Source organism: Gillisella taibaishanensis (assembly GCF_001938985.1).
Lineage (GTDB): Bacteria > Pseudomonadota > Alphaproteobacteria > Rhizobiales > Rhizobiaceae > Allorhizobium > Allorhizobium taibaishanense.
On sequence record NZ_MKIN01000014.1, the window covers coordinates 1 to 57,671 of the forward strand.

At 55.9% G+C, this 57,671-nt stretch carries 53 protein-coding genes and 1 pseudogene (1 of these 54 running past the window's edge); 27 read left to right on the forward strand and 27 right to left on the reverse strand.

Going from position 1 to position 57,671, the window contains the following annotated elements; genetic code table 11:
• The 15 genes from BJF91_RS00205 to flgF form a co-directional block, all read right to left on the reverse strand.
• Positions 1-795: flagellin N-terminal helical domain-containing protein (locus BJF91_RS00205; protein ID WP_234801496.1), on the reverse strand; the 795-nt coding region annotated here is incomplete at its 3' end.
• Between the two features lie 298 nt (positions 796-1,093).
• On the reverse strand, positions 1,094-2,053 hold the full coding sequence (locus tag BJF91_RS00210; RefSeq protein WP_075612481.1) for a flagellin N-terminal helical domain-containing protein: 960 nt from the start codon (positions 2,051-2,053) through the stop codon (positions 1,094-1,096).
• Positions 2,054-2,331: 278 nt separating this feature from the next.
• On the reverse strand, positions 2,332-3,069 hold the full coding sequence (fliP, locus tag BJF91_RS00215) for a flagellar type III secretion system pore protein FliP (protein ID WP_075612482.1): 738 nt from the start codon (positions 3,067-3,069) through the stop codon (positions 2,332-2,334).
• Positions 3,066-3,593 carry a flagellar basal body-associated FliL family protein gene (locus BJF91_RS00220; protein ID WP_075612483.1) on the reverse strand — a complete coding sequence of 176 codons (528 nt, stop codon included), beginning with the start codon at positions 3,591-3,593 and terminating at the stop codon, positions 3,066-3,068. Before BJF91_RS00220 ends, fliP begins: the two co-directional genes overlap by 4 nt.
• Before the next feature lie 176 nt (positions 3,594-3,769).
• Positions 3,770-4,483, reverse strand: coding sequence for a flagellar basal body L-ring protein FlgH (gene flgH, locus BJF91_RS00225; protein WP_075612484.1), 714 nt, complete (start codon positions 4,481-4,483; stop codon positions 3,770-3,772).
• Positions 4,480-5,034 carry a MotE family protein gene (locus tag BJF91_RS00230; protein ID WP_075612485.1) on the reverse strand — a complete coding sequence of 185 codons (555 nt, stop codon included), beginning with the start codon at positions 5,032-5,034 and terminating at the stop codon, positions 4,480-4,482. Before BJF91_RS00230 ends, flgH begins: the two co-directional genes overlap by 4 nt.
• Positions 5,031-6,146, reverse strand: coding sequence for a flagellar basal body P-ring protein FlgI (locus tag BJF91_RS00235; RefSeq protein WP_075612486.1), 1,116 nt, complete (start codon positions 6,144-6,146; stop codon positions 5,031-5,033). The genes BJF91_RS00230 and BJF91_RS00235 overlap by 4 nt, the downstream gene beginning before the upstream one ends.
• Positions 6,143-6,622 (reverse strand): flagellar basal body P-ring formation chaperone FlgA, encoded by a 480-nt coding sequence (gene flgA, locus BJF91_RS00240; protein ID WP_075612487.1) that lies wholly within the window; start codon positions 6,620-6,622, stop codon positions 6,143-6,145. Before flgA ends, BJF91_RS00235 begins: the two co-directional genes overlap by 4 nt.
• Positions 6,623-6,639: 17 nt before the next feature.
• Complete coding sequence (gene flgG, locus BJF91_RS00245) at positions 6,640-7,431, reverse strand: flagellar basal-body rod protein FlgG (RefSeq protein WP_075612488.1); 792 nt, start codon at positions 7,429-7,431, stop codon at positions 6,640-6,642.
• Positions 7,432-7,449: 18 nt separating this feature from the next.
• Complete coding sequence (locus BJF91_RS00250) at positions 7,450-7,833, reverse strand: flagellar hook-basal body complex protein FliE (RefSeq protein WP_075612489.1); 384 nt, start codon at positions 7,831-7,833, stop codon at positions 7,450-7,452.
• Positions 7,830-8,267, reverse strand: a complete 438-nt coding sequence (flgC, locus tag BJF91_RS00255) for a flagellar basal body rod protein FlgC (RefSeq protein WP_075612490.1) — start codon at positions 8,265-8,267, stop codon at positions 7,830-7,832. The genes BJF91_RS00250 and flgC overlap by 4 nt, the downstream gene beginning before the upstream one ends.
• 3 nt (positions 8,268-8,270) lie before the next feature.
• The gene (gene flgB, locus BJF91_RS00260; RefSeq protein ID WP_075612491.1) at positions 8,271-8,663 is read right to left on the reverse strand and encodes a flagellar basal body rod protein FlgB; all 393 of its coding nucleotides are present in this window, start codon (positions 8,661-8,663) and stop codon (positions 8,271-8,273) included.
• Between the two features lie 305 nt (positions 8,664-8,968).
• Positions 8,969-9,541 carry a flagellar protein gene (locus BJF91_RS00265; RefSeq protein WP_075612492.1) on the reverse strand — a complete coding sequence of 191 codons (573 nt, stop codon included), beginning with the start codon at positions 9,539-9,541 and terminating at the stop codon, positions 8,969-8,971.
• On the reverse strand, positions 9,525-10,865 hold the full coding sequence (gene fliI / locus BJF91_RS00270; RefSeq protein ID WP_139310545.1) for a flagellar protein export ATPase FliI: 1,341 nt from the start codon (positions 10,863-10,865) through the stop codon (positions 9,525-9,527). The genes BJF91_RS00265 and fliI overlap by 17 nt, the downstream gene beginning before the upstream one ends.
• Positions 10,866-11,237: 372 nt before the next feature.
• Positions 11,238-11,972 (reverse strand): flagellar basal-body rod protein FlgF, encoded by a 735-nt coding sequence (gene flgF / locus BJF91_RS00275; protein ID WP_075612493.1) that lies wholly within the window; start codon positions 11,970-11,972, stop codon positions 11,238-11,240.
• A gap of 386 nt (positions 11,973-12,358) precedes the next feature.
• On the opposite strand from flgF, the gene motA reads away from it, so the two are divergent.
• The 6 genes from motA to BJF91_RS00305 all read left to right on the forward strand — a co-directional run bounded on the left by motA (position 12,359) and on the right by BJF91_RS00305 (position 17,674).
• The gene (motA, locus tag BJF91_RS00280) at positions 12,359-13,237 is read left to right on the forward strand and encodes a flagellar motor stator protein MotA (RefSeq protein WP_075612494.1); all 879 of its coding nucleotides are present in this window, start codon (positions 12,359-12,361) and stop codon (positions 13,235-13,237) included.
• The gene (locus BJF91_RS00285; protein ID WP_184412899.1) at positions 13,234-14,187 is read left to right on the forward strand and encodes a FliM/FliN family flagellar motor switch protein; all 954 of its coding nucleotides are present in this window, start codon (positions 13,234-13,236) and stop codon (positions 14,185-14,187) included. Before motA ends, BJF91_RS00285 begins: the two co-directional genes overlap by 4 nt.
• Before the next feature lie 63 nt (positions 14,188-14,250).
• Entirely contained in the window at positions 14,251-14,865 is a 615-nt protein-coding gene (gene fliN, locus BJF91_RS00290) for a flagellar motor switch protein FliN (protein ID WP_075612496.1), read from the forward strand.
• Positions 14,866-14,894: 29 nt separating this feature from the next.
• Positions 14,895-15,956 carry a flagellar motor switch protein FliG gene (fliG, locus tag BJF91_RS00295; protein WP_075612497.1) on the forward strand — a complete coding sequence of 354 codons (1,062 nt, stop codon included), beginning with the start codon at positions 14,895-14,897 and terminating at the stop codon, positions 15,954-15,956.
• 183 nt (positions 15,957-16,139) lie between these two features.
• Positions 16,140-17,225 carry a flagellar biosynthesis protein FlhB gene (flhB, locus tag BJF91_RS00300; RefSeq protein ID WP_075612498.1) on the forward strand — a complete coding sequence of 362 codons (1,086 nt, stop codon included), beginning with the start codon at positions 16,140-16,142 and terminating at the stop codon, positions 17,223-17,225.
• Between the two features lie 5 nt (positions 17,226-17,230).
• Complete coding sequence (locus BJF91_RS00305; protein ID WP_075612499.1) at positions 17,231-17,674, forward strand: hypothetical protein; 444 nt, start codon at positions 17,231-17,233, stop codon at positions 17,672-17,674.
• A 173-nt stretch (positions 17,675-17,847) separates the two neighbouring features.
• Here BJF91_RS00305 and BJF91_RS00310 read toward each other — a convergent pair whose 3' ends face one another.
• Both BJF91_RS00310 and BJF91_RS00315 read right to left on the reverse strand, forming a co-directional pair.
• Positions 17,848-18,714, reverse strand: a complete 867-nt coding sequence (locus tag BJF91_RS00310; protein ID WP_075612500.1) for a DUF6030 family protein — start codon at positions 18,712-18,714, stop codon at positions 17,848-17,850.
• Between the two features lie 157 nt (positions 18,715-18,871).
• On the reverse strand, positions 18,872-20,971 hold the full coding sequence (locus tag BJF91_RS00315) for a TonB-dependent siderophore receptor (protein ID WP_407639846.1): 2,100 nt from the start codon (positions 20,969-20,971) through the stop codon (positions 18,872-18,874).
• Positions 20,972-21,278: 307 nt separating this feature from the next.
• Between BJF91_RS00315 and BJF91_RS00320 the strand changes: the two genes are divergently transcribed.
• The gene (locus BJF91_RS00320) at positions 21,279-22,163 is read left to right on the forward strand and encodes a MurR/RpiR family transcriptional regulator (protein WP_184412893.1); all 885 of its coding nucleotides are present in this window, start codon (positions 21,279-21,281) and stop codon (positions 22,161-22,163) included.
• Positions 22,164-22,176: 13 nt separating this feature from the next.
• Here BJF91_RS00320 and BJF91_RS00325 read toward each other — a convergent pair whose 3' ends face one another.
• A complete protein-coding gene (locus tag BJF91_RS00325) occupies positions 22,177-23,802 on the reverse strand; it encodes an ABC-F family ATP-binding cassette domain-containing protein (protein WP_075612502.1) in 1,626 nt (541 codons plus the stop codon).
• A 210-nt stretch (positions 23,803-24,012) separates the two neighbouring features.
• On the opposite strand from BJF91_RS00325, the gene BJF91_RS00330 reads away from it, so the two are divergent.
• From BJF91_RS00330 to BJF91_RS00380, 11 genes are all read left to right on the forward strand, one after another.
• Positions 24,013-25,239, forward strand: coding sequence for a glycosyltransferase family 4 protein (locus tag BJF91_RS00330; RefSeq protein WP_075612503.1), 1,227 nt, complete (start codon positions 24,013-24,015; stop codon positions 25,237-25,239).
• Entirely contained in the window at positions 25,239-26,210 is a 972-nt protein-coding gene (locus tag BJF91_RS00335) for a glycosyltransferase family 2 protein (protein WP_075612504.1), read from the forward strand. Before BJF91_RS00330 ends, BJF91_RS00335 begins: the two co-directional genes overlap by 1 nt.
• 271 nt (positions 26,211-26,481) lie before the next feature.
• A complete protein-coding gene (locus BJF91_RS00340) occupies positions 26,482-27,699 on the forward strand; it encodes a hypothetical protein (RefSeq protein WP_075612505.1) in 1,218 nt (405 codons plus the stop codon).
• A 1-nt stretch (position 27,700) separates the two neighbouring features.
• On the forward strand, positions 27,701-28,354 hold the full coding sequence (locus BJF91_RS00345) for an ABC transporter ATP-binding protein (protein ID WP_075612506.1): 654 nt from the start codon (positions 27,701-27,703) through the stop codon (positions 28,352-28,354).
• A 73-nt stretch (positions 28,355-28,427) separates the two neighbouring features.
• Complete coding sequence (locus BJF91_RS00350) at positions 28,428-29,708, forward strand: hypothetical protein (protein WP_139310539.1); 1,281 nt, start codon at positions 28,428-28,430, stop codon at positions 29,706-29,708.
• A 532-nt stretch (positions 29,709-30,240) separates the two neighbouring features.
• Positions 30,241-31,806: an ABC transporter substrate-binding protein gene (locus BJF91_RS00355; protein WP_139310546.1), complete on the forward strand. Its 1,566-nt coding sequence runs from the start codon at positions 30,241-30,243 to the stop codon at positions 31,804-31,806.
• Positions 31,807-31,885: 79 nt separating this feature from the next.
• Positions 31,886-32,839, forward strand: a complete 954-nt coding sequence (locus tag BJF91_RS00360) for an ABC transporter permease (protein ID WP_075612508.1) — start codon at positions 31,886-31,888, stop codon at positions 32,837-32,839.
• Positions 32,840-32,842: 3 nt separating this feature from the next.
• Positions 32,843-33,733, forward strand: coding sequence for an ABC transporter permease (locus BJF91_RS00365; protein WP_075612509.1), 891 nt, complete (start codon positions 32,843-32,845; stop codon positions 33,731-33,733).
• On the forward strand, positions 33,730-34,788 hold the full coding sequence (locus tag BJF91_RS00370; RefSeq protein WP_075612510.1) for an ABC transporter ATP-binding protein: 1,059 nt from the start codon (positions 33,730-33,732) through the stop codon (positions 34,786-34,788). The genes BJF91_RS00365 and BJF91_RS00370 overlap by 4 nt, the downstream gene beginning before the upstream one ends.
• Before the next feature lies 1 nt (position 34,789).
• A complete protein-coding gene (locus tag BJF91_RS00375) occupies positions 34,790-35,758 on the forward strand; it encodes an ABC transporter ATP-binding protein (protein ID WP_075612511.1) in 969 nt (322 codons plus the stop codon).
• 179 nt (positions 35,759-35,937) lie between these two features.
• Complete coding sequence (locus BJF91_RS00380) at positions 35,938-36,603, forward strand: aspartate/glutamate racemase family protein (protein WP_075612512.1); 666 nt, start codon at positions 35,938-35,940, stop codon at positions 36,601-36,603.
• A 202-nt stretch (positions 36,604-36,805) separates the two neighbouring features.
• Here BJF91_RS00380 and BJF91_RS00385 read toward each other — a convergent pair whose 3' ends face one another.
• The 5 genes from BJF91_RS00385 to BJF91_RS00405 all read right to left on the reverse strand — a co-directional run bounded on the left by BJF91_RS00385 (position 36,806) and on the right by BJF91_RS00405 (position 43,056).
• Entirely contained in the window at positions 36,806-38,680 is a 1,875-nt protein-coding gene (locus BJF91_RS00385; RefSeq protein ID WP_075612513.1) for a TniQ family protein, read from the reverse strand.
• Complete coding sequence (locus tag BJF91_RS00390; RefSeq protein ID WP_075612514.1) at positions 38,677-39,672, reverse strand: ATP-binding protein; 996 nt, start codon at positions 39,670-39,672, stop codon at positions 38,677-38,679. The genes BJF91_RS00385 and BJF91_RS00390 overlap by 4 nt, the downstream gene beginning before the upstream one ends.
• 2 nt (positions 39,673-39,674) lie before the next feature.
• Positions 39,675-41,903: an integrase catalytic domain-containing protein gene (locus tag BJF91_RS00395; protein WP_075612515.1), complete on the reverse strand. Its 2,229-nt coding sequence runs from the start codon at positions 41,901-41,903 to the stop codon at positions 39,675-39,677.
• Between the two features lie 42 nt (positions 41,904-41,945).
• Positions 41,946-42,782, reverse strand: a complete 837-nt coding sequence (locus BJF91_RS00400; protein WP_083943008.1) for a hypothetical protein — start codon at positions 42,780-42,782, stop codon at positions 41,946-41,948.
• Positions 42,783-42,876: 94 nt separating this feature from the next.
• Positions 42,877-43,056, reverse strand: coding sequence for a hypothetical protein (locus BJF91_RS00405; protein WP_139310540.1), 180 nt, complete (start codon positions 43,054-43,056; stop codon positions 42,877-42,879).
• Positions 43,057-43,608: 552 nt separating this feature from the next.
• Between BJF91_RS00405 and BJF91_RS00410 the strand changes: the two genes are divergently transcribed.
• Positions 43,609-44,277, forward strand: coding sequence for a frataxin family protein (locus BJF91_RS00410; protein ID WP_075612517.1), 669 nt, complete (start codon positions 43,609-43,611; stop codon positions 44,275-44,277).
• Positions 44,278-44,311: 34 nt separating this feature from the next.
• Here the strand turns inward: BJF91_RS00410 and BJF91_RS00415 are convergent, their stop codons facing one another.
• The 3 genes from BJF91_RS00415 to BJF91_RS00425 form a co-directional block, all read right to left on the reverse strand.
• Positions 44,312-46,519, reverse strand: a complete 2,208-nt coding sequence (locus BJF91_RS00415; protein ID WP_083943010.1) for a DNA cytosine methyltransferase — start codon at positions 46,517-46,519, stop codon at positions 44,312-44,314.
• 359 nt (positions 46,520-46,878) lie between these two features.
• Positions 46,879-47,718 (reverse strand): hypothetical protein, encoded by an 840-nt coding sequence (locus tag BJF91_RS00420; protein WP_075612519.1) that lies wholly within the window; start codon positions 47,716-47,718, stop codon positions 46,879-46,881.
• A gap of 100 nt (positions 47,719-47,818) precedes the next feature.
• Positions 47,819-48,886, reverse strand: coding sequence for a DUF3800 domain-containing protein (locus tag BJF91_RS00425; protein ID WP_075612520.1), 1,068 nt, complete (start codon positions 48,884-48,886; stop codon positions 47,819-47,821).
• 215 nt (positions 48,887-49,101) lie between these two features.
• Here BJF91_RS00425 and BJF91_RS24665 point away from each other — a divergent pair.
• The 7 genes and pseudogenes from BJF91_RS24665 to BJF91_RS00460 all read left to right on the forward strand — a co-directional run.
• Positions 49,102-49,236, forward strand: a pseudogene (locus BJF91_RS24665) (flagellin N-terminal helical domain-containing protein); the annotation flags it as partial.
• 204 nt (positions 49,237-49,440) lie between these two features.
• Positions 49,441-50,448 (forward strand): S1 family peptidase, encoded by a 1,008-nt coding sequence (locus BJF91_RS00435; RefSeq protein ID WP_075612521.1) that lies wholly within the window; start codon positions 49,441-49,443, stop codon positions 50,446-50,448.
• A 223-nt stretch (positions 50,449-50,671) separates the two neighbouring features.
• A complete protein-coding gene (locus BJF91_RS00440) occupies positions 50,672-51,904 on the forward strand; it encodes a PDDEXK-like family protein (RefSeq protein WP_075612522.1) in 1,233 nt (410 codons plus the stop codon).
• Positions 51,905-52,085: 181 nt separating this feature from the next.
• Positions 52,086-52,682, forward strand: coding sequence for a hypothetical protein (locus BJF91_RS24670; RefSeq protein ID WP_075612523.1), 597 nt, complete (start codon positions 52,086-52,088; stop codon positions 52,680-52,682).
• A 64-nt stretch (positions 52,683-52,746) separates the two neighbouring features.
• A complete protein-coding gene (locus BJF91_RS00450; RefSeq protein ID WP_162843815.1) occupies positions 52,747-54,639 on the forward strand; it encodes an AAA family ATPase in 1,893 nt (630 codons plus the stop codon).
• Positions 54,640-54,751: 112 nt separating this feature from the next.
• Positions 54,752-55,543 (forward strand): hypothetical protein, encoded by a 792-nt coding sequence (locus tag BJF91_RS00455; protein WP_075612524.1) that lies wholly within the window; start codon positions 54,752-54,754, stop codon positions 55,541-55,543.
• A gap of 72 nt (positions 55,544-55,615) precedes the next feature.
• The gene (locus BJF91_RS00460; RefSeq protein ID WP_075612525.1) at positions 55,616-56,026 is read left to right on the forward strand and encodes a hypothetical protein; all 411 of its coding nucleotides are present in this window, start codon (positions 55,616-55,618) and stop codon (positions 56,024-56,026) included.
• 68 nt (positions 56,027-56,094) lie between these two features.
• Here the strand turns inward: BJF91_RS00460 and BJF91_RS00465 are convergent, their stop codons facing one another.
• A complete protein-coding gene (locus tag BJF91_RS00465) occupies positions 56,095-56,610 on the reverse strand; it encodes a PIN domain-containing protein (RefSeq protein WP_075612526.1) in 516 nt (171 codons plus the stop codon).
• A gap of 865 nt (positions 56,611-57,475) precedes the next feature.
• Between BJF91_RS00465 and BJF91_RS00470 the strand changes: the two genes are divergently transcribed.
• A protein-coding gene (locus BJF91_RS00470; protein WP_234801499.1) for a reverse transcriptase domain-containing protein crosses the window boundary here: on the forward strand, positions 57,476-57,671 show its 5' portion. Its footprint extends 1,241 nt past the window's final position; only the first 196 of its 1,437 coding nucleotides appear in the window; the start codon lies at positions 57,476-57,478; the stop codon falls past the right edge of the window.

A 57,671-nucleotide genomic window follows, 5' to 3' on the forward strand; every position in this document is an offset into this window, starting at 1 on the left:
GTCGCTCAGGTCCTTGATGAAGCTGTCCTGCAACTTCAGACGCGAAGTCGTCGCACCGACCGTTGCAGCGGCATCGGTCATCTGCGTCAGCATCTTGTCGACAGATGCAACCATGCCGTCAATCTCGTCAGACGTCGTGGACGAGGTCAGAGTGACTTCCTTGCTGGTCGCATCGCCGATGGCAGACGAGATCAGGTAGTAGGTCGCAGACGAGGTCGTCGTGCCATAGGCATAGGTCGCAACCGTGTCCTTGGTCAACAGACCACCGGCAGCAGCCGCATCGTTGATCAGCATAGAGTTCGTGGTGTCGAAGGTGATCGTCTTGATCGAGACATTGCCATCGGCACCACGGACGAAGGAGCCGACCATTTCCTGGGTCGTACCAGCGAGTTCGCTCGAGTCGTAGAGCCAGTTTTCGCCGTTAAAGGATGCGGACTTGGCAACAGATGCCAACTGGTTCTTCAGTTCGGTTACTTCCTTGTTGATCTTTTCTTTATCAACGCCGGGTTCGCGGGCAGCAACCAGCTTGGCCTTGATATCGGAAACAACCGAAATGGCCGATTCCATGCCGGTATAGGCAGTGTCCGTCTTGGCAGCGCCAAGACCGATAGCATCCTGAACGGCGCCGAGCGCCTTGTTGTCGGAGCGCATGGTCGTGGCGATCGACCAGTAAGCTGCGTTGTCGGAAGCGTTTTCAACCTTGTAACCGGAAGAGATCCGGCTCTGCGTCATCTCCATGTCGGAGCTGATCGTGCGCAGGGTGGAAAGGGCTGCGGTCGCAGCAGTGTTCGTCATAATACTTGTCATAGGCCTTGCCCCTTTGAAGAACTATTGGAAGGGACATTCCGGGCTATTCCCCGGGGAAATGCGGCTCGCTTCATGCGATTAACAATCCATTAACAGGTTAACCTGCCGCTTTCGATAGGTCCATTTAGATGCGGCATAGTTAATTTTTTACTAAAATCAATATATTAAATTAATTTAACTCAAAGAAGTCCGAATTTACTTGGTTAATACATTGTTAATTTAACTGAAAATTAAAAAAGGCCGGGCAAATGCCCGGCCTCCATTTAGGTTTGCGCTGAACGAAATATCAGCGGAAGAGAGACAGTACGTTTTCAGTGCTGGAGTTGGCGATGGACAAGGCCTGAATGCCGAGCTGCTGCTGGGTCTGCAGGGCCTTCAGCTTGGTCGATTCCTCATTCATGTCCGCATCGACGAGCTTGCCGATACCGGTTTCGATTGTGTCGCTGAGATCCTTCGCGAAGCTCGACTGCGATTCGATACGGCTCTTCGTTGCACCGACCGTTGCAGCGGCATCGGTCATGCTGGTCAGCATCTTGTCGACAGATGCAACCATGCCGTCAATCTCGTCATTAGACGAGCTGGAGGTCAGAGTGACTTCCTTGCTGGTCGCATCGCCCTTGGCCGAGGAGATCAGATAGTAGGTCGCAGACGAGGTCGTCGTGCCATAGGCGTAGGTCGCAACCGTATCCTTGGTCAACAGGCCACCGGCAGCGGCGGCATCGTTGATCAGCATCGAGTTGGTGGTGTCGAAGGTGATCGTCTTGACCGAGACGTTGCCGTCTGAGCCGCGAACGAAAGAGCCGACCATTTCCTGGGTCGTGCCGGCGGTCTCGCTCGAGTCGTAGAGCCAGTTCTCGCCGTTGAAGGATGCCGACTTTGCAACCGAACCCAGCTGGTTCTTCAGTTCGGTCAGTTCCTTGTTGATCTTTTCCTTGTCAACGCCGGGTTCGCGGGCAGCAACCAGCTTGGCCTTGATATCGGAAACAACCGAAATCGCCGAGTCCATACCGGTATAGGCGGTGTCTGCCTTGGCGGCGCCCATGCCGAGCGCGTCCTGAACAGCCGACATGGCCTTGTTGTCGGAACGCATCGTGGTGGCAATCGACCAATAGGCGGCGTTGTCCGAAGCGTCCTTGACCTTGTAACCGGAAGAAATCCGGCTCTGGGTCGTGTCCATCTGAGAGCTGATGGAGCGCAGCGTAGAAAGGGCCGAGAGGGCCGAAGTGTTGGTCATGATGCTTGTCATGAGATCTGTCCCTGTGGTTACACAATACAAAGAGGGACATGCCGGACTAAATACCGGCAGAAGCGATCGACATCATGTCAATTAACTGGAGTTGGTTTAACTCGCCTCTGAAAGGCACATAACCACGCTCGTCTTTAAGGTTGACTCAACAGGAATAGTGAAGAATGTCTTAAACGCGCCAAAACCGCCCAAAGGCGGCGGCAATCCTTATACTGATCATGTTATGGTTACTTATCTATTGAAGCCCGCCTCATAGAGCCGGATCTTTTTAGGGTCGATCAGGAAAAGGATCGTACCAGGCTGCTGACAAGCAGGTTCCAGCCGTCGATGAGGACGAAAAACAGGATCTTGAAAGGCAGGGAAATCGAGGTCGGCGGCAGCATCATCATGCCCATGGCCATGGTGATGGTCGAGACGATCATATCGATGACCAGGAAGGGCAGGATGATCAGGAAGCCGATTTCAAAGCCACGGCGGATTTCCGAGAGCATGAAGGCCGGGATCAGTACCCGGTAATCGACCTTGCCATCCACGACCGCAGTCTGCCCTCTTTCGACAGCGAGATCGACGAACAGCTTGAGGTCTTTGTCCCGGGTATTGTTGGACATGAAGCCACGGAAGGGCTCGGCGATCCGGGGAATGGCCTGCGCTTCGGTGATCTGGTTGTCGAGCAACGGGCGCACGCCGTCGCGCCAGGCCTGGTCCATGACCGGCGTCATGACATAGAAGGTCATGAACAGTGCGAGACTGGTCAGGATCATGTTGGAGGGCGTGCTGGACAGGCCCATGCCGGAGCGGAGAATCGAAAAGGCGATCACGAAGCGCGGAAAGCTCGTGACCATGATCAGGATGCCAGGCGCGACGGACAGAACCGTCAGCAGACCGAAGGTCCTGATAATCCAGGAAGCCACCGAACCATCGACCGGCGCTGTCAGGAAATTAGTCGGAAGCTGCTGCGCCTGAGCCAGTTCCGGGACCGCTATCATCGCGGCAATCAGGATAAGGAGTCGAATCATTCGATGACAAAGGTCCTAAACAAGACCTTCGATACCCGGCCTTCCGACCGAACGTCAACTCGCTCCTTGAGATCGTCCTTCAAATAATCGAAACCACGGGGGCCCTCGATCTGCTGCAGTGATACCGTGCGCATATAGGCCATCAAATCCTGATGGATATCCTCGGCAAGCTTGGTATCGACGGCACCGTTGAACACCAGCGCGACTTCCAGCCTCACCCAACTCTCGGAAGGGTACGCGAGATTGGTGGTCACAGGATCGAGCTGGATGATGCCTGCGGCCTCAGCCGGCATTTTCGGCAGGCCCTCGTCGGCCTTGCCGTCCTTGCTCTTACCCTCGCCCTCGCCCTTCTTTTCCTCGGCTGCCTTTTGCTGCTCCTTGGCAACCTTGACCGCGGGCGCAACCATAGTGCCGACGAGCCAGCCTGCGCCGCCGCCTACAACGGTAAGGCCGGCAAGAGCGGCAATCAGCAAAATGGGAGAGGCTTTTTTCTGCGGGCCTTCCAGGGCCGGTACATCTGCCATTGTCGTCTCCATCCTGCGGCATCATCCCCGGATCGGGGGATCCGAGGGCCGTGTCTCGTCAGTAGGGATGTCAGGTTCTGATTGACCTGACAGTCTCTTGTTCGTCTTCGTGCCGTTTGTCTCTGGGTAAACCGGGTTCCGCTTTCCCGGACAAACGCGAGATGTGTCGCTGTTCGTCAGAACGGCGAGAACATATCGACCACCTGCTGGCCGACCGGCGGCTGCTGCACTTCGGTCAGACGGCCCTTGCCGCCGTAGGAAATGCGCGCCTCGGCGATTTTCTCATATGAAATGGTGTTTTTGGCGTCGACATCCTGCGGCCGCACGATACCGGCAACGTTGAGGATGCGGACCTCATGATTGACCCGCACTTCCTGCGAGCCGCTGATCAGCAGGTTACCATTTTCAAGAATGCTGGTCACGACAGCAGCCACCATCAGCGTCAAGGTTTCCGACCGGTCGACGGAGCCCTTGCCGTCGGAGCTGGAATTGCTATCGGTGCTAAGATCGCCCTTTGCATCCGGCGGCGTAATGCCGAACAGGTTGATGACAGACGACCAGGTCAGCGAGGTCGAATTCTTGCGGCTGCGCGACGTGTCGTTCTTGAACTTCGCCTTGTCAGCAATCGAAATGTTGACCGTCAACAAGTCGCCGACATTGATAGCGCGAGAATCCTTGAACAGGGCCGCCTGACTGTCGCTCCAAAGCGAATAGCCATTGCTGACTGCCTTGGCTTGCTTGGGATAGCTGGCAAGCTGCGGCGCCTGATTGTAGCGCAGACCGCTGCCGACCGGGCTCATCGCCGGGGCATTGCCGACTTCTTCCAATGTCTTGTTGCCACAGCCCGTCAGGACCAAGGCCATAAGGACCACGGCGCTACGCTTAATCATGTCGGTTCCTTCGAGGTAGTGGGGTCAGCGGCGTTGGACATGATGCCGGCGACGATCGCGGCCTTTGCAGGATCCATTTCACTGAGAATCAAACTGGATTGCTTGGCAGGCAGCTTCATGATGATTGCTGCCGCCAGAAGCGGATTGACCTTTTCCAGCTGCGGAGCAGCGGCATCGGGTTTCATGTTCTTGTAGACGTCGGTCAGACCGGCCTCCGCCTTCTGGAGGAAGTCGTTACGACGCGCCAGCCAGTCCTGATACTCGCTCTTGCGCTTTTCCAGGACGGCAATGCGGTCGTTGACGTCGGCCTGCAGCTTTTCCAGATCCTGCTTCTGCAGCAGGTAGCGCTGGTCGCGAGCCGGATCGGCAATATTGGTGCAGAAGCGCTGGATTTCGTCGGCACTCGACATGGCAGATGGCCGCGCGGGCGCCGCCTGCTGGGCGCTGCCCGGCAGAACCGAGGTGGCCACAATACCAACAGCCAGAACCAGGACACCGAGGCCGGAGCGGCTTTCCACGGCATGCTTTGCATAGGAAACCAGAGATCTCATTGTAGGACGAGCTCCGCTTGAAGTGCCCCTGCCGACTTGATGCCCTGCAAGATGGCGATGATACCGTCAGGCTTGACGCCGATATTGTTGAGCCCTGCCACGAGCGTGCGCAGATCAGGCCCATCGACGATCGCAACCTTGTCGCCCGTCTTCTGGGCCGAAATATCCGTCTGCGGCTGCATAGCCGTCGTGCCATTGGAAAAGGGCTGCGGCTGCACGACCTGTGGCGTCTCGTTGACCTGCACCGTCAGCGTGCCGTAGCTGACCGCGACCTTCGAGACCCGCACGTCAGCACCGATAACGATAGTGCCGGTACGCTCGTTGATCACAACCTTGGCAGGGGTATCGGTTTCTACGACCAGATTTTCGATATCGGCCATCAGCTGCGCCAGATCGGCGGTCCGTGGCTTCTGCACGATGACTTCCTGGCTATCGCGCGCCTCGGCGATCGGTGCGCCATAAGTGCTGGCGGCGTAGCTGTTGATCCGTCGCGCCATGCCAAGCGCCGTCGAAAAGTCCGGATTGCGCAATTGCAGCACGAGATTGACCGAATCCTTGAACTTGGAGGGCAATTCGCGCTCGATGATTGCGCCATTCGGGACACGGCCCGATGTGGTAACGCCTTCGGTAACCGAGGCCGCCTGCCCCTGTGCCGTAAAGCCGGAAACGACGACGGAGCCTTGGGCCACGGCGTAGATCTGGCCATCGGCCCCCGATAGCGAAGTCATGACCAGCGTTCCGCCGCGCAACGACGAGGCATCGCCGAGCGAACTAACGGTCGCATCGATGCGGCTGCCGGGGCTGCTGAAGGGTGGAAGATTGGCGGTAACCATGACAGCGGCGACATTCTTCGCCGAGGATTGGCCGCCCTGCGTGGAAATACCGAGATTTTGCAGCATGGCGCGCATGGATTGATCCGTGAACGGCGAGGACCGCAGGCTGTCGCCCGTGCCCTGCAAGCCGACGACCAGACCGTAACCGATCAACTGGTTGTCCCGGCCGGCCTGCAGCGAGGCCACATCCTTGATACGCGATCCCTGTGACAGGGCCGGACCGGCAGACACCAGCAACAAGCTGGCAAGAAAAGAAATGAGCAGAGCCCGCATCGTCATTTTGCCATCACCTGCACTGTGCCGTCGCCCATGACCGTTCCACTGACGATCTGGCCGGAATCGAGATTGCGGACGCGAATGACGTCACCGATATTGGCATCGTCCATCGGGCTGCCCGCCGCGGATATGGTGAGATTGCCGATGTTGAAGACCAGCCGCAGCTGCGAGCCTCTGATCACCGCGTAGGGACGCTTCAGCGTGGCGAGCGGGATCGTACGACCGGGAAGCAAGGTCTTGGTGGACAGCATGCCCACCACTTCCGAGATATCAGAGGCAAAGCCCCCGGCCAGGTTCGGATTGTTCACCTGAACGCGGTCCAGCTTGCTGGAAGGGATCGCTTCGCCGGGATAGATGGTGTCCGTCGGAACAACCGCATAGCGATCGCCGGCCATGGAAGAGGTGGCGGCGAAGACCGCCAGGACCGTGGCGGCCACCCCTGTCATTGTGAACATTCTCTTGATACGGCGAAACATCATGTTTGCCCTTTCGGTGGTTACTTCAGGTTCTTGCTGACGATCTGCGCCATTTCGTCGGCGGTGGTGATGACCTTGGAATTCATCTCGTAGGCGCGCTGGGCGGAAATCAGGCTGGTGATTTCAGCGACCGAGTCGACGTTGGAGGATTCCAGATAGCCCTGCTTCAGGTAGCCGTAGCCTGCATCGCCGGGTACACCGTTGATCGGCGTGCCGGAAGATGCGGTTTCCTGAAACAGGTTGTCGCCGATGGCCTTGAGGCCGGCCGGATTGACGAAGGCCGACAGTTCCAGCTGGCCGAGCGTCGTATAAGTGGAGGACGAGCCCTGCAGGACAGAGATTTCGCCGCTTTCGCTGATCTTCACTTCGGTCGCATCGGTCGGAATGGTGATGTTCGGGATAATCTTGTATCCTTCCGTCGTCACCAGATTGCCGTTCGAGTCCTTATTGAGGGCACCGGCACGGGTATAGAAGGTGCTGTTGCCATCGGGGCTCTGCACCTGGATATAACCGCGACCGACGATTGCCATGTCGAGCTCGTTAGAAGTCTGCGTCAGCTCGCCCTGCTGGTTGAGCGTGCGCACGGCCGCCGTCTGGACACCGAGACCGATATTGGCGCCTTCCGGCACCGCCGACTGGTTGGCGCGGTTTGCGACGCCAACAGCCTTTTCGCTCTGGTAAAGCAAGTCGGAGAATTCAGCCCGCGACTTCTTGAAGCCGGTCGTATTGATGTTGGCGATGTTGTTGGAAATGACCTCGAGGTTGGTCTGCTGGGCATTCATGCCGGTGGCGGCAATTGCGAGAGCTCTCATGTGCTGCGGTCCCTGAGGTTAAATCTGCATTTTCGTGACGTCGAGGAAAGCGGTGACGATCTTGTCGCGCAGAGCGATCGCCGTCTGCAGCGACTTCTGCGCCGACATGACGGAATCGACCACTTCGCGGGTGCTGACCTTGCCGAGCATGCCGCCGATCGAATTGCTTTCGGCCGTCTTCAGGCTCTGCGCCGCGTCATTCATCATGCCGCCGACCATATCGGCAAAGCTCATGCCGGTTGCCATACCGGGTGTCGCGTTCTGTGCGGAAAGGCCCTGGTTCGGTTGAACGGCGAAAGGCGAGGTGATCCCACCGAGCGATGCGCTCGAGGTGGATTCGCTGACGTTATCGGTCATCCCCGATGGGATGAGAGAGCTGGTCTTGCTGATGGAATCGATCATTGTGAGCTCTTCAACAGGTCGAGGGTCGTGGTAATGAGGTCGCGCGTCTGTTTGACGGACTGCAGATTGGCCTCATAAGTGCGGTTGGCTTCGCGCATGTCGGCCATTTCGATCAGCACGTTGACGTTAGGCATCTTCACGTAGCCCTTGGTGTCCGCAGCCGGATTACTGGGATCATAGCTTTCCGTGAAATTCGACTTGTCGTAGCCAAGCTTCTTGACCTTGACGATGTTGGCGCCCGAGGCACGGTCGACTTCCGATCCGAAGGTCACGGTCTTGCGCCGATAGGGATTGGCACCGGGCGTGTCGCCGGTGCTCTGGGCGTTGGCAATATTTTCCGAAACGATCCTGAGCCGGGTAGACTGTACATCCAGTCCGCTGCCGGCAATTTTCAGGGCCGAGGAGAGAGGATCTGTCGCGGTGACGGAATCCATGGTTTACCCCTTTACAGTCATCAGCATCATGCGATTGAAACTACTGACGAGGTTGGTGTTGAGAGAGTGCTGCCGCTGGATCTCACCCATCTTGGTCATCTCGTCGGCAAGAGCCACCGAGTTGCCCGAGACCTGGACGCCGATCTCACCATTGAGCGGAGCCTCACGCACATCGACATCCAGATCGGTATTGAGATCACTGGCTGCCAAATGGTTTGGATTAGTACGCGCCATGCCGAACTGGCCTGCCGCCATGATGGCACTGAAGGGCGTAATGTCCTTCGCCATGAATTTCGGTGTATTGGCATTGGCTATGTTTCCGGCAATCACCTCCTGACGCAGCGAAAGCCATTCGGCTTGCCGGGATGCCAGACTGAAAAGCTGAATCGGTTCCATAGGTTCTTCTCCAATTACACTCTGGAGATTAGGCCGGTAATCTTGCGTGGGACTGACGCAAATCGTAGCTTTTCGACAATTGTAAACTTTGATTAACAAACAGATTAAATATTTGAAATAATTGTCATTTTTTGAATGATTTTCGGACAAAGACCCGCTGTTGGCATTAGGGCGGCAAAGACAGAAAAACGCCGCGAAAACGCGGCGTTGTCAGGTGTCTGGAGCTTGCAGGATGAAGGCTGTCCGGTTTTTGCCTTTGAACAATCCCGGATGCAAAACCGCTACGCGCTTTTGCTGGAAACGTTCTACTCGTTTTCGTAGACCGCACCGGTCGTGGTGATGATCACCCATTTGCCGTTGCGCTGTTCCAATGTCGCCACCCGGCTGTTGTCGGGCAGGACAGAGCCGATCTTCACCATGAACAGGCCGGAGGCATCCTCGATCATAGCGCGACCGTTGGAGACATGCAGCAGCCGGAAACCCTCACCACCGGGGAAAGGCTGCACTGGCTTTGCCGGTGTCTCGTCCGGACCTTTGCGTCCGGCATCCGATGTCGTTGCTGTCGGCAAGGGATCGAGATCGTCAGGTATCTTCTGTTCGCGCTTTTCCCGAGACACCAAGGCCATCGGCGACACGCTGAACACGTTGCGTGCATCGACCTGCGGCAGGTCGCGTGTCTGGTCCATCGGCGACACGCGAATGCCGAACTTGTCCGGGTTGAAAAACACGTACCAGGGGAACATTGCCGCGCTGCAGGCGAGCACGACCCCGGCCCCAGCCAGGACGCGGTCCACGGTCGTAGATGACGACCGCCGGCTCCGTCGTGGTGCGACCGTTTCGTCAGCGGTTGTGTCTAAAGGATCATGCTCTTCTTGCATTGGCGTTTCCAGGACTATTGGCGGCTTTCAGCGCATGGGCCAGGTCCGCATAGGCATCATCGACCGGTAGGTCGGAGGGTGTTTGCTTCAAGACTTCGTAGAGGATCGGCACCTGCTTGATCGCCATGTCGAGGTCAGGATCGCTGCCGGCGCGGTAGCCGCCGATCAGCCGCAGGTCCCGGGTTTCCTCGAAGCGGTGGATCAGCGTTTTCAAGCGCGAAACCAGCTTTTCCTGATCGGGAGTCCAAGCCTTGCGCGCCAGACGCGAAATCGACGACAACGGGTTAATCGGCGGATAGCGACCTTCGTCAGCCAGGCTACGGTCGAGCACGATATGGCCGTCGAGAATGCCGCGTGTACAGTCGGCAATCGGGTCGTTGTGATTGTCGCCATCGACGAGGATCGAGATGATCGCGGTGATCGTTCCCGTTCCCTCCTCGCCCGGCCCGGCACGCTCCAGAAGCTTGGGCAGTTCGGTAAAGACCGAGGCCGGGAAGCCGCGCGCGATGGGCGGCTCGCCGGCTGCCGTGGCAACCTCGCGGATGGCATGGGCAAAACGTGTGATACTATCTGCGATGAACAGGACGTTGTCGCCCTGGTCGCGGAAATGTTCGGCGATGGTAATGGCGGTCAACGGCGCCATCTTGCGCAGCATCGGGCTTTCGTCGCTGGTCGCGACGATGGCCACGGTCTTGGCCATGTTGTCGCCCAAGGTATCTTCAATGAATTCGCGCACTTCTCGACCGCGTTCGCCGACGAGTGCAATCACCACCTTGTCGAAGGCATCCGCCTTGGCAAGCATCGACAGGAGCGTCGACTTGCCGACGCCGGAGCCCGCGAAAATGCCGAGGCGCTGGCCAAGACAAAGAGGCGAGAAAATATCGACCGCCTTCACCCCGGTGCGGAAGCCATGCTCCACCCGCTGGCGCCCCATGGACGATGGCGCGGTATTGGCAATCGAACGACGTACGAGACCCGGCATAACAGGGCCAAGTCCGTCGATGGGATCGCCAAGCGCGTTCAACGTGCGACCGCACCACTCGTCCTGAGCGGCAACCCGGAAGGCGCCCTTGCGGATGACGGTATCGCCGATGGCGATCGGCTCGCCCGGCTCGATGGGACAGACATAGGCAAGTTCCGGCTCGACACGGACGACTTCGCCAAGGTGAATGCCGGTGGCGCTGCGATGTGCAACGAAGTCGCCTAGATGCAGATGCCGTGACAGCCCCGTTACCGTATAGTGGCCGGCCGCGATGGTGCGGACGTGGCCACCATGAGCAACGGAATAGTCCGGTGAGGCATAGCGCTTGGCAAGCGCTGCCATGGCTTCCAGCGTAGCGCTTTTTTCGATCCGCAGGTTGAGGGGCGCAAAAGGCGGCTCGTCTTCGACCGGTTCGGTGGTTGCCGTCTCATCCGACGTGAGCTCTTCTGCAAGAGCCCCTTCCGGCAGAGGCTCATCCGACGCCGTAACGTCCAAGGAAAGCGCATCAAGGGCAGGCTCACCCGAAACGATCTCGTCAGCGACGGGCGCACCTGAAGCAATCCCATCTGACTCGATCTCGCCAGTGCCAAGATCGCTTTGCGCGGTCCCCGTTGACGGGGTCTCGTCAGGCAAAGTCTGATCTAGGAGTGCCTCGTCTGGCAGGGGCTCGTCCGGGTGGATCTCGGTCATCATCGGGATGTCATCCAATTACCATCACTTGCTGCCGCCCAGCGTCTTGATCGTCTCGCTCAGGCTGTTTTCGGTCTGGCTCATCGAGTTGGAAATGCTCTCGAATGCGCGGCTGACCTGGATGAGCTGAGTCATCTGGCTGATGCCGTTGACGTTGGACTGCTCGACATAGCCCTGCATGACGCCGATGGTGGCGTTGTCGACGACGGGCTGAGGCTTATCGGTGGTGATGACGCCGCTGTTGTCGTAGCGCAGGTAGCCTTTGCCGACATCGGCGGTAAACAGGCCGATCTGGCTGATCTGTCGACCGTTCTGGGAGATCTTTCCATCGCTGCCGACACTTGGCTCGCCGCCGTTGGGGTCGAGCTGGATCGGGCCGCCGGCGGAATCGAGCACCGGATAACCGCGCACGGAGACGAGCTGGCCGGTGGATGTCATGGTGAAACGCCCGTCGCGGGTCAGCGCCTGGCCGGCCGGCGTGTCGATGCTGAACCATGCATCGCCCTTGACGGCAAAGTCCAAAGGATTGCCGCTTTCCTGCATTTCGCCGGTCTGGGTGTTGAGATAGTCATTGCCCTGGGAGACGAAAGCGACCTTGGCGTTCAAGTCATTGCCCGTGCGGCTGACAACCTCGTCGAATTTCACTTCCGTGCCGCGAAAGCCGACCGTGTTCACATTCGCCATATTGTCGGCGATGGTGGTCAGGCGCTTATCGAGAGCGCGCTGGGACGACAGGGATACATACATGCCGGATTGCATAAGAGTGACCTCCAAGCCTTGAGTTTGTAACCAAGACCAGCAGGCCTGACGTCTCCGCCACCATTGCCGTCAGCAGGTTCATTCTGCCTCGGGTCACAGCGTGTGTTTTGCGGTCCGTCACGGTTGCTCGCCTTCCATCATGGAACGTGGTTTACCGTTCATTGACCCTATTCATGCGCGGGAATGCTTGCGCGAAACTGTCTGGCGCAAAAGGATTGACCCGCGACGGCGGAACACGCAGCTTTGGCGGCAGAGGCTATTTATCAACCGGAGGAATCCATCCCGGAAGCCGCGTCAAATATCCCGATGCCTAAACCATCAGCCTCACGCAAGGCAGGCTGCCTATCGATTGCATGCAAGAGAAACGTGCGAAATGCAGGCGCTAAATGATTATCATCATCGGATTCGTTATTATCATCGGCAGCATTATCGGCGGCTTCATGGCGGAGCATGGTCCGGTCGAACGCCTGTTCCAGCCGTACGAACTGCTGGTTATCGGCGGCGCTGGCGTCGGCACGTTCATCATGGCCAACACCATGAAAGTGGTGAAGGATTCCGGCAAGGCGATCGGTGAAGCCTTCGGCCACAAGGTACCGAAGGAGCGCAATTATCTCGACGTGCTCGGCGTGCTCTATTCGTTGATGCGCGATCTGCGCACCAAGTCGCGCAACGAGATCGAAGCCCATATCGACAATCCAGACGAATCGTCGATCTTCCAGACTGCGCCGAACCTGCTGAAGAACCGGGAATTGACCTCTTTCATCTGCGACTATGTGCGCCTGATCATCATCGGCAATGCCCGCAGCCATGAGATCGAGGCGCTGATGGATGAAGAAATCAACACCATCCTGCACGACAAGATGAAGCCTTATCATGCAATCGTTGCGGTGGGCGACAGCTTCCCGGCCATCGGTATCGTCGCGGCTGTTCTCGGCGTTATCAAGGCCTTGAGCTATATCAACGAGCCCCCACAGGTACTGGGAGAGTTGATCGGCGCAGCACTGGTCGGCACCATGCTCGGCATTCTGCTTTCCTATTGCGTCGTCAACCCGATTACGTCGCAGATCAAGATCGTACGCACCAAGCAGCACCGCCTTTACATTATCGTCAAGCAGACCCTGCTTGCCTACATGAACGGTTCGGTGCCTCAGGTTGCCCTGGAATATGGCCGCAAGACGATTTCCTCCTACGAGCGTCCGTCGATCGACGCCGTCGAGCAGGAAATGATGAATCCCGGCGGCGGCGGTAGCGAGAAGGCGGCATAACCATGAGCGAGACCAGCCAAACCGACATCAAGCCAATGGACCCTGCTCTTCTCGCCCGTCTGACGGGCGGTCTCGGCGACATGAAAACCGTCGAGAAGCTCTGCCAGGATTTCGGCCATCTCTACGGCGAGTTCCTGCCTGATGTGTTTCATAGCGAGACCAACCTGACCATTGAAGTCGGCTATCTCGGTTTCAAAAGCGGCCTGATGCGCGATCTGATCGCCAGCCTCGGCGATAATTTTGTGCTGGCCGATACCTCGTTGCGCAATTGGTCGCCGAATTTCGTGATGGCCTGCGGCAACGGTTTCGTCATTACCCTGATGGAACGGCTGCTGGGCGCCATGCCGGAATTTATTGCCGAGCCGATCAAGCGTCCGCTATCGAATATCGAACTCGATCTCGCCGTGGTGGTCTTCGAACGGATCGCCAATGTGCTGCGCTCTGGCGTCAATGCGCCAGGCGGCTTCGAACCGATGTTCGAGCGCCCGCACAATTGGGAAGACCGATCGAAGGCCGATGCCGATCAGCAGGACGAATTTGGTGCCCTGGTCCACATGAGCATCAAGCTTGGCAAGGTCACCTCCGAATTCGCGCTGATCATTCCGCAGAAAACCCTGCTGAGAACCAGCGTCACAGCGCCTAAATCGAAGAACCAAGTCTCAAAGGCGCGCAAGGAATGGGCAGATCAGCTGGCCGAGCAGGTTCGCAAGAGCCAGGTCACGCTCGAAGGCCGTATCCGCCTGCAATCCTTGAGCCTGCTGACCGTTTCGAAGCTGGCGCCCGGCGACGTCATTCCCTTTTTCGACAAAGAGGAAGTCATGGTCGACGTCAGCGCCAACGGCCAGGATCTCTACACCTGCGAATTCGGCCGGGCCGGTGAGAACTATACCGTCAGGGTCAAGTCGATGCACAGTTCGGATAGCGAGCTTCTACGCCACCTCATGACGTGACGATTTTGCCTGCAGCGCCCAAGACTGCAGGTTGAGGCAAGTTTCAACGGGAATAGTATTTGCATGGCTACGAAAAAAACACCTGTGACCGAAGATGATGCCCTGGCAATGCCGGTTGGCGATGCCGATCTCGATCAGGCGATCGACGATCTGCGTGGGGTTTTGAAAACCGATAGCGACGGCGGTCTCCCCGATATCGGCGCCGACTTCGGCGGCCCCGACCTTGGCGATTTCGGCGCGGAGGCCGGCGGCCTCTCCGATTTCGATAGCGACTTCGGCGGCGGCGCAACGGCAGAGCCGGCGAGTGATTTCGGCGGCAGCGACTTCGGTGGCGGTGATTTTGGAGGCGGCGATTTCGGCGGCTCCAGCGCCGGCGGTGGCTTCTCGGCAAGCCCTAGCCAGCAGGGTCCCGGCAGCGCGCTCGATTCCAACCTTGACCTGATCATGGATATCCCGATCGATGTCCAGATCGTGCTCGGCTCCAGCCGTATGCCGGTCTCCGGCTTGATGAATCTCGAAGAAGGAGCCATCATCGCTCTGGATAAAAAGATCGGCGAGCCTGTGGAGATCATGGTAAATGGTCGACGGATTGCTCGCGGAGAGATTACAGTTCTCGAAAATGACGACACGCGATTCGGTGTGAAATTGATCGAAGTTATGAGCACCAAGACGTCCTGACCCCATGAACGGGCCAGAGAGGAAAGACCATGATGGACTTTGACGATTTCGGCGGAGCAGTGGCGGGCAGACCGCTCAGCCAGGCAGACAAGGCGGCAGCCGTGCTTCTTGCCATGGGCAAGGGTGTTGCCGGCAAGCTGCTGAAGTATTTCACGCAGGCCGAATTGCAGATGATCATCAACTCTGCCCAGACGCTGCGGACCATTCCGCCAGACGAATTGGCGGAACTCGTCTCCGAATTCGAAGACCTGTTCACCGAAGGTGCGGGCTTGATGGACAATGCCAAGGCCATTGAGGAAATCCTCGAGGAAGGCCTGACACCGGAAGAAGTCGATGGACTTCTTGGCCGGCGTACGGCGTTCCAGGCTTTCGAAACCTCCATCTGGGACCGCCTCCAGGACGCAGACCCCGATTTCATCGCCCAGTTCCTGCTGCGCGAACATCCGCAGACAGTTGCCTATATCCTGTCGATGCTGCCTTCGTCTTTTGGTGCCAAGGTGCTGATCAAGCTGCCCGACAGCCGACGCGCCGACATCATGAACCGAACCGTCAACCTCAAGAATGTCAGCCCACAAGCTGCCCAGATCATTGAAAACCGGGTCGTGGAACTGATCAGCGAGATCGATGCAGAGCGCAACTCGGTCGGCACCGCCAAGGTGGCCGAACTGATGAACGAACTGGAAAAGCCCCAGGTCGACACGCTGCTCGAATCGCTGGAATCGATCAGCAAGGAAGCCGCGACCAAGGTACGCCCGAAGATCTTCCTGTTCGAAGATTTGCTTGTCATGCCGCAGCGCAGCCGCGTCATGCTGCTCAACGACATCTCCGGCGACATTCTCACCATGGCTCTGCGTGGCGCTTCGTCGGAAATCCGCGAATCCGTGCTTTCGGCCATCAGCCCCCGCTCGCGCCGCATGATCGAATCGGATCTGCAGGCCGGCACCGTCGGCATCAATCCGCGCGAAATCGCCATTGCCCGTCGGGCCGTGGCCCAGGAAGCCATCCGCCTTGCCAATGCCGGCCAGATCCAGCTCAAGGATCCGGACGCGGATAAGGGCGGCGAAGGCGGCAAGGATACTGCCGCGGCCTGAGGCCGGGGCTGACGAATGGCCGCATCTGTCCTACGGGACTGTTGACAAGCCGGTCGACCGGGGTCGGATCGACGCGAATAAGTTGAAGGCTGGGAGAGAGAGCGTTAAGCTTTCGCTTCCGGCCTTTTGTCTTTGACGCAAAGGCAATGCGCAACGCTTTCCTTAACCGACCGAGGTCCCGCCATGGCAGACGAAGAGGACCAGGAGAGTAAAACCGAGAGCCCGTCGGAGAAAAAACTTCGCGACGCGGCCGAAAAAGGCAATCTACCGATTTCGCGAGAAGCGCCGCTGTTTGCGACGACACTCGCTTTCTACATCTACTTCGTATTCTTCATGCCCCAGGGCGTCTCGAAACTGTTTCAGACCCTCAAGGATTTCATGGAAAAGCCGGATCAATGGGTGATCGGCACCGGCACCGACGTGATTTCGCTCTTCGTGCATCTCGGCTGGGCCATGGCCGCAATGCTCGGCCCAGCGCTGCTACTGTTCATGATACTTGGCCTAACTCAATCCTTTGCCCAGCATCTTCCCAGCTTCGTGCTCGATCGAATCGCACCGAAGCCGGAGCGTCTGTCGCTCATCGCCGGCCTCGGGAGGATGTTCTCCCTGCCGGGCATGATCGAATTCGGCAAATCGCTGTTCAAGATCATCATCGTTGCGGTGATCATGTTCATCTCGATGCGCAGCCAGTATTTCGGCACGCTGGATGCAATGCTGTCCGATCCGCAGATCATTTTTGTCAAGCTCAACGACATCGTGCGGGAAATGCTGATCATCGTGTTGTTTTCGACGGGCCTGCTCACCGCAGCCGACCTCGGCTGGCAGCGATATCACTGGTATCAGAAACTGCGCATGACCCGGCAGGAAGTGAAAGACGAAAACAAGCAGTCGCAGGGCGACCCTGTGGTCAAGGCGCGCCAGAGATCAGCCCAGCGTGACCAGGCACGTCGACGTATGATGAACAACGTGCCGCGCGCAACCATGGTCATTACCAATCCGACCCATTTCGCCGTGGCGCTGCGATACGTGCGCAACGAAATGGATGCGCCCATCGTGCTGGCCAAGGGCCAGGACCTGATCGCCCTGAAAATCCGTGAAATTGCGGAGGAAAACAATATTCCGGTTTTTGAGGATCCGCCTCTCGCTCGCTCCATGTTTGCGCAAGTCTCAGTGGATAGTGTCATTCCACCGATATTTTACAAAGCTGTCGCAGAAATAGTCCAACGGCTGTACGCTGAGGAAAGCAAAAAGAAGAGGCGGTTACGCTAAAGAACATGAAAAAATGCGAATATACATCGGAACGCGAACAAATAGTGGCGCAAGCCATCAGCCCGGTTGCTTCTGAACTGCGGCTGTTGGATGCAGCGGATCTAATATCCCTGATCCGGCTTGAATTCTTCGGTAATATTGCTGATCTCGTGTCTTCCGCTGCAGAGCTGTATTTTCATCCCGGGACAGTCAATTTCGGTGCCGGCGGCGAATACAAACTCGACTGGGGCGACACGCCGGAAGTGGTTCTGGATCTCGAAATCAAGCCGCGCGACATTACCATCTATGCACAACTGACGCTGAGCCACGACCATGCCGGGCTTGAAATCAACCATATTTCCTTCAAGAATCCGTCAGCCGATCCGCATGAAAATACGGCACTTCTGGCGCAGTCGATCAACGAAGCGCGCTTCGTACCCAATCTTCCTGCACCGAGCTTCGTGATGTAACAGACGTGCAGTTGTGAGCCTTATCTCAACCGCCGATGTTTGCGCTTACATCCTTAAATTGCAGGAAAAGCTTAGGCTTTATCGAAGCGCTTCAGGGTCTCAGAAAACCCTGAAGCGTTTTCATTTCATGCAACCTTCCGAACGAAAGCGGAAAAATACTTTACCGGAATGCACTAGCGGCGGATGCCCAGGTTTTGCCGTGGCCATAGTTTAGCCAGCAGGGGCGCCTGCTTCAGACTCTGTCGCGCATCCAGCTGTGCCCGCGTGCGCCGCTGCAACTCTCCATCATCTTCCGGCATGAAAATAATATTGTAGCGCTCCGGCCCCATAAACTCGCGCGTCATTTTCAGCCCGATACCAAAATGATTTGCATCGAATGGGTCAAGCGAGCGCAACCGATCAAATTCAGCTGCAAAATCCGGCCATCGACTGGCTTTCAAGATAAGATCAAGGGCCGCGTCATAGCGTTGCCAGATCTCACGGCTGGATTTCACTTCGATGACCTTCAGACGAATCTGGGTAATCCGGCCATCGGCATTGCCACGTACGACCATGAAGAAGGACGGCGCATCGCCATCCGGCTTGGTCGCCGGTAGGGTGGTCTCAGCTATACAGTTGAAAATATCGGGCGAAAACGGATTCTGTACCCATTCGCTTGTACCAATACCTGCTGCCTTGATCTCGGAGCAAAGGGTCTGGCCGGAAACGCGGAACTGACGAACCGGTGCGGCGACATCGAGCAGGCGCGGGCTCTCGAAAAACCGTGCCGGCACCAGCACCTTGGTTGTCGTCAGCCGCTTGCCGCGCAACAGCGTCGGCTCCGCCTCCTCTTCGGTTTGCCCCGGAAGAAATTCGGCTATGCGAGCAATCAAGGCATGCATACGGCGCTGCTTATCGGAGGTCAGCACGCCGATGACAATTGCCAGGCAGAAAATCAGAAAAATAAAGACAGCAAGACGCAAGCCCCGCCGCCGCAGGCGGCGTGCTTCAAGGCTGTTATCCGGCCTCGGGCGGCCGGAACGGGATTTGGGCTGCTGCATTCATCCGTCCGGTCTTCTTCACCCATGGCTTATGCCATAAAATTCAAGGAGAGGAACCCTTCGATAACGGCCTTGCGGCCTGTCACGTTTCACCAAACCCACCTCGCAGGTCGGTAATCGTCAAACATGCTGCATAACTCGTTAAACATCAGGCTGATCAGAACTTGACGCTGGCCCTGACGGTAACATTAAAGGGCTCGCCGATCTGGTTGGCGTAATTGGTCGAGCCGATTGAAGACGTATAATAGGTCTTGTCGAAAATGTTCTTCAGGTTGACCTGCACCGTCAGCGGCCGCTCGAAGTTGAAGGTATAGGCGGCAAACAGATCGACAATGCCGTATCCTGGCAGGAAATAGCTGTTGTTGTTGATACCCGCCCGACGCCCCACGGCGCGGATGCCACCGCCGATCTTCAGCCTGTTGCCATCCGGACCGATCTCGCCAAAATCATAGGCAAGTGACAGCGCACCGGTATGGCGGGCGACATTGGGCAATTGCATGCCGGCATAGTCGGGGTCCTCAAGCACCTTGGCATCTGTATAGCCATAGCTGGCGATCCCTTCCCAATGGTCGGTCAACTGGCCGGCCACATCGATCTCGACGCCGCGCGAGCGCACCAGGCCAGCGGTCTTCACCACGCTTTCACCGCCGATATTTTCCGAGTAGGCGACGTTGTTCTTGCGGGCGGAAAACAGCGCGATATTGGCGCTGACGCCCTCCAGCAACTCGAACTTGCTGCCGATCTCGTAGGATGTCCCCTCCTCCGGATCGAGATTGCCATAGTAGCTAGAAACCGACGACTGCGGCCGGAACGTCCTTGCCGCGTTGGCATAAAAGGAAATTTCCGGTGTCAGCTTATAGACGATGCCGCCATTGGGAATGAGCGCGCCGCCATTGCTGTCGGTATTGGCGTTGAAGGGTCGGCCCTTACCGGCATAGAGGTCGTAATATTGATAGCGCAGCCCGCCGACCAGGATCCATTGATCGGTCAGATGCAGGCTGTCTTGCATATAGACCGAGGCCGTCGACAATTGCTCCGTCTGATCGCTATCGGCGGCCGAGACGGTGGCGCATTGCGCAAGCGTGCCATAGACGGGATTGTTGATGTTGAATTTGCTGTTGTTGGCACAGCGCAGCATGTTCGTGCGCAGCGTATCGCTGTAGTCATAGGACGCGCCGAACAGAAGATCGTTCTCAAACCTGCCGATCTCGACATCGCCGGTCAGGTCGGCACGCAGGGCGTGATTGTAAAGGGTGGAATATTGCGTGGCGTCGGCGCGACGAGTCACGGCACCTGATGTCGGATTATAGCCTGTGACGCGGGCCTGATTGTCGGAATATTCGTTGCGGCTATAGGCATAGTTCAGCGACAGTTTCCAATCGTCGCTCACCTGCCGGTCGATCGAAATCTTGGCAAGATCCGAATTGCCGTCCGTGATGTTATATCTCTCGTCCAGCCGAGTGCGGCGGCTCAAGTCGACGGCTTGACCGGTTTTCAGATCGAAAATCGTGCCACGGTCGAAGGGGACGCTGTAGTCGTCATGCATATAGGAGACGGTGACATCGGTATCCTCGCCGCTCCAGGTCAGCGACGGCGCCACCATCCATTTCTTCGTGTCGCCGAAATTGCGCCAGTAATCACTATTCTGGCCCTCGGTGATGAAGCGGTAGGACAGATCGGTGCCCGCTATCGGCCCGGTCACGTCGAGCCCTGACGTCGCGCCATATTTGCCGGCGCCATAGGCGGAGAAACTGCTATAGGCCTCGCCGGAAAAAACGTTCTCCGGCTTCTTGGTGATGACGTTGACCATGCCGCCAGGATCAAGAATGCCATAAAGCGTCGAGGCTGGCCCTTTCAGCACTTCGACATGGTCAGTCGTGGCATGGAAGGAAAAGGGCAGCGCCGTCTTCAGCCCGTCCGTCAGGATCGAGCCATCGCGATTGTCGCCGAAACCACGCCTGATCACAGCATCCTGCGTACCGCCAAGCGTATTGGCCTGGGTGATGCCGGAGATATTGCCGAGCGCATCGCCAAGCGAGCGGGCATCCTGATCTCTCAACACGTCACCGCTGACCACGTTGACCGCCTGCGGCACATCCAGAAGCGGGGTATCCGTTCGGGTTGCCGTGCTGGTGGAGACAGGCTGATAACCGCGCGTCGATTGTTTGGCGTTCACGGTAATGGTCTGCAACTGTGTCTCGCTAGAGCCGCCAGCCGCGCTGTCTGCACCATTTTCTGCCCAAACCGGCATAGCCATTGCGCCCATGACCAGCACCATTGTCACATTGGCGCTCAGCTTCACCACAACATCCCGCTCTCTTGCCACTCGCCCCACGCCGACCCCTGAAATATGACTGAAAATGCCTGTCAGCTGGGCTTTTCCAATTGATGAATGTAGTAGTCAACTTTAAAGACGAGATGGCGATAGGATAGACGGCCGTAAAACCAGCGGGAAGGCGAAGAAATCGCCTCGCTTGACTAGGTTTTCAAGGGAAAAATCTTGAAATTTCCGCTCGCGGATAGCGACTGCTGGCGACTACTACAGAGGAAGGATGCGGCCAGCGATGAGCAGGCAAGGAAAAGCGCGGCGGATTGATCGATACGGCGAGCGGCTGGCCCGACGGCGCGATACGCTGTCGCCCGGGCTTTTGACCGTGGCCGATTATATCGACGGCCATCGCCATGCGGTGCTCAGCCAATCGGCGCTAGAAATCGGATTTGCCACCGGCACCTCGGACGCCACCGTCATCCGCGCCATCCAGGCACTGGGCTTTCGCGGATTGCTCGACCTGAAGCAGACGCTGGAGGCCCATCTTGGGGCGACCGATTCGCCCATCGAGAAAATGGCCGCGACCACACAGGAGATCAGCGGCAGCAGCGATGCGGCAGTGAATTTCGTTTTGGACAATCAGCGCAATGCCTTGAACGCCTTAAGCAAGCCGGAAAATCGCGCTGCCCTTGCCAAGGCGGCACAGTTGATGGCGAAGGCCAGCGCCATCGGCCTGTTCGGCATCGGCGCATCAGGCATCATCGCCGGTTACGGTGCAAGGCTGCTGTCACGCTCCGGCTTTCCCGCCTATGCGCTCGACCGGACAGGCATCTCGCTGGCCGAACAATTGCTCACCCTGGCGCCCGGCGATGTCGTCATCATGCTGCTGCATGGCCGACCGCATCGCGAAGCGATGACGGTGATTTCGGAAGCCAAGCGCCTCGATGTGCCATTGGTGCTGGTGCTCGGCCAAGCCGAAAGCGTGCTGCGCCAACACGCTAGCGCCTGCCTGGTCATTCCACGCGCAAAAAGCGAACAGGTGGCGCTGCATGCGCCATCGCTCGTCGTGATCGAGACCCTGGCCTTGGCGCTTTCGGCGCTAGCGCCAGAGCGGACGCTCGAAGCTTTGGACAGGCTTGTCGACCTTCGCAGCGCGCTGCGGCCCGACAAGCGGACTTGAAGATTTCCGGCTGTCAGGCAGCGCGCAGGCCAGGTGCCTCCTGGCCGGTGCGGGCCACATATTCGCTATAGCCGCCACCATATTGGTGGATGCCGTCGGGCGTCAGTTCCAGCACACGGTTGGACAGTGCCGCAAGAAAATGCCGGTCATGGCTGACGAACAGCATCGTGCCTTCATAGGCCGACAGCGCCTTGATCAGCATTTCCTTGGTATCGAGATCGAGATGGTTGGTCGGCTCGTCCAGCACCAAAAGGTTCGGCGGATCAAACAGCATGGCGGCCATGACCAGCCGCGCCTTTTCGCCACCCGACAGCACCCGGCAGCGCTTTTCGACATCGTCGCCGGAAAAGCCGAAACAGCCCGCCAGCGCCCGAAGCGGTGCCTGACCAGCCTTCGGAAAACGCTCCTCCAGCCATTGCAGCACGGTGCTCTCGCCATCAAGCACATCCATGGCATGCTGGGCAAAATAGCCAAGCTTGACGCTGGCGCCGATATTGACCGTACCCTCATCGGGCTTGGCGGCACCAGCCACCAGCTTCAAAAGAGTCGATTTGCCCGCGCCATTGATGCCCATGATGCACCAGCGCTCCCGCCGGCGCACCATAAAGTCCAGCCCCTCATAGATCGTCCGGCTGCCATAGGCTTTATGGACATTCTTGATATTGATGACGTCTTCGCCCGAGCGCGGCGCTGGCAGGAAATCAAAGGCGACGGCCTGGCGCCGGCGCGGCGGCTCGACCCGATCGATCTTGTCCAGCTTCTTGACCCGGCTCTGCACTTGGGCGGCATGGGAGGCACGCGCCTTGAACCGCTCGATGAACTTGATTTCCTTGGCCAACATTGCCTGCTGACGCTCGAACTGCGCCTGCTGATGCTTCTCGTTCTGGGCTCGCTGGCCCTCGTAGAAGGCATAGTCGCCCGAATAGCTGGTCAGCGAGCCGCCATCGATCTCGATGATCTTGGTGACGATCCGGTTCATGAACTCGCGGTCATGAGAGGTCATCAGCAGGGCGCCGTCATAATTTTTCAGGAAGCTTTCAAGCCAGATCAGGCTTTCCAAATCGAGATGGTTGCTCGGTTCGTCGAGCAGCATCACGTCAGGGCGCATCAACAGGATACGGGCAAGGGCCACGCGCATCTTCCAGCCGCCCGACAGCTTGCCGACATCGCCGTCCATCATCTCCTGGGAAAAGCTCAAGCCATCAAGCACTTCGCGGGCACGGCCCTCGAGCGCGTAGCCATCCAGCTCTTCGTAGCGCGCCTGCACCTCGCCGTAGCGCTCGATGATCGCATCCATCTCGTCCATGCGATCAGGGTCGGACATGGCGGCCTCAAGCTCGCGCAGCTCGGCAGCGACAGTGCTGACCGGCCCTGCCCCGTCCATCACTTCAGCCACGGCCGAACGCCCCGACATCTCGCCGACATCCTGGTTGAAATAGCCTATCGTGACGCCCTTCTCCATGGAGACCTGACCTTCATCGGGCAGTTCCTCGCCGGTGATCATCCGAAACAGCGTCGTCTTGCCCGCGCCATTCGGCCCGACCAGCCCGATTTTTTCGCCCTTGTTGAGGGCGGCGGATGCTTCGATGAACAGAAGGCGGTGGCTGTTCTGCTTGGAGATGTTTTCAATACGGATCATGTCGGCTCGGCCCGGGAAATTGGTTTCGCGCGCCTTATGCCACGGCTTTTATCCCGTGTCGCCTTTTTCATTCCCAATTTCAATGACAGCCAGGATCGAACCTCTTCGGCGGACGGCGAAGTGCTTGACATTGGCCGACCGTAGACGAAAAAGCAATCAACCCTTACCGTACGCTGGCCCTTCGCAGGAAAGCTCGAGGAGATTACCTGAGTGCAATTCGCGACCATACTCCGGCATATCCGGGCATTTCTCTGGCCGGCAAAATACAAGAGGAGGCCGATCGAGCGCCGCATCACCGACCTGAAATCGTTCATCAGCTACGGCGCAGCCGGCGGGCCCGCGCCAGTCGCCAGCATGAACCCCTCGCGACTGCGTATCACCTGGGTGATACCGGACTTCACGCCTGGGGCCGGAGGTCATATGACGATTTTCCGGATCGCCAGCCATCTTGAGCGCTTCGGCCATGATGTCCGCTTTCTCATTCAAAATCCGAGCGTCCACAAGACGGACGAGGAAGCACGACGGACCATCAACGAACATTTTCAGCCGTTATCCGGCTCGGTTGAGTTCTTCAAAGGCGACACGCCAAGAGCCGAAGGCGATGCGCTGATCGCGACCGACCGCTTCACCTGTTACCCCGTCAATGCCATGGGCGGCTTCATCCGCAAGTTCTATTTCGTGCAGGATTACGAACCGTCCTTCTATCCGTCCGGCACCGAGGCACTGTTGACCGAGGCGACCTATCACTTCGATTTCGACTGTCTGTGCGCCGGCGATTGGCTGCACAAACGCATGGTGCAACAATATGGCCGCTGGTCGACGTCCTGGCCACTCGCCTACGACGGCAGCGTCTATAACCTCGGCTCGGGCAATCATCAGCCCCGTCGGCGCAACCGCATTGCGCTCTACGCCCGCTATGTGACGCCACGGCGGGCTGTGGAATTGGCCTTCCTGGCGCTCGAAATCCTCAAGCAGCGCAATGTTGATTTTGAAGTGGATTTCTTCGGCTGGCGGCTCGGCAAGTTGAAGGTGGATTATCCCTATCGTGACCTCGGCGTTCTGACCGGGCCGGAACTTGCCGATCTCTACCGAGAGGCCACGGTTGGCGTGGTCTTTTCCGCCACCAACCATTCGCTGGTGAATAAGGAAATGATGGCCTGTGGCCTGCCGGTCATCGACCTTGACCTCGACACGGTCCGCTCGATCTTCCCCGATGATGCCATGGCCTTTGCCACACCGACGCCGGAAGGCATCGCCGACCGAATCGAGCAATTGCTCGCCCAACCACAGGAACAGGAACGATTAAGGGCTGGCGGCCTCGCTTACGTCCAGGATCTCTCCTGGGAGCGGTCCGCAAGGCTTGTCGAGACCGCCATTCGTGAACGGGTCGCTGTTGCCGCTGCAGGCCAGACAACAATTGGTCGGGAGACTGTGTGATGGCAAGCTATCGTTGCGCGGTCGTCATTCCCACCAAGAACGCCATGTCCGTTTTGCCAAAAGTGATGGACAAGGTTCTCAGCCAGCACACGCCTTGGCCTTACCAGGTCATCGCAATCGACTCGGGCTCGCGCGACGGCACTCGGGAGTATTTGCGAGGATTGGACCGGGTACAGCTGATCGAGATTGCAGCTGAGGATTTCGGCCATGGCAAAACCCGTAATCTCGGCGTTGCGGCAGCCGATGCCGATTTCGTCGCCTTTCTCACCCACGACGCCGAGCCGGTCGATGAGCACTGGCTGGCCGGCATGGTGGCCACGGCTGAAACGGACGAGCGGATTGCCGGTGTCTTTGGCCGTCATACCGCCTATGCCAATGCCTCACCCTTCACCAAAAGCGATCTCGATCAGCATTTCCGCGGTTTTCTGCAGCATCCGCTGACGGTCTATAAGGATCTCGATCCGGACCGCTATGCCAATGACCAGGGCTGGCGGCAGTTGCTGCATTTCTATTCCGACAATAACTCGCTGATGCGCAAGTCGGTCTGGGAACGCTTTCCCTATCCAGACGTCGAGTTTGCCGAGGACCAGCTCTGGGCACGGTCGATCATCGAGGCCGGTTACTGGAAGGCTTACGCACCGGACGCGGCAGTGTATCACTCGCACGATTACAGCATGGTAGAGCAGTTGCGCCGTGCCTTTGACGAATCACGTAATTTTACCCGCTATTTCGGCTATCGCCTCTCGCCCAATATCGGCCAGGCGCTGACAGCCATGGGCAAGTTCACCTTGCAGGCTTGGCGCCAGCAGCTCGATCCGGTCTATGGCAAGGTCACCTTGAAGGATAGGCTGGAGCGCGCCGGCCAGCGCATCTCGCTTGTTGCCGGCCATTGCCTGGGCGCCAATTACGAAAAACTACCGGTCTCATTGGCAAATCGTCTGTCGCTGGATCAAAGACTGTTCAAATCCTGACAGCTCACGGCACATTGACCGGCTCTCGAATCAGAATTTGGCCCATGCCACGTTGCGGCCATATCTTACGTCAATATCCATCGTTATGATTGTATGTTAAAGCGGCTGGAATGGAAATTCTGGCCCGTTTGTCGTTAGGCCAGCGGCCTGGACAAATCAGGTGCCCTTACTGCCGGGTTCCGATACGGTAATTGTGAATATATGAGCAAAAGTCTATGATCTGCAGATTAAGAGCATCTGCCCGTGTGACTTGCTCCAACAGGACCGAAATATGAGCCTCGAAGTCGGCTATGCCGTTCATGACCCCAAGACGATTGGCCGGAAAGGCCCCGGAAGAGCTTCCGGGCAATCTGGTCAAGGGATTGCAAAGCGGCTTTTCGGTCTGATCTTCACCAAGAAGAACTCACTCATCACGTTCGTTCTGATCCCGAGCGTGTTCGCTGCTGTCTATTACTTTCTGATCGCCAGCGGTCAGTATATTTCCGAGACCCGCATGGTGGTGCGCACAATCGGCGTCAGCGAGCGGTTTGACACCTCAGAACAGCGCGAAGGCCGCTCGGTGATCGGCGGCGATTCGCTGACTCAGGATTCCTATATCGTTGCCAATTATCTGAAGTCGCCACAGATCGTGCGAAAGCTCGATGCGGAAATCAATCTGCGCGATTTCTTCTTAAAGAGCGGGATCGACGGGCTGTCGCGGCTGTCAAGCGACGCCTCCCTGGAGGATCTACACAAATATTGGTCGGACCATGTCGATACCTATGTCGACGGCCCCTCGGGCATCATCATCTTCACCGTGCGGGCCTTTTCGCCCGAGGACTCCGTAACCATATCCAAGGCAGCCTTGACCGCCGCCGATGATATGATCGGCAAGATCTCGGACAAGGCGAAAAACGATCTGGTCGGCAGGGTCGAGAAAGACATGATGAGCAGCCTCGAAGACTATCGCAAGGCGCTCGACGACCTGCGGGAATATCAGAACAAGACCGGTATTCTCGATCCGGTTTCCTCGGCCAAGATGACGAGCGCAATCATCTCGAAACTGACGGAACAGAAACTGAAACTGGTGGTCGACCTGAAGTCACTTGAGGCCGCAAAGGCTGATAATACGGCGCGCGGACGCGAATTGCGCCGGTCGATCCAGGCATTGGACGATCAGATCCAGCTGCGTCAGAACAGTATGGCGGGCAAGGATACGGGCGGCGACCAGACGCAGCTTTCCAGCAGTCTTACCGAATTTTCCCGACTTGAAACGCGCCGGATCGTCACCCAGGCGCTTTACGAAGCGAATGTGAAGAACCTCGATACGGCAAAATCGACGGCCCTGAAGAGAACCACCTTCGTTTCGATCTTTTCGGACTCCCACGCACCTGAAAAATCGAAATACCCAGACCGGTTCTCCGAATGGGTCATTCTCACCGCCGGCCTGTTCACGCTTTGGATGACCGCCACGCTGATCTGGATGTCGATCGAGGATCACAGGGTCTGAGATGATTACACTGGACAACGTCACGAAATTCTACAAGACGGCGGCGCATCGCAAGTTTATCCTGCGCAACCAGACAATGCATTTTGCATCTGGTCGTTCCTACGGCCTGCTCGGCGTCAACGGCGCGGGCAAGTCCACGACGATGCGTTTGATATCGGGCGCCGAGTTGCCGAACAAAGGTCGAGTTCGTCGCCAGGTCAGGGTGTCGTGGCCGCTCGGCTTTGCCAACGGCTTGAATCACCAATTAAGCGGCAAGGAAAACCTGAAATTTGTCGCGCGTGCCTATGGCGAGGATTTTCATCGGGTGCTGCGGTTCGTTGCCGAGTTTGCCGAAATCGGCAGCTATCTGAACGAGCCGCTGCGCACTTATTCGTCGGGCATGGCGGCCCGCTTTGCCTTCGGTCTGTCGATGGCGATCGAATTCGACTGTTATCTGGTCGACGAAATCACTGCGGTCGGCGATTCGAATTTCCAGAGGCGATGCAGGGAGGCCTTCATGGCGCGGCGTGCAAAATCGGATGTCATCATGATTTCCCACGACATGAATACCATTAAGGATTATTGCGATGCTGTCGTGGTTTTGATTGATGGGCACATGATGCAATTCGACAATGTCGAAGAAGGCATCGCAACCTATATGCGGCTGAACCGCTAACAGCTCTGAGACCACCCTGTCCAAGGGGGTCGAAGAGATTGATGAAACGACGTTGATAAACCAGGTGGATGCCGTGTCGGAAGAGACTGTGACGCAAGAGACCAAATCGCTGCAGGCCGAGCTGCCTCCGGCGCTGGCGCGCAGCCAGAGGCTCGCTTCCGCGCTGAGTTCCTATGCGCGTGCGCTGACATTCGAAAACAGAAGCCGGCGCAATCTCTACCGTTTGGCTGGCCTCGCGCCCCGCACCCGCGATAAGGTGTTTTCCATCATCCTGATGATCATCATTGGCGCGACTTTAGTGCTGCCGATGAGTGCAAGTGTGCTCTATTACGCCTTTATCGCAAGTCCAGGCTATGCCTCGGAGGTGCGCTTCATCGTGCGTTCATCGGTTCCTTATCTGTCACGGGACCGGTATTCGAGCGATTCGGTCGAGCCCAAGGCTAAGATCATTCAGGATACGGCCATCCTGCTCAACTATCTCTCCAGTCCGGCAATCATCCAGGACCTGGAGAAGCATGTCGATCTGCGCCACATCTACGGCCGCGACGATATCGATAGGCTTTCGCGGCTTAAGACCGACGCCACTCAGGACGACACCCTGAAATATTGGAAAAAACACTATTCCGCCTCGGTCAATACCAAGAGCGGCATCATTGAAATGGAAGTGACGGCCTATACGCCGAAGGAAGCGCATGATCTGGCGAACCTAGTACTCAAACTGGGCGAACAGCAGGTCAACCAACTCAGCGCCGGCATGTGGAACGATCTGCTGGTCTCGACGCAGCGGGATGTGGATAACGCAACCAAGGAAGTCAGCGACCTCAGGGGCAAGCTGCGCGACACCCAGAACAAAACCGGCGTCTTCGATGTCGATATGTCGGCGACCAGCATCATCACCGTGCTCACGAATATCGAATCCAGCATAGCCGACCTGAAGAGCCGCCGGATGGCGCTGGCCCAGAGCGTTAGTGCAAGTGCGCCACAGGTGTCCGAAATCGATCGGCGGATTGCAGGACTTGAAGAACAGGCCAAAGACCTACGCGCCAAGACAGCAGGAACTGCGGCAGATTCCGAAGGCAATCTCGCCGATTATTCCAGCATGTTCAACAAGCTCAATCTCGACGTCAAAATGGCAGAAAGCCGGCTGAAAGCGGCGATCAGCGATCTCGAGAAGGTCAAGCTCGTCAGCTCGCTGCAACTCGTCTATGTCGATACCTTCACCGATGCGACGGTGCCGGATACCGACAAATATCCCCGTGTGACGCTGAACCTGTTCCTCAGCCTGCTAGCCTTCACCGCTCTTTGCGGCGCAGCCTGTGGCACGGTGCTGTTTATCCGCAAGAAGCTGGATTGAACGTCCCAATCCAGTGCGATGGAACGACTGCTGCATAATTCCTTAACTCGGAATCGATTTAAGGGGAAAATTATCCAGTACGTTTAAAGCGCTACAGTATATTAAGATATCCTTAAATAAGAGTACAATGCTGTAATGTGAATTGAACGGCTCCTCCATCAGCGGCCAAGATTTGTGATCGTTCCTCTTCGTTGAATTGCTTATGCAATCGCGCGTATTGTCGAGCTGACCTAAACAAACTCCTGCACGTGCTTTGTGCATGACGCTCGCGCATGTGCCTACGGCAAGGCAGCTCGCGCGTAACAGGTTTCTGGCCGCAACCAGCCTGTCCCGCGATTGCCCGACATAAGCGATAAATTCGACCGCCAAGCTGCACCACATGCAAAATGGCACAAAACATGCGTCTCTTTTCCCATAACGCCTCGGGCGGATGGCGACCAAAAAAGGGGACAGCATGACGGACAGGTTTGAACATACTCCCTCGCGTGCACGATTTCGCACGTTAGCGTTGGCCTGCGCAGCAGCCGTTTCAATGCTCACAGTGAGCGCCGAGATCGCTTCAGCCGCAGGGACATTGCGCATTGGCATGACGGCATCCGACATTCCCCTCACGACTGGCCAAACGGACCAGGGGGGCGAGGGTCAGCGGTTTATGGGCTATACGGTCTATAACGCGCTGATCGAATGGGACCTGACGCGTGCGGACAAGCCTTCTGCTCTGGTCCCGGGTCTGGCAACATCGTGGAGCGTTGATGCGTCCGACAAGACAAAATGGACATTCAAGCTGCGCGAGGGCGTGAAGTTTCACGATGGCAGCATCTTCGACGCAAATTCCGTGGTCTGGAACCTCGACAAGCTGTTGAAGGCAGATGCACCGCAGTTTGACAAGCGGCAGTCTGCCCAAGGAAAGTCTCGCATTCCTGCCGTCTCGTCCTACAAGGCCATCGATGCGCTGACAGTGGAAATTACCACGAAGACGCCGGACGCCACCCTTCCTTACCAGATCAGCTGGATCTTGATGTCCTCACCTGCGAACTGGGAAGCGCAGGGCAAGAACTGGTATGCGGTGGCTCAGAAGCCCTCCGGCACAGGGCCATGGAAGATCGAAAATGGCTTCACGCCGCGCGAGCGCGTCGAGATGACGCCAAATAAAGAATATTGGGACAAGAACAGAATCCCAAAGCTTGATAAGCTGGTGCTCATTCCGTTGCCGGAGCCCAATACCCGCGTCGCGGCACTCAGATCCGGCCAGGTCGATTGGATCGAGGCACCAGCGCCAGACTCCGTAAAATCATTAAAGGCAGCTGGGTTCGAGATCGTCACGAATTCCTATCCTCACAATTGGACCTGGCATTTTTCGCGGATCGAGGGCTCTCCCTGGAACGACATTCGCATTCGCAAGGCAGCAAATCTTGCAGTCGACCGCGATGGCTTGAACGAGTTGCTCGGAGGCCTGTCCATTCCAGCGCAGGGTTATCTACCGCCCGGGCATCAGTGGTTCGGCAATCCGACGTTCAAACTGAGCTACAATGTGACAGAAGCCAAGAAATTGATGGCAGAAGCCGGTTATACTCCGGAAAAGCCGCTGACCACGAAAGTCATCATCTCCTCCTCCGGTTCCGGGCAGATGCTGCCATTGCAGATGAACGAATATATTCAGCAGACTCTCGCTGAAGTCGGCATAAAGATCGAATATGAGGTGGCCGACTGGAATACCGTCATTAATATCTGGCGCGCCGGAGCGAAAGATCCGAGCGCCAAGGGCGCGACCGCAATTAACTACAGCTATTTCATTCAAGATCCCTTTACGGCCTTGATCCGCCAATCCCAATGTAATCTCGCACCACCTGCTGGCACGAACTGGGGCTATTATTGCGACCCGGAAATGGACGCGATGTTCGATAAGGTCCGCACGACCTTCGACGCGGCGGAACAAGACAAGGTTCTCCAGCAGATTCACGAAAAGTATGTCAACGACGCGCTGTTCCTGATGGTGACACACGACGTCAATCCACGCGCCATGACGAAAAAGGTCAAGGGCTTCGTGCAGGCTCAAAACTGGTTTCAAGACTTCTCGACCATAAGCATGGAGCCCTGATCCAGCGTTTGGCTGCGCGTCGCCCCGCTGACGACGCGCAGCCAACGGCACATTAAGAACCATCGCACAAGAGAAGCTCATGCTGGTCTATGCCCTGAAACGATTACTGCATGTCATTCCCGTGGCAATTGGCGTCAGCATTGTCTGTTTCATGCTGATCCACCTAGCTCCAGGCGACCCGCTGGCGGCAATCCTTCCATCCGATGCGTCGATCGACATGCAGAACCAGATGCGCGCCCTCTACGGCCTCGATCGACCTTTGCCGGTGCAATATGCTCTTTGGGCGTGGCGCACGCTGCATGGCGACCTCGGCGTCTCGATTGCGTCAGGACGGCCAGTGCTAGGCGAAATCGCAGATGCCTCCGTCAATTCAATCATCCTGGCCGTCGCGGCAATGATGATCGGCTTCACGATCGGTTCGCTTCTGGGCTTCTTTGCCGGCGTGTTCCGAGATGGCTGGATCGACCGACTGGCCTCCGGCTTTGCCATGCTTGGCGTCAGCGTGCCGCATTACTGGCTCGGCATGGTTCTTACGATCACCTTCTCGGTCACGCTCGGCTGGCTGCCGGCCATGGGCGGGGGGCCAGGAGGGTCGGCCGGGCGTAGCTTCAGCTGGGATTACCTGCAATATCTCATCCTGCCTGCCGTGACTATGTCGGTCATTCCGATGGGCATTATCGTCAGGACGATCCGCTCTCTCGTTGCAGAAATTCTGTCTCAGGACTTCACGCAGGCGCTCGCTGCGAAAGGACTTATGAGCCGGCAAATCATGCGCCATGTCATGCGCAATGCCGCTCCGACGGCAATTTCCGTCATGGGCCTACAACTTGGCTATCTACTGGGCGGTTCAATCCTGATCGAGACCGTCTTTTCATGGCCCGGCACCGGGTTCCTGCTGAATGGAGCAATCTTCAGCCGAGATTTGCCAATCCTTCAGGGCACGATCCTGGTGCTGGCCATGTTCTTCGTCATGTTGAACCTGATCGTTGATGTGCTCCAGAGCGCCATCGATCCGCGTATTCAGAGGAGCTAACCCATGGCCGCGATCACAGCAGATCTTGAAGCGTCAGCGCCTCCTATCCTCAAATCACCTGGTTTCTGGAAGGGCGTCTTGCGGCGGCTCAGTCGCAATCCGGTGGCACTGGCGGCTTTGGGCGTCGTCTTGCTTCTCGTGCTCATGGCAATCTTCGCCCCCTATCTTTCCCCCTATGACCCGGCAAAAGGCAGCGTTATCCGCCGTCTTAAACCTATCGGCACGCCCGGCTTTCCGCTCGGCACCGACGAGTTGGGCCGTGACATGCTGTCCCGGCTGATCTACGGCGCGCGCCTTTCGCTGGTCATGGGCGTCATTCCCGTTCCGGTCGCCTTTGTCTTGGGATCGACGATCGGCATCATCGCCGGCTATGTGGGCGGCATCACCAATGCGTTGATCATGCGCACGATCGACGTGTTCTACGCCTTCCCCTCCGTGCTGCTGGCCGTTGCACTGTCCGGCGTGCTTGGCTCAGGCTTAACCAATGCCCTTGTGTCCCTGACCGTCGTCTTTATTCCGCAAATCGCCCGGGTTGCTGAAAGCGTCACCACCCAAGTGCGGCAACTGGATTATGTGGATGCCGCGCGCGCATCCGGAGCGCCCGCCCACACGATCATCCGCGTCCACATTCTCGGCAATGTTCTAAGCCCGATCTTCGTCTTTGCAACCAGCCTGATCTCCGTATCGATGATCCTGGCATCTGGCCTGTCATTCCTCGGCCTTGGTGTGCGCCCACCCGATGCCGAATGGGGCCTGATGCTGAATACGCTGCGAACGGCGATCTACACCAATCCTTTCGTCGCCGCCCTGCCGGGCGTGATGATCTTTATCACCTCTGTCTGCTTCAATCTGTTCTCCGACGGACTACGCGCAGCCATGGACGTAAAATCATGAGTGGTGTTTCCCCCTACAGCCAGACGATCGGCATTGGCGACCGAGGCGGACCAGCGCAGCCTCTCATTTCCGCTCGTGGGTTGCTGAAACATTTTCCCGTCAAAGGCACTGGTCTCTTTCAACCGAAGAAAGTGGTGCGCGCTGTCGATGGCATCGATTTCGATATACTCAAGGGCGAAACCCTGGGTGTTGTCGGCGAGAGTGGCTGCGGCAAATCAACAACGGCCCGTTTGCTGATGAACCTCATCGTCCGGGACCAGGGCGACCTCCTGTTCGATGGGGAAACGGTCGGCGGCACGCTGCCGCTTGTCCAGTATCGACGGCAGGTGCAGATGGTGTTTCAGGACAGCTATGCCTCGCTCAATCCACGGCTGACCATCGAGGAGACGATCGCCTTTGCACCGCAAGTGCATGGCGTCCCCGCAGCCAAGGCGATTGCGCGTGCCCATGACCTTTTGCATCGGGTTGGGCTCGAACCCAGCCGCTTTGCCGGGCGATATCCTCATGAACTGTCCGGCGGGCAGCGGCAACGCATCAACATCGCCCGCGCCTTGGCCCTAGAGCCAAGGCTGATCATTCTCGATGAGGCTGTATCGGCTCTCGACAAGTCGGTCGAGGCGCAGGTTCTCAACCTGCTGCTCGATCTGAAGCGCGACTTCGGCCTGACCTATCTGTTCATCTCGCACGATCTCAACGTTGTGCGCTTCATGTGCGACAGGGTCATGGTCATGTATCTCGGCAAGATCGCTGAAGTTGGCAGCCGGCAGTCGATTTTCGAGAATGCCAAGCACCCTTATTCATCGGCACTTCTGGCCTCCATGCCCAAAATCGACCCAGCAGAGCGTACGCAGGAGCCGCCATTGTTTGGTGATCCGCCCAATCCGATCGACCCGCCCAGCGGCTGCCGTTTTCACCCGCGCTGCAGTTTCGCCGAGCCCGTCTGCAGCCAGACAATGCCTGCATTGGCCGGGGTATCTGACGTTCAAAGCGCCGCATGTCTTATGTGTGTTCCAGGCTCCGGCCATGGCCGCGCGCTCACTGCGATGGAGGCCTGAGATGGTACAATCCGATGTGGCAATCGATATCAGGGATCTATCCGTCACGTTCAACCGTGGGCCGATCCCAGTCAAGGCCGTCAATGGCGTCAACCTCCAGGTCAAAGCCAGCGAGATCGTTGCACTTCTGGGAGAATCCGGCTCCGGCAAGAGCGTGACGATGCGCTCGCTCTTGCGCATGCACCCGAAGGGCACGCGGATCGAAGGATCGATGGATGTCTACGGGCGCGATGTCACTGCCCTTTCGGCGCGCGAACTCGCCGATCTGCGCGGCGCTGTCGTCTCGATGGTGTTTCAGGAACCGCGGCTCGCCCTTGACCCGGTCTATACGCTTGGGACGCAGATCGAGGAAACGATCAGGCGTCATGAAAAAGTGTCCCGTGCAGTGGCCGCCGCACGCGCGCTCGCGCTGTTTGAAAAGGTCCGCATTCCCTCTCCGCAGCGAAGACTGCAGAACTATCCGCACGAAATGTCAGGCGGGATGTTGCAAAGGGCGATGATCGCCATGGCGCTTGCCTGCACCCCAAAAGTCCTTCTCGCTGATGAACCGACAACGGCGCTGGATGCAACCGTTCAGATCCAGATTCTTCTTCTTATCCGTGAGTTGCAGAAGGAGTATGGATTATCCGTTATCTTCGTTACCCACGATATCGGTGTCGCAGCCGAGGTCGCCGACCGTGTCGCTGTCATGTATGCGGGGCGAATCGTTGAGGAAGGCCCCGTCGGAGAGATTATCAGCGATCCGAAACACCCCTACACAAAGGGCTTGCTCGACGCGCGCGTGGAACGTGCGAATGGCAGAGACCAATTGATCACCATTCCAGGCGCGCCGCCCGACCTAGCCCATTTGCCAACCGGCTGCGCCTTCGCGCCTCGCTGCGCCCATGTGACAGAGGCTTGCGGGATTACTGTTCCATCGCTGGTCTCGACGCAACGATCCGGCAAGGTCGCTTGTGCCCTATATGCCTAAACAAACGAGGACAACCCAGACATCAATTCCAGGCTGATCAGTATTAAGCCACACTTGTCCTAAAGCATCGTGCGTATTATCAAACGCACATATGATACTGTAGGACTTTAAATTTGCTGCATAATTTTTTCCCGAAATCGATTCCAGCTCAAGGAATTATGCATTAGTTCGGAAGCATCATGACGCACATCATTGTTATCAACCCCAACACATCGGACGCCACGACCGCGATGATGACGGGTATCGTGCGCCGATTGTTGCCGGCCGGGATCACGGCTGACGGAATGACCGCGGCATCAGGCGTGCCCATGATCCTGAATGGCTTGCAGCTTGCTGCTTCCGTCGCAAGCGTCAAGGACATGGGGTTGGCCGCAGCTCCACGCACAAACGGTATCATCATCGGTGCGTTCGGAGATCCCGGTCTCGAAGACCTGCGGCAACTGCTGGATATACCTGTCTGCGGCCTCTTCGAATCAAGCGTTCTGCAGGCTGTAGAAGCGGGTCAGCGGTTCGGCATCGCGACGGTCACCCCGGATCTTGTTGCAAGTTTCAGCCAAAAAGCTGCCGCTCTCAAGGCGAGCAGTTTCTTCACCGGCACGAGATTGACCCAAGGCGATCCCCTGTCCCTCGCGAGAGATCCTATTCAGCTAAAAGCTGCACTCTCAATTGCCGCAAAGCAATGCGTCGACCAGGATGGGGCGGAGGTGGTGATCATTGGCGGCGGGCCACTGGGCGAGGCGGCCTCTGAACTCCGCAGAGAGCTATCCATCCCCATCATCGCGCCGATTACCTCTGCGGTTAAGAGCCTGATTCGTATGATAAATGACCACACAAACGCCAGCTAGCACACAGCCGCCGCCTAAGTGACTGCGCTCCGTTGATTCATCGCTAACGCCAGATCGTCCATTGATTTCACTAATGTTTCACGCGGAGTGCTACGGTGCCATGGGTCGACCGTTCCAATAGATTTGTCCGCATCTTGCTGCAGGACAAAAAAATAGGCCCGCCGAAGCGAGCCTTTGTTCTGATTTGCGATATTACGACCTGCTATTTTGCCAAGAGACCCAGCTTTTCAAGGTCGCGTTTCCGGTAGAATCGGGCGTTACGGGCAGTGGGTTCATAAACTGGCTCGATGCCCAATTTCGACAATTCCATCCGGAGTGCGGCACCGAACCTTCCGGATTGCTGAGCATACTGAGTGAGCGAAATATGCTTGTCGATAAAATCCTGGACGGACTGCGCGACAAAGTATTTCTGAGTCCGACGAATCGATGGGTTGAAGCCGTCGATCACTTCAAGCCGGTTCAGGCGAAGAAGCTCCGCGACAGTAGATGTTGTAGTCGATAGCCGGTTTTTGACCTGCTCAGCATTCAGGAGCTTTGGGTCCGGGTCGAGAGGATCAAAAAGCGGGATGTCGTGTTCCTCCGCTGCGTGCTTTCGATTGCGAACTAGGATAGCTTTAATCTCCGAGACATCAACGCCAAGTCCCGAGATCAACCCGGTGTCGTCAAGTCGGCGAAGGCTTCCAAGCTTGCCATCAATTGCAAGTTCAACGAATTGAAGCGTTGTGCAGAACGTAGTCTGCACAACGGTTGCAAATTTGCACAGCCGCAGGTGTTCGGCTTCGTTGGCGCTGGTGGCCTGCAATTTCAGTGCGAACTTTTCGAAATCCGACCGGCGAACGCGTGAAAAGACGCGGACGCCGTCTTCGGAATCTCCGGCGCGGGGCAGGAGGTCGGCTTCGAAGATGGCGCGCATCTGATTGACGTGTATGCCCAAAACGCCTGCCACCTCTGTTGACGTCATCGTGTCGAGAGCATCGGCCAAAACTTCATGACCCTTCTGCGCATCGAAATAGAGTCGACCAGCACTACGCTTCGATTGCTCCAACAGGCCCGCCTTCATCAGCAGCTTGCAAACGCGCTCTTCATCCATCGCAAATTCAATGCTGGCAGAGCGGATCGAATGAAGCCTGCGTTGCCGTGTAGGAAGAACGAACAGGTCATCCTTCCCAATGGGCAGGTATCTCTCTGCGATCTCTTGGAAAAGGTTCACAACCTTCTCGAATTCCCCTTTTTTCCGATTTCGGCGCAACCATGGGCGCAACTCGCCAAAGAATGCTCCCATTTCTCGCGAAAGCGGCCTTTCCGAAGAGGCCGCTTTCGCGATAACCGTTTCAATGCGATCCGCACCTGCAGCGGCGATGTCGAATCCCTTCTCGACTAAATCAATGGCTGTGTCGGCCACTGCATCTTGGTCGTTTTTCTCGTGCGCGTGTGCGAAACCTCCAAAATAGCGGCACAGGTCATGCGCAACATAGCCGTCGAATCCGTCCAAAAAGGCATTGGTAGGTTTGCTCGCGATACGGTCGCCAATGTAAATATCCATCCTCCTCGAACCAACTGGTGCCATCGTCGCCTCATGTTCGATGGTGGTAAGGTTGGTAGCCACAAACCTTGAAAAATCGCCCAGGCTCCGTGTGACCGCCGGTTTCTCCATGATCTTGCAGCCATGGTGCGCGCAAGTTTGGATTGCCCGCGTCATCCAGTTGATCCGGACGTACGGGCGCGTGGCCGGTCGGCCGGTTCCCTCGCGCAAATCTGCCACAACGCATTTCGGGCAATAGCGATGATGAGGCCCCGTCCGCATCTCCTTGTTCATCAGGACTGATCCGAGCCTCCAGTTGCTACCGCCGCCTGCACTCTTGAGGTCGTTTCCCGACAGCGAGGAAACGTCGACGCCTGACCACTTCGAAAGCAGTTCGACAGCCTTAAGATTACCCGCCTCGAACGCTGCGGCGTTGACTGCGTTCAGCGACAGGAAGTCCTGCATGGAGCGATAGCCATTGGCGAGTGCCAGACGGGATACCAAGCTCAGGCGGGTTTCGTCAGCATGGTAGTTCAAGGTAACGCGAAGGGTCATTTCGATGCCTTTTTTCTGGAGCGCTTGGGTTCTACCTGCTTGGGAACGAGATCGATGAGAGCGTTGCTGCGATCAAGATCGACCCAAGCCTTCGCCGTAATGATGTTTTCAGAAGGCAGGCTGCCGGAGGTGCGGCCGTAAACGAATTCAAAGTCCTTAGCCGTAACCGCCGCATGACCTTTGGATAGGGCCTTGAAGCAAGCTGCACGCGCCATTTCAATCAGGGTACCGATGCCGCCACCCGTCGCTTTCACAAGCCGCCCAAGAAAGTCCTCAGTCGTCAGAGCCTTGTCGACTTTCAGGCCGCAGTTGGCAGCGATGTCGGCAAGAATTTCTTGAACACGCTTGTTGTCAGCCGGGGCCGACAGCGTATCAAAACGCATAACATTCGACCGGTTGGGCATTTGCTGGTCACCGGTGAACAGGTCCGACAAATCTTCGACCCCGCTCAGGATCAGGTGAAGGGGCCAATTTTCGATCACCAAGAAACTCTTGAAGCGATCCTTAAGGCCCATAACCGCGTGGGAGGAGCCGCCTTTCTTCAGGTGCTGCGCCTCGTCGAGGTGGAGGAGGATGGTTCCAGAGGCGCGGAGCTGGTTCTTCAGCTCGTCGTAAAGGACAGTTTCATTCGAACGGTAGCTGCCATCAGCACCGAGCATGCGAAGGATGCGGATTGCCAGGTCTTTAGGGGTATTCGTGTACTCGACCTCGATGCTCAGCATCGGGATGATCGTCTCGTTGTGCTCGTTCCGGTAAGGTTTAAACTCGTCGAAGCTATCCAGCACGTGCTTGAGTGCTGTTGATTTTCCGGTGCCGGACTCGCCGATGATCGCCAGGGTGCGGCGGCGGCTGCCGCCTCCTGCCAGGCAATCCTGTGCGTGTTCCCAGAACTCTTCGATTCGAACACGGAGATGTTTGGTCAGCGGGGTAGAGACGATACGGCTGCTCTCGCGGACACGGAGCGCGCGAAGTTCCTCAACCTTATTGATCATGATCAGTATTCCTCGTCGTATTTCGAAAAATTGGAAATGACTTCTTCGGTTTCGGAATCCTCGTCATCCTCTGCCTCACCAGCTTCCTGGGCGGCCTGTTCCATCTTGTCCTTGCTGAACAGTTCCGGTTTGTTGGTGACAACGCCGAGATGCAGCGGGTCATCTGGGAGCGGGCCTTCCTGGAGCAACGGCGGCAAATCTTCCGACGCCACGACATTCCACGCGCCGAACACCTCGGTCTCCCATTTCAGGAAATCGGCTTCAGTCGGGATGCGGGGCGAAAGGCCAGCACGCAGGGTCGCTGCTTCACCGATTTTACGAAGGCGGTTGATGGCCTCATACATGACCTTCAGGCCCTGTTCCGCAGCGGTCGCATAGTGGGAACGAAGTTCATTGCGGGCGGCGACCCATTCCGCCAGGGTTACGGTGTCATCGAGACCAACGGTATTGCGTGCTACGAACCACCCTTTGTCGGACTTAAACGCCACCTGTGCTACGCCTTCCGGGTCGAACTTGATCCAGACGTCGATTTCCCCGTATTTGGTGCGCATGCGTTGAAGTTCGGGATCGTCATAAGTGATGCCCATGAACGTGACGCCATAAGGAGTGACGCGGCGTTTGACCTTGTGGCCGAAAATCTGCAGCATTTCAGCCGAACCTGGCGGGTAGTCGATCTCATATTCCTGGCAGGCTTGGACCCACGCATTGTGGGGAGTGTTTCCTCCAAGGCCTTCGTGCGGCTTGTTGTGGTAGATGTCGCAGATCGCGAAGATGAAAATCTTGATCAGTTCCTCGACCAGCAGACTGGCGTGCCTCTGCGGATCATAATCACCCTTGGCAACGACGTTGTGGAAGGTGCGGCCATCGAAATACGGGGTGATAAGCAGCCCGATGGAATGAAACACCTTCTCGATGAAAGGACGGCAGGTTGGCTGGCCTGCAGGCGGGCGGGTTGCTTCGATACGAGCGAGGCGAAGGACGTCCTGGGTCTTCTTGGCGATAAACTCCGAGCCGTTGTCATGGGTGATGAACCACGGGCGGATTTTTCCGATCCAGGGCGTTTGCGCATCCACATGCGTCGACAGGTGACGTTTATCGGTCATGATCATGCGGATCGTGGCGACAGCCGATGCACCGTTCGGAACAAGGCTTGCCTTGAAGGCCAGGATATAACGAGTGGCCACGTCGATGGCGGCACCGAAGTAGATGCGCTGACGCGGGATTTTATCCTGAATGTCCTCCGGCAGGATCGCCCAGATTCCGGTCTCCACCAGCAGGGACACGAGATCGACATTGACGAAGTCCATCTCGATGCGCTGGCCGGGGGCAAGCACGGTAAAGCTGCGGCGGATCGCCATGAACTTACGGATGGCGAATTTTTCACCCAGGCGGCTTGCTACGACGTGGAACGCATCGAAATTGGCGATCATCGCCTCGAATTTTTTGCGCGAGACTTTTTCGACCTGGCGGTGCACCGCGACGGTTTTGTTATGCTGCTGGAGGGCGGCCAGATAATTGCGGTAGGTGTGGGCCTTGGTGGGACGGCTGCGGTCCAGATAGCCCATCGCTTCTTTATGCGCGAAGGCAATCGAGGCTGGTTTGAATGAAAACAGCTTTGGCCCGGGACCGTGATGGCGAGGCAGAAGTGCCATCACATCCATGTCGCAGCCGTAATACATGTCGTGCCAACGTTTGAAGGTTTTGGCGGTCGGACGTTTAAAGACGATGATTTCCTCCGCCTGATCGGCGCGGCCTTTCTCTTCTTCTTCATCCAGATCGATGAGGTCACCAATGACGTCTTTCCGCCATTTGCGCAGAAACGGCTTCAGTGCATTCTCGGAAAACGGCAGGCGTTTACGCTTAAGCTCGCACTCGTCCGCATACTTTTGCAGCATCTTCTCGCGCCAAAGCGCGATAGTCTGGAGATGCGGCTTGTCGTCGAAGTCGCTCCATTTCTGGTCGCCGAAGGCTGCGCGAAGCGCCTGCTGAGCGACGCCATTATGGCCGTATTTGATTTCGGCCTGATTGGAATCGAGTGCCTTGTAGATTTCTGAGTGAGTAAGGAAAATCTTGCGCTCGGAATCGTTCTCGGCCTGCATCATGTAACCGAGGTCATCGCGCATAAGCGGGATGAAGTTTTCTTTGCGCTTTTTATCTTCGTAAAGGTCCTTGCGGTCCATGCCGATCATGGAATGGATGAAGCGGCGTGCGGGTACAGGGCGAAAATCCACGGGATGTCCTTTCGTTGAATATACGGTGATGAAGGGGTAGGTTCAGGCAGCGCGCAGCCAGGCGAGTTCATCGATCAGGCCGGGATTGACCGGTTCGATGAGGCCAAGGTCGAGGAGACGCCAGATGGCGGTACGGCGTTTAGCGCGAGGCCAGCAGTTCAGGAGCAACTGACCAAAACGGAAAGTACCGGGCAGTTGTTGAACGATGTCATAGAGAGCGGCGCATTCAGCCTGGTCGTGATGAGCACGAGACGAGAGCAGGAAATAAGCGTTTTCGAATGCTTCCTGAGTTGCCTGCGCGTTGGTAACGAGAACCACAGCGTCGGCCACTCCGACCGTGCGCTTGCCTCCCTTGGCGATCCCGGTAATCCCGTTGTTACAGATGCGCTCGATCAGATCGAGCATCTCCTCGCGCTTGCGTTCGTACTTCACGACGATTGCGACACGGGTGCCGTCGGCAAGCTCGATGAAGTAGTCGCAGGTGTGATGATGGGCGACGCCATCTTCATCGACCCATTCGACCTTCGGGTATTGTGAGATCAGCCGGGCAAGGCCGCGATAGGTTTGGAGAACGACACTGACACGATGTTCAAGGCCGCTTTCGTGGTAGATGACGGTGTCACGATAGAAAGTGTGACCCCGGGTCGTCTTCGCCTGTTTGAGCGCAGGAGTGCGCAGGGCGAGGCCATGATCAGGCTCGTGCCAGGCGGAGCGAGGTTTGGCTGCCATCGAGCCGCTGGTTACTGCAAGGTAGCTGATAGAAGCAGCCGGTAGCGGCGATTGATCGACACTGGAGACCGATCCGTTCGGGAAGGAAAGTTCACGCAGTCCCGCGCGTTTCAGGTAAAGATGCTTGGCGATCTTATGGGTATGACGCACGTCCGTGCTCCTCAATTCGGCAAGGCTCCGCCCTTGGCTGAATAGCCAAAGGATGCTGCCTGATGTTTTGGGGTAGGTTGCGTGGCCGCAGGCCCTAGGAACGGTCGAACGTTTTCAGGCGTTCGCCGACTGACGAGAAGAAGCAGTCCTTGACGTCATAAGAGCCGAGGCACTCGACGGTCGAGAAATCGTCAGCCGGATGGTATCCGAACCAGTGGGGCTTGGCGTTGCGCTTACGACGCTTGGGACGCGCGTGTTCGTTCCGTGTCGCCACGGTTTTCATTCCAGGTTTTGCCATTGATCTGATTTCGCTTTAACTGCTAAAATCTGTTCGACGTCATGTCGATGATTGAAGCTGCCAAGCCGCTGTATGGCGGCCAATGAGCGGATAATCCGATATCTTTGCGGCCATGGCAGCAGTCGAAATCAACTGAGACAAGACTCATTTCGGTTGCAAAAACAACCTGAGGGCGTGGCGGATCAAAGCCAGGCGACGTGTCGCAAGGCCTCCATTGCAGACCCATGGTCTTGTGTTGAGAGACAGGCGGACCTGGAATGCGCGTGCGCGCCAGCAGTCGTTAAGGCAGTTAGCCTGCGAACCCGTAGCGAGCGCTTGGCGCTTGATGGGATATTCGGAAGAACGACATACTCTTCTCCAAAGGACGTGGCGAAACGAATGCCATTGCCAGACAGCCGAGTCCAGTCACGGTCGTTAAGATTTTATTAAACTTTGAAGTATGGTTAACGTGATCGCTCCAGGCTGATACATTGTCCCATGCAGCCTCGTGCCGAACAAATAGGGTAACCGTACTGGAGAACCCTACAAATGGAATTTGTGAAGCTAAAAAGACTTGGTGAGGTGCAGGAAAAGCTGAAGACCGTTCTGAGCGAACTTGGCCTGAAACCGCGCTATGACAGAAACTGGGGACGAGATATCTGCTTTCAAAATGAAGACGGCAGCCTGCATCACACAGTGACCATACGTGTCACGGATGCGTTCTTCGAAGATTCCCCCAATCCCTGGAAGGGAACATGTCTGTCGATTGCGGATGTCGGAGAAGAGCCGCTGGGCTATGGCGACTGGAAGTTCGTCGAGTGGGGCTGTTCCTCCGATACCCCGAAATTTCGCGGCGACACCGATGAGGTATTCACCCAGATCGCCACATACCTAAAAGAGTATCCGGTTCTACGCATTCGCAATTCGCATCCCGACCTGATCGACAATACTGACTTCGTAAAGCTCCTGCGCGCCATTGAGCCAACAATTCAGGACAAGACAGATAGTCCGATAACTGTGAACAGGACCGATGGTGTCCTTTCAATCAACTTTGACACTGGGGATGACAAGTGGCGAGTTGATGTCGCCAATTTCAAAGCGAAGCTCATCGTCAATGACGAAGAAGTCGATAAGGTCGGCGGTTTCCACGTCGACGAAGCTAAGGAAATGGTTTGGAAGGAATTGGGCAAGCGCAAGGTCCCAGACCTCGGCTTCTGACAACTCCTACGGCAATCCCTGACCCGTGCACGGGTCAGGGACCTTCTTCCTCTCGTAGGATATGTTCACGCCATTCCAGCGCCCTACGGCGTGCAGGATCGTGGCTCTGTGCCATGCTTCCGAAACCCGAGGGGTTTTTCCACCGCCCACTCGCCAGCTTTTGCCTGGCCGCCTGATCTAGGTCTACGTCTTCACCGGTAAGGGCGGCGTGGATGACATGGCCAACGGCGCGATAGATGACCGGCGGTGTCGTTTCGCAAATTTGCGCCCGTTGCTCATCGTGTGAGCCAAAAAATAACCAGTCGTCTGGAACCCCCTGCAGCCTTTTCAAAATCGGCAGCGATAGCGGCACGGAGTCGGTATGCAGGTCTTCAAACCGGGGCTGGACGATGTGGCTTACGGTTTCGTTGAAGCCGAACTTGTGCCATTTATCGAACCTGTCAGAATTATCGCGAATGAGGCTCAGCGTGTCCGGTACAGATTTATCGCCGTGTTCGGACAGCCATGCCCGCGCCCATTTTCGGTATTTGATCTGGTCTGGTGTCCTCGCTTCTTCGGGGATCGCCTCGATTTTGGGCAAGAAACCGAATGCCACGTCAGCAATGGTATCTCCAACAGTTTGACGTATCGGGTTCGCCAGGATCGGTTGCCGAAGCTGCGATCCATATTCCTTTGCCACACCTAGTAAGATCGATCTCGGACGTTTCTGCGGGACGCCGAACGATAAAGCGTCAAGCTCGAAATCCGTGATCGCGTATCCCAGATCGTCGGCCTGGCGTGCCAGCCTGTTGCGAAAGGGAAGATGCTTTGGGCCGCGAAACTCCGCAGACGTTTCAAAGAAGAAGGCTTTAGGCCGGATATCGCGGAGCAACTGAAACGCGTGACCGAATTGCTGTCGCTTGTCGTCTTCGCCTTTGCCTCTTTCCTTGAACGGTTCGTCCCGCAGCGTCGCCGCAAGAAGATGCACATCGTGCTTGCCTAAGCGATCAATTTGCCCGCTCAAATCGGAGGCGAAACCGTCGCCGTCGATCAGCACGCACCGCTGGTTCCAGGCGTTCATTATCCGTCTTCCTAGTTTCTTATGGTCCCGAGGCTCAAACCTCAGCTCTGGCATGCTTGTACACTTACAGAGAACAACTTTTGCACGTCTCGGTCTGCCTCGGCGGATTGAAATGTAGGTTGCATGAATACGGAAACCGGCAGCATCCAGGCCGAGGGCTTCAACACCGCTCGCGGCGCGCACAATAAAGGCATTGAGTTTCTCGACTGGTCTTGGCGAAAGGCGTTGCGACAGCATGCTGCCGTTATGAACTCCGGCGAGGTAGGCAATGGACGACAACGCGTCCCATTGACCGTAATTGGATGCTTCGGAAGGAAACCCGCCTAGAAACCCGCCTGTTTGAAGCGCCACAAGTGCTTGTCTCGCTTCCGCAAAATATCTGAGTGTCGGATTGCCAATTCCGGCAAGGCCCCAGTTTGATTTTGGAATATCGCGTCCCGGGAATATTTCATCGAATTCCTTGAGAAGGATTTTCGCCAGCGCGATAATATCCTCTTCCTTCTCGCCAAAGAACGTTTCCTCAATCGCACGAACTTTTACGCCCTCCTGACGTAACGCTTCGATTTCTTCATCGCTTACGTCTGCGAAGAAATTGTAGTCTTCGACCGTCTCATAGTAATGACGCACATATCTCAGCCGCTCCGCATATCCCTCCAAAGCGATATGCAATTGCCTGACCGAGGCGGTGAACGACTGCTGTCGCTCACGCGCCATGCGAACACATTCGGCCTGGACACATTCGTCCCGAAGTTTATGAATTATCGCGATATCCGGGATTTTCGAGCGCTCAGGAATATCGCGGAGTAGAGCGATTTCGTTGGCACCGAGAGGTCCACCGGCATTGCTGAGATTCATTGCCTGCGCGATGGTCTCGTCATCGGCACGCACGAGTGCGCGAACGCCGTCATACCCTGTCCCCTGGGACTTTATGCGATCTTCGTAATGCCCGAGCTTCGACGTAACTGCCATGTAGGTGGCGATCTCATCTTCATTCAGGCCGCAGTCGCGCAGAAGGGAGATGATGTTTGCGGTTTCGTACGACCCTCGAAGGCAATCAATCTTCTTGGCGAGCGCAAGAATGCCTTTGCTCTGGTTCAGGCGCATCCGGCTGATTGCGATGCCTGCTGCGTGGAGCTTTTCATCGGATGGCGATCTCTTGCTGGTGCGTTTTTTGGGAGGCATTTGCGACGAGAATTCCTTGCGGCTGATTTATATTTCAATTGCCACACAAGGAATTCTCGTCGTCCAAACAGAACAATTAAACCTTGAACTAACGTGATGGAAATCCATGTTCGGACCTCGCTTAAAAAACTTTTAGCGGCATCGATCCAAAAATGCGCTGTAATTTCAGCGCACCGCTGAATCATGATGTCGCGTTAGGCGGGGAAGTAATTGTGAAGCTACTTAGAGGCCGGGACACGAGTTATTGTATAGAAGGCTACAGATTTCATTGATTTTGCAACAGATGAGGCCATCTTGGCTCAAATAAGATGGTCAGGGGTCGATCAAAAAATCAAGGATTGGGTCATCGGACCGTTATTTTAGCTTAGAATTTCGATATCGTGTGCTTTCAATATTTCGGTGAAGGTGGCGAGGCGCGTTTTTCCGGCTTCCGGAATTTCGGCGTTGAAGAAAGCACTTTCGGAAAACGTACGGTCGAAGGCTGTCGGCAATTCTTCCATGATTTCTAGCATGAAGATGAAATCTTCGTGTAATCCCTGGCAAATTCCGTCAGCCAAGTCACACAACTCCTTCTCACGTATTTTCGTTAGTGCCTCTGCGCCTGTCGCAGCGACTTCTGGAAAAGCCATTCGCCTGTCACTGTAAGTGTGGACAGCGTCTGTGAGACTACTGATCTTTTCATTCAGAAGTAGGAGTTTGTTCGCTAGATCGCTTTCGTTGCTCCAAAAAAGAAACGCCAGTTCTTCGGTGGTAAATTCGAGGGGATCGCGACTTATTCCCGACATCGATACCATTTTCACTGCAATTGCCCCCTCGGTTACTCCGGCGGCGTTTGCGTCATCCACTGCGCTAATAATCAGGCCCATCAGGGAATACATTTGGTTGGTTAGGGCCATTGCCTTGACGCCAATATGCAGTGCGATTGTTTTGTTCTTTCTACGTTGATCTGCCACCTCCAACCTACGGACGCGACGGCGCTCCGCCGCGCTCTGTCGCATGTTTCTTCTGAACTCTGCTCGGGAAATCAAAAACTGGATAACACCAGCAACAGACGCACCCACGACGGCACCTAGCAATGTGGATACAAATAGCTGCCCTCCATCACTGGTTATCCAAGTGAAGATGGAAGGTGGTGGCACACATGCTTCAAATGCATGGGGTGCCAGCGAGCAGAAGGCCTTCAGAAAGTCGTCGATCATGTTGCTTCCTGCATCCTGAATAAAGTCACGGAATCACACTCTGGTCCGGCCATGTCGACATGTGGTCCAGGGCAACACCTAATTCCTTCCAAATTTCACGTCAAAGACGTTTGGGTTTAACCGCGTTGATCACGCGATCAATGACATCGGGCCCATCCGATTTCATTGGCGGGCCGTCAACGAAGTCGGTGCCGGGCTCCACCGGGAAAATCGACAGCTCTTGCATCCCAGAATCTATTGCCCGATGCGCGAAGTCGCGCTCTGGCGGCTTCATAGACGGGTTAGAGACAAAACTGATGAAGCCAGCTATCAGGTCACAGAGCTGGAGGGAGGCGTTCTCGTGGCTCCGAGAGGCAGTGGTGGATTGAACGTTGATGGGTAAGTTTAGCGTTTTGTCGCCAACCTGAATTATTGCCTCTTCTGCCTGAGGGTTCGTCATGACCTTCCACAATTGGGACCGCTTAAAAAAATGAGTGCTCTCATCATGAACAACCTCGAATGGTCCCTTATAGCCCTTTTGCCAGAAGCCCATGCATTGCAGGACAGCGGTGAGATGAAGATCATTGGTGTCATTAAAATCACTTAGATCATGGAATTGCTCAAAACTGTCTGCGCCACGAGACATCATACTCAAAAACATTTCGGACCCGTAGGGAGCAGCAACCAGGTTTGCTCGTAACGTCGCCTGGAGCGCGCCGAGAGTTTCTCCTGATGGTGTACGGGCGAACGTATTGTAGGACTCCAAAAGCTCCGTGGAAGCGCGCTCATCCATGGTTCTGGCGATTGCATAATTTGCCATGTTGGCAAACCGAGCTGCGTAGTTATCAGCGTAGAAATCATACCTCATTGCTCTAAGCATGGGTTCGACTAGATTATCGACCATTTTGCAGATGATAGAGAAGCGCTTGTCGATTTTCGCTCCACAAAAACGGTTACCACGCTGTCCGACCACTTTAGCGAAGGATATAAAAGACCGGCGACCGCTCTCGCGCCTGAACAATGACCTAGACTTGAGTTCCGGCCCCTTTGCTCGGGGAAAGCACTCCTCAATGATTTCAGCTGATTCAGCCTCCGAGATGTTGGTGCTTCCCAAAGTAAAATAGGGTTGATTCCGATCTAGGAGATGCGCGCCGGTTTGACCGCTCTCGTCGAAATATATCCTGCGCATCAAACTATTCCTTTGGGCACGTTGCATACATGTGGCCGTTTGACAGAGATTAGCAACCGGCGGTTTTTTCACCAGACCCAATCGTAGCTCAAGGTAGTTTCCCCCTGTGACTTTCGCAACTCAATTAACCTTTGCCAATGCAATGTAGGGATGCAGCGCAATGCTTAAATCTAGGGCTCATGAAGACGCCGCATACGTGAATATCGGCGACCTGAATGACAAGCATACTGACAAACACGAGCGCTATCGCCGCCCTGCAGGCTTTGCGGTCTATCTCCAGTAATCTTTGTAACACGCAAGATAGAGCGTCCTCTGGACTTCGTGTTGCTACTGCCTCAGACAACGCCGCGTGACCGAGTTAAGCAAAACCTGCTTGGTCTGTTTTTCGCCATTGCTGTCATCTTTATGGCTAATATCGACTCCACGTCGGCCATCAACCGTTATTTCGAGCTTACTAAAGCTGTTATTTTTCGTTGCAGTGCTACCTGAACGTGATGACGAGCAATGTATAAAACTGTAGCATCTGGTCCTGATAAGCGAAAAGGTGAGAAACAATGGTTGCTAGGGTTCTGGATGAGATAGGCACCAATCCGCCGAAAGAAATTCGGGCTCTGATAAAGCTTTTAGGGTTGGCCGCACAGCCTGATCCGTATCGCGATTTTATCAATGAAAATTCAAGCAGGCTGCCGAATTTTGAGGCTCGCAAATCGTTGCTAGAGGGAGGCTACTTTCAACCACAGGATTTCTTGCATCTCTTGCATGCATGCGGAGACGGCGAAGGGACAAGTACCTCAGCTCTGATGCCTCTGTTACGACGTCTGATTGAATGGGGGCTTGTGGTTGATCAATCCATGTTCGGCAGCCACGCTTTCGTAAACTATTCTTGGAGCCAGCCCAGAATCGCGTTGTTTGTGACTTTACGGGTCGTGGATAATGTTCTCCTTGGGCCCAGCTATGTTGCTCGCAAATATCGCGGCAGCGTACCAGCTGTGTACGTTCGGCGAGGTGAGGACGAATATACGGGGACAGGGTTTCTGGCGACTAATAGAGGCGATGGGCTAAAATGCGTAATTGTTACTGCAAAGCATAACGTCGATCCCGAGGAGGGGATAACGTTCGTTGGACTAAACAAGCCCGAAGGCAGCACTTTCAATCCTATTAGTGGTAACTGGATTTTGCATCCTAAACTTGACCTCGCACTTCTCGAAGTTGAATACAATAACACCATCGCTCCGATTTTCCCAATCGGGAACCCATCGGTGCTCACACGAACCATCACCCTCGGCTACCCGGCAATAGCTACGACTGACTCGTCCTATCTCTTGGCCCACGGTGGCGAACTAAACGCCATCGTCAACACCTACCACGGCGAAGATCGGCTAATCATCTCAAATGTGGTCGCACCAGGAAATAGTGGTGGGCCTGTTTTGGACGAGGCAGGACTATGTCTAGGCGTTGTAGTCAACTCATTTGAGACCCAACACGAGGGTGGAGTTGAAAAGGCGAATTCTGCCATTCCAGCTAAACATGTACTGGATTTTATCGGGCCCTACTGCAGTTAGGTATGTTGACTCAAACTTAAATGTAAATGGTGATCTAGAGCGGGAATCTGACCGCGCTCACCGCTTCTCGTCTGCCGGTAAATGTGATTGGTCAAGTGATCAGGCAGCCCTGAGCGTGGCTGAGTGGCAGGAGAATTTTGATCCTCCAGTTTTTGCGACGTAGCTTTAAATCAAATGTCGTTCGGATAGAGTGCGCCAGCGATTTGATTTAGGCTTTCTTCACATGGATACAGTTGCTTTAGCTTTGGAACAAAAACTCGGCGACTTGTTCGACGACGCGGATTTCAACACTGTTCACCGGCAAATGTCACCCTTCAACCTTTTCGAAGCAGTTGGAGCTGTCAGAGCTGAGCTTCGTCATTCAAATTTTCTCGCATATCTGCTGTCTCCGAGCCGTCCACACGGCCTTGGACCATTGCCATTGATCGCCGTACTACGTTCTATTCTGAGCCGCATTCCATCGAATGAGCGGCCGATCATGGCCTTGGAGCTTGTTGCAGGTGACCTTGATGATGCAATTGTCTATCGGGAGCGAGACGATATCGACATCATCGTTGAACTGCCATCTCTCAATTTTGTGGTCGCGATAGAAAACAAAGTTGGCAGCAAAGCAGGAGATGGACAACTGGAGCGGTACGACGTCCGTCTCAAAAAACTCTACCCGGACCATCGACGACTAATGGTATTTCTAACACCAGATGGTACCAACCCAGACCATGCCGGATACGTGGCGTATGACTACGGAGGCATCGTAGAAACGCTGGAGAGCATAATTACCAATCCGCTGGAGCCACTTCCATCGGAGACAGTGCTCATCATAAATCACTACATTGACCTCGTGAGGAAACACATCGTGACCGATGAAAGACTGCGATCACTTGCCGTCAGACTCTACGAACGGCACAGAGAGGCTTTCGACTTCATATACAATTGCCGACCCGAGCCAAGAAATTTGCTTGCTGTGGTGCGTGAGCGAATTGAGTCCATCGAAGGGCTAACCATTGAAAGCACAGGCAGCAATATTATCCGTTTCACTCCGGATGTTTGGGATACGGAACTCCAACTGATGAAAGCTGATCTAACTAAATGGACCAAGACCGGTAGGGGATTACTTTTCGAGGTGAAGACATATCCAAATACTCCAGGCCGAGTAAATCTCTCGCTTATTCTTGGGCCATGCGACAGCGCCATGCGATCCTATGTTTATCAGGCTGCGATGGCGAACCCGAAGCTTTTCCAAGGCGTCGTGAAGCCCATGGGAGTGCAGTTTGCAACGATATTCAGCCGCGATCTATTAACAGCCACCCAAGCGACGGGAATGTCTTTCGAAGGTCAGGAAACGAACGTTTCTTTAGCTTGGTCGAGCTTTCAAAGTGAACAACTTCAACACCTAATGTATGCGATCCTTGAGATGGACCAGCAACTCGTGGAACAGCAAAAACCGGAAATCGCATGAGACAGCGGTTATCTGCTGCATTGATCAATGCAAATGGACGCAGAAAGATATTGACTCTCCTCCATGTGTTCTTTATTTGTTCCAATCATGAAAAAGATCGCTCTGCACCTCATACGAATATCTCGCTGATCCGCTGCCTCCTTTGAGGTTGTGATTAACTGCGTGTATTCGAGTTGTGTAGATGAGTATTCAGTCGTTGCCCTTTGGCAAGACGTCACATACGTCGCAAACCGGTCCCTTTCAGCCCAGATTTAGCCGATGCGTAGGCCGCTTCATCGCCAGGGACCAACTGGCGCGTGATATCGCGTGTTTGTTGGAATTCGACGACGCAGTTTCAAGTTGGAACTGCAGGTCCCTGCTACTCCGCAATGGTTTCGATACCTATTCGCCCGACTTCGTCGCCGAACGCGAGCGCGACGTTTTGGTTATCGATGCGGTTGGGCAGTACCGCCCTCCCTCCTGGATTTCCGAAGCTGTCAGTCATGAAGGTTTCACTTATCGACCACTGTCACGTGGCGACATCGATCCGGTCCGTCTAAAAAACTGCAAAGACTTACTTCAATGCTCCGGCGGTGACGTAAGCTTGGGAGATCGGGTAAGATTGCTGTCGGTTCTGGAAGACCAATCCTCCCTAACCTTGGCTGAGAGCCTCACCCTATTCCAGGACACAAAGCCGATACGTGGCCTGGCAAACATGGCCGTTGGGCGCTTCATTGAGATTGATCTCGATACCGAACTCATCGGACCCGAGACCATTGTTCGCCGCTATCGCGGCTGAGTCTATCCACCACACCAAGTTCACTGTTCGAAAGTTCGCGCCTCAGGCTGCGAGGAGGATAACTGTGCCTAAAACAAAGCATTCACTAAAAACACCACAGGACGCCGCATTGTACTGCACGCTGAGACGTGCACTCAGGCAGGCTCCCGATTTTATCGGAGGCTCTGACTGCGTAGTTCTGCTGAATGTTCCTACAGACCAATCCGGCGAGGACTACGATACATGCGCCGAAAATATCTTGCTTCGATTGTCTGCGGACAGAGACGACATCGCCTACATGATGATCGCCGCCGCCGATAAGCCAAGAACCGTCATCAAGAAGATGGAAGGGGAGTTCAGCCGAAAACGTCGCCTTCTCATCTTTAAGGAAAATGGCGTTGAACTGCCAGCTCAGGTCATGTTGGGCGTGGATGTCAAAGTCGACATCCCGCCAATCTCGACGACGGACTTTCGGATCGGTTGCCGGATTGCTTATCGGATCGATGTCACTCGCGCTGAAGCAGAAACCGCGATGACATACCCATTGCAGCATGTTTGGGCCGCCTTGCGGAGAGGTCGTCCAATCAGGAATGCGTTGACGCGGCTGGCAGAACAATCGGCCCTCAGTGCCAAACAATCGAGTAATAAAAAAGAGGGCCTTCCGCCTTTACAGGATATGTTCGGGTACGGCGCAGCCAAGGACTGGGGGCTTGAGCTTGCCCAAGACCTGAGCGATTGGCAGCGAGGCAAAATCGATTGGTCGGAAGTCGATACCGGGATTGTTTTGTCGGGACCGCCTGGAGTTGGAAAGACGCAATTCGCTGCTGCTCTCGCCCGACAGTGCGATGTACCGATCATTGCGACATCTTTGGCCAGATGGCAGGCAACAGGTCACCTGGGTGATTTGCTGAAGGCCATGAGAGGTGACTTTCACAAAGCAAAGGAAAGTGCACCTTGTATTCTGTTTTGTGACGAGTTGGACAGTTTTGGCGACCGCAGTTCCTTCTCACCAGACAATAGAGACTACAGCACACAGGTGGTAAACGGCTTCCTCGAACACCTGGATGGCCTCGATGGGCGTGAAGGGGTCGTCGTGATCGGCGCAACCAACGCTTTGGATCGTATCGACCGTGCCATCTTGCGACCTGGGCGATTGACCAAACATGTGGCCATTTCCCTGCCGACTGCGACAGACAGGATTGCTATCCTTCAGCAACAACTTGGTCAAAAATTGCCGAGGAAAACGCATCGGAGGCTGATGGCTGCCACCGGTGGGTTTTCCGGAGCCGATCTCGCAAAGATTACCAGAGACGCTAAACGTGTTGCTCGACGCGCCAAACGCGACGTGACAGTGGCTGACATCATCAAATCTTTGCCTGAAATGGTGGCGATCACGGGCGAATTGCGTCGCGCGCTTGCTGTGCATGAGGCAGGCCATACCGTCGCAGTCGTCGCGCTTGAACATGGCAAGTTCTACGGTGCCATGATCATCGACCATACGCGTAACGACAGTGAGAGTGTACCCGGTGGCGGAGCATACTTCGAGGTGCCCAACGTCGGATACCGCACAGTTCAAACCTACAGGGATCGAATTGCGGTTCTGTTGGCAGGGATTGCCGCCGAAGAGGTGCTCCTAGGGGCTGTCAGCGACGGAGCTGGCGTAGGTCCGAACTCTGATCTCGCCCAAGCCACCCGCATCGCCACGATGTTACAGAGTGTTATGGGGATGGGAAACCGTCTTCGTCATAGCTTGGCAAAAAGCGACCGCGAGCTTGAGACCCTTCGACTTCACGACCCCAGTGTCGCAATCTGGGTAGACGATATACTCCGGAGCGAGTTTGAACGGGCGAAGCAAATCATCCGAAGTCAGCTGAAACTCGTTGAGGCTGTTGCCGACGAGTTGGAGGCGAAAGGGAAGGTTTCTGCTGACCAGGTTGCAGAGATGGCGGCGAAGCTCAATGCGCCCGAACGCAGATGATCTGCAACCCGCTCGGCTATCTGCCCGAACGTAGCAAAAACAGATATCGCCCCAGCATTGTGATCGAGCTTTTAACTCGAACGCATGTGACTGAACCCAGGAGTAAATCGAGATGTCCAGCAAGCTGGTTCTAAAGTCAATTTGGAGCAACGGCTCCTGTACATACGCGATCACCTTCAAAAAGATGTCGAGTGAAGACAAGCGGGAAGTGGAACAACTCGCTGACAAGGCTGGCTATACTCGGAATGATGACGTTTGGGCACCGCCCAGGGTGGTGCGGGGTGTGTCGGAGTTTTTCCACGCCATGAACAAGGCCGGTTTCTGCCTGGAATTTGACGATCCTGAAGACGCTCCGTTCGACCTTCAACAGCTGCATCTCACAGCTGACACCCGAGGGGCTCTGGAATGGCTTGGGAATTTCGAACTGTACCACCTGTCAGGCTGGGCACCCGTGCAGGCCGAGGGGAGGTTGGACGGACATCACTTCTATTTTCGTGCGCGTGGCAGTTATTGGCGTTTTGAACTGGGCGGCAACGAACGACAGACGCGATCACCGAGATGGTGGTACGAAGAATCTTGGCCATCCGTGACAGGTTTCGAGGCCGGTTACATGACCGACGAAGACGCCGTTTGCTGCATTCTGAAGGCCATCGATTTTTACAGGAATGGAGACAATCGTCGGTTTATGCCGGAACACCCGGAGTACGAGCGCACGATCTTAGTTGGCTGGTCTATCGGCGCTCTGAGTTTACACACCGCGATGATCCGGTTAGCCATTTCCGGCCACGAGGTTCTTCGAAGGATGCAGGAATTGAAAATCGAATTGCCATATACCGCCGACCGAGAGCTTAAATATGTTGGAGGGTTGCCCGTGCGGCTGATAAAGCCAATTGCTGGCCGCTGAGCGGTTAAAACAAAAGTTAACGCAAAGAGTGGATGGTCTTGACGTTAACAAATCTGCGACGAAAGCGAGTAAATGATCTATTTTTATGCGAATAATAACGAGCCGTACACTCTGTCGACCTCCAACACGAACTGTTATGTGAGAGACGATGACGGCAATGTGGCCACCTTCGAAAACATTTCCTTTCAGGAAAATTTTAGTATCCTTCACATCGATCATTTTGCTCTGACCACTGACGTTCGAAATAAAGGTCGCGGAATGGAAGTTCTCCGTGCATTTGCTAAGGTGGTCGCAAAGCACCAGCCGCCCATCCAGCAGATCAAGTTTTCACTTTCTAGACGGTCTACTGGCTCAACAGAGTCTCTGGCTAACGGCAGAGAACAACTGCTACGGAGAATCGGAGTCAAAGATGTCGGCCAAGAAAAGCCAAATAGTCGCGATGTGATCGTCGTGACTGGAACTTGGTACAGAGATGATTGGTGAGTTTGTGGCCAGATGTACCACGTTGTTGCGCTCAGCAGCGCTAGTCGGCGGGAGAGAGATCGCTACTTTTAAGCGACCTGAGTGCCGGGTATCAACAAAGGCTCCATGCGGGCATGCCACTGGTCTTCCATGGGATTGTAGATTCCCGGCAGGGGGTAGAACCGGTCGATCAGCGTGAAGTCTTTGACGTTCATAGTAGCGATTGCCACTCGGTGAACGAGGGCGACCGCCGCTATGTGAAGGTCTTGTCCAGCTCTGGGCCTTTGCGCTCTCGCGTTTGCAACGAAAAGGTTTTTCAGTCTAGGGTCTGCGGCGAGGACGCCCCAGACCTCTGCGACCTCTTTAGTCGTATCGATGACCGGAAGCCCGGAAGCAGACAGCCTTTGATACCAGGCTGATAAGCGAACCGCGCGAACCGGGTCCTTGTGAGAGATTTCCGTGATGCCCATTTGGAATTCCATCACGACGGCTATTGGGAGCATCAGGTTCTCGGCTGTCTCGATAAACCGGACCACAGCAGGATGTGGGTTTCGCCTGCTTGTTTCGCTCAGAACGCATGTGTCGAGTAGATAGCCGAGTGACATGTCGATAGCCTAGTTTTCGCTAACGTCAGCCTCCCATTCTATGGTTAATTTAGGATTAAAGGTGAGGTGAATGCACGTCCAATCGATATGCGCTCTCGACACTTCGATATTGGTAGAGCTATTGAAATTAATTTTCGGACTTGCTAATAGAAGTTTGCTGGACATTCTTTCCGTTTCCCCTATATGCCAGACTTGCGTCACGCCTTCTCTCGTTATTCGGGAGGCGTGAAGGAATTCTTTGTTTCCGGAGGTGAATGTGTCAGGCGACGGCGCGGAACAATTCCTTACCCTCACAGAAAACGATCAGGAGCTTCACCGCTTTTTTGATCGCGTCCGTGCTGCAGGAACGATAGTTGTGAAAGTTGGCGAGCACGAATTTGTCGTGGAGCATAGACCTACCACCATCACCGATGAAGCACGACGGTTGCTTGCAAGGGGCGGACCTGAGGACTGAACTGATTTAAAGTCAGTGGGCCGAGGAACAATAGGCCGAACACTTTTGTGGCGAAGTAAAATTTCCGGAGGAAAACGTGGAATTGTAGTATTTCACGTCTTGAACTCAGGGATGATCACCATGATATTGCAGGCATCCGGTCACGAGGGGCAACCTGGGGGGGCGGAGAATTACTTGAAGCTGTCAAGCCCGAAGGCCGCCAGCAGGTATGCCATGATGTCCATCCGGACCTCCAGGTATAGCTGGACGCTCAAGGTACATGACGAGCAATCGTACATGCAGCCAATATAGTCCATTATCTCGAATACATGTGCCGTTAGGGTATTTCATACCTGTGCTAAACAGTCGGGGGCGAAAGGTTAACTGGAAGCACACCGGTCCTTTTGCCCCCTCTCGCTTCCGAGGACCACCGTGAAAGCCTGGACAGCTTCAGTTAGGCGATACCCACATTTTGACCCCGTAATTTCCGAAGCTGAAGCAACGGATATAGCCACTGATCCGGATCGCGTCAGGTTGCATACTTTCTATCCTTTTCTTCGGTACGATGAAGGCTGGAACGCCTACACTGAAAAAGGCAAAAGCGGCAAGCGCAAGGATCGTCCCATTC

Excerpts from the sequence above, each read along its gene's own strand:
- flgG (WP_075612488.1), bottom strand. The coding sequence starts at position 7,431 with ATGAGAGCTCTCGCAATTGCCGCCACCGGCATGAATGCCCAGCAGACC.
- flgH (WP_075612484.1), bottom strand. The coding sequence starts at position 4,483 with ATGATTAAGCGTAGCGCCGTGGTCCTTATGGCCTTGGTCCTGACGGGC.
- flgC (WP_075612490.1), bottom strand. The coding sequence starts at position 8,267 with ATGGATTCCGTCACCGCGACAGATCCTCTCTCCTCGGCCCTGAAAATT.
- flgB (WP_075612491.1), bottom strand. The coding sequence starts at position 8,663 with ATGGAACCGATTCAGCTTTTCAGTCTGGCATCCCGGCAAGCCGAATGG.
- fliN (WP_075612496.1), top strand. The coding sequence starts at position 14,251 with ATGGCTACGAAAAAAACACCTGTGACCGAAGATGATGCCCTGGCAATG.
- BJF91_RS00230 (WP_075612485.1), bottom strand. The coding sequence starts at position 5,034 with ATGAGATCTCTGGTTTCCTATGCAAAGCATGCCGTGGAAAGCCGCTCC.
- BJF91_RS00370 (WP_075612510.1), top strand. The coding sequence starts at position 33,730 with ATGAGTGGTGTTTCCCCCTACAGCCAGACGATCGGCATTGGCGACCGA.
- fliG (WP_075612497.1), top strand. The coding sequence starts at position 14,895 with ATGATGGACTTTGACGATTTCGGCGGAGCAGTGGCGGGCAGACCGCTC.
- BJF91_RS00325 (WP_075612502.1), bottom strand. The coding sequence starts at position 23,802 with ATGATCCGTATTGAAAACATCTCCAAGCAGAACAGCCACCGCCTTCTG.
- BJF91_RS00365 (WP_075612509.1), top strand. The coding sequence starts at position 32,843 with ATGGCCGCGATCACAGCAGATCTTGAAGCGTCAGCGCCTCCTATCCTC.
- BJF91_RS00315 (WP_407639846.1), bottom strand. The coding sequence starts at position 20,971 with ATGGCTATGCCGGTTTGGGCAGAAAATGGTGCAGACAGCGCGGCTGGC.
- BJF91_RS00335 (WP_075612504.1), top strand. The coding sequence starts at position 25,239 with ATGGCAAGCTATCGTTGCGCGGTCGTCATTCCCACCAAGAACGCCATG.
- BJF91_RS00220 (WP_075612483.1), bottom strand. The coding sequence starts at position 3,593 with ATGGCAGATGTACCGGCCCTGGAAGGCCCGCAGAAAAAAGCCTCTCCC.
- BJF91_RS00425 (WP_075612520.1), bottom strand. The coding sequence starts at position 48,886 with ATGCGCAGGATATATTTCGACGAGAGCGGTCAAACCGGCGCGCATCTC.
- motA (WP_075612494.1), top strand. The coding sequence starts at position 12,359 with ATGATTATCATCATCGGATTCGTTATTATCATCGGCAGCATTATCGGC.
- BJF91_RS00455 (WP_075612524.1), top strand. The coding sequence starts at position 54,752 with ATGTCCAGCAAGCTGGTTCTAAAGTCAATTTGGAGCAACGGCTCCTGT.
- BJF91_RS00360 (WP_075612508.1), top strand. The coding sequence starts at position 31,886 with ATGCTGGTCTATGCCCTGAAACGATTACTGCATGTCATTCCCGTGGCA.
- BJF91_RS00355 (WP_139310546.1), top strand. The coding sequence starts at position 30,241 with ATGCTCACAGTGAGCGCCGAGATCGCTTCAGCCGCAGGGACATTGCGC.
- BJF91_RS00415 (WP_083943010.1), bottom strand. The coding sequence starts at position 46,519 with ATGCCTCCCAAAAAACGCACCAGCAAGAGATCGCCATCCGATGAAAAG.
- BJF91_RS00380 (WP_075612512.1), top strand. The coding sequence starts at position 35,938 with ATGACGCACATCATTGTTATCAACCCCAACACATCGGACGCCACGACC.
- BJF91_RS00435 (WP_075612521.1), top strand. The coding sequence starts at position 49,441 with ATGGTTGCTAGGGTTCTGGATGAGATAGGCACCAATCCGCCGAAAGAA.
- BJF91_RS00305 (WP_075612499.1), top strand. The coding sequence starts at position 17,231 with ATGAAAAAATGCGAATATACATCGGAACGCGAACAAATAGTGGCGCAA.
- fliP (WP_075612482.1), bottom strand. The coding sequence starts at position 3,069 with ATGATTCGACTCCTTATCCTGATTGCCGCGATGATAGCGGTCCCGGAA.
- fliI (WP_139310545.1), bottom strand. The coding sequence starts at position 10,865 with ATGGCAGCGCTTGCCAAGCGCTATGCCTCACCGGACTATTCCGTTGCT.
- BJF91_RS24670 (WP_075612523.1), top strand. The coding sequence starts at position 52,086 with ATGAGTATTCAGTCGTTGCCCTTTGGCAAGACGTCACATACGTCGCAA.
- BJF91_RS00460 (WP_075612525.1), top strand. The coding sequence starts at position 55,616 with ATGATCTATTTTTATGCGAATAATAACGAGCCGTACACTCTGTCGACC.
- flgA (WP_075612487.1), bottom strand. The coding sequence starts at position 6,622 with ATGATGTTTCGCCGTATCAAGAGAATGTTCACAATGACAGGGGTGGCC.
- BJF91_RS00265 (WP_075612492.1), bottom strand. The coding sequence starts at position 9,541 with ATGCAAGAAGAGCATGATCCTTTAGACACAACCGCTGACGAAACGGTC.
- BJF91_RS00210 (WP_075612481.1), bottom strand. The coding sequence starts at position 2,053 with ATGACAAGCATCATGACCAACACTTCGGCCCTCTCGGCCCTTTCTACG.
- BJF91_RS00375 (WP_075612511.1), top strand. The coding sequence starts at position 34,790 with ATGGTACAATCCGATGTGGCAATCGATATCAGGGATCTATCCGTCACG.
- BJF91_RS00440 (WP_075612522.1), top strand. The coding sequence starts at position 50,672 with ATGGATACAGTTGCTTTAGCTTTGGAACAAAAACTCGGCGACTTGTTC.
- BJF91_RS00420 (WP_075612519.1), bottom strand. The coding sequence starts at position 47,718 with ATGATCGACGACTTTCTGAAGGCCTTCTGCTCGCTGGCACCCCATGCA.
- BJF91_RS00340 (WP_075612505.1), top strand. The coding sequence starts at position 26,482 with ATGAGCCTCGAAGTCGGCTATGCCGTTCATGACCCCAAGACGATTGGC.
- BJF91_RS00390 (WP_075612514.1), bottom strand. The coding sequence starts at position 39,672 with ATGATCAATAAGGTTGAGGAACTTCGCGCGCTCCGTGTCCGCGAGAGC.
- BJF91_RS00310 (WP_075612500.1), bottom strand. The coding sequence starts at position 18,714 with ATGCAGCAGCCCAAATCCCGTTCCGGCCGCCCGAGGCCGGATAACAGC.
- BJF91_RS00345 (WP_075612506.1), top strand. The coding sequence starts at position 27,701 with ATGATTACACTGGACAACGTCACGAAATTCTACAAGACGGCGGCGCAT.
- flhB (WP_075612498.1), top strand. The coding sequence starts at position 16,140 with ATGGCAGACGAAGAGGACCAGGAGAGTAAAACCGAGAGCCCGTCGGAG.
- flgF (WP_075612493.1), bottom strand. The coding sequence starts at position 11,972 with ATGCAATCCGGCATGTATGTATCCCTGTCGTCCCAGCGCGCTCTCGAT.
- BJF91_RS00320 (WP_184412893.1), top strand. The coding sequence starts at position 21,279 with ATGAGCAGGCAAGGAAAAGCGCGGCGGATTGATCGATACGGCGAGCGG.
- BJF91_RS00235 (WP_075612486.1), bottom strand. The coding sequence starts at position 6,146 with ATGACGATGCGGGCTCTGCTCATTTCTTTTCTTGCCAGCTTGTTGCTG.
- BJF91_RS00465 (WP_075612526.1), bottom strand. The coding sequence starts at position 56,610 with ATGTCACTCGGCTATCTACTCGACACATGCGTTCTGAGCGAAACAAGC.
- BJF91_RS00385 (WP_075612513.1), bottom strand. The coding sequence starts at position 38,680 with ATGACCCTTCGCGTTACCTTGAACTACCATGCTGACGAAACCCGCCTG.
- BJF91_RS00250 (WP_075612489.1), bottom strand. The coding sequence starts at position 7,833 with ATGATCGATTCCATCAGCAAGACCAGCTCTCTCATCCCATCGGGGATG.
- BJF91_RS00410 (WP_075612517.1), top strand. The coding sequence starts at position 43,609 with ATGGAATTTGTGAAGCTAAAAAGACTTGGTGAGGTGCAGGAAAAGCTG.